General features: G+C 67.0%; 45 protein-coding genes, 2 pseudogenes and 1 riboswitch (1 of these 48 running past the window's edge). Of the genes and pseudogenes, 22 read left to right on the top strand and 25 right to left on the bottom strand.

Annotated elements, in window-relative coordinates; genetic code table 11:
* The 9 genes from ACTOWJ_RS09760 to ACTOWJ_RS09720 all read right to left on the bottom strand — a co-directional run.
* A protein-coding gene (locus ACTOWJ_RS09760) for an aminotransferase class IV (RefSeq protein WP_441334416.1) crosses the window boundary here: on the bottom strand, positions 1–178 show its beginning. 611 nt of this gene lie to the left of the window's left edge; the window shows 178 of its 789 coding nt (coding positions 1–178); its start codon is at positions 176–178; its stop codon lies off the left edge, out of view.
* 239 nt (positions 179–417) lie between these two features.
* Positions 418–654, bottom strand: a complete 237-nt coding sequence (locus tag ACTOWJ_RS09755; RefSeq protein WP_441334415.1) for an ACT domain-containing protein — start codon at positions 652–654, stop codon at positions 418–420.
* A complete protein-coding gene (ilvG, locus tag ACTOWJ_RS09750; RefSeq protein WP_441334414.1) occupies positions 638–2,404 on the bottom strand; it encodes an acetolactate synthase 2 catalytic subunit in 1,767 nt (588 codons plus the stop codon). Before ilvG ends, ACTOWJ_RS09755 begins: the two co-directional genes overlap by 17 nt.
* Complete coding sequence (gene ilvC, locus ACTOWJ_RS09745; RefSeq protein ID WP_441334413.1) at positions 2,404–3,429, bottom strand: ketol-acid reductoisomerase; 1,026 nt, start codon at positions 3,427–3,429, stop codon at positions 2,404–2,406. The genes ilvG and ilvC overlap by 1 nt, the downstream gene beginning before the upstream one ends.
* Before the next feature lie 58 nt (positions 3,430–3,487).
* Positions 3,488–5,221, bottom strand: coding sequence for a dihydroxy-acid dehydratase (gene ilvD / locus ACTOWJ_RS09740; RefSeq protein ID WP_441334412.1), 1,734 nt, complete (start codon positions 5,219–5,221; stop codon positions 3,488–3,490).
* 581 nt (positions 5,222–5,802) lie between these two features.
* The gene (thrC, locus tag ACTOWJ_RS09735) at positions 5,803–7,089 is read right to left on the bottom strand and encodes a threonine synthase (RefSeq protein WP_441334411.1); all 1,287 of its coding nucleotides are present in this window, start codon (positions 7,087–7,089) and stop codon (positions 5,803–5,805) included.
* 261 nt (positions 7,090–7,350) lie between these two features.
* Entirely contained in the window at positions 7,351–8,358 is a 1,008-nt protein-coding gene (locus tag ACTOWJ_RS09730) for a homoserine kinase (protein ID WP_441334410.1), read from the bottom strand.
* The gene (thrA, locus tag ACTOWJ_RS09725; protein ID WP_441334409.1) at positions 8,355–10,925 is read right to left on the bottom strand and encodes a bifunctional aspartate kinase/homoserine dehydrogenase I; all 2,571 of its coding nucleotides are present in this window, start codon (positions 10,923–10,925) and stop codon (positions 8,355–8,357) included. Before thrA ends, ACTOWJ_RS09730 begins: the two co-directional genes overlap by 4 nt.
* A gap of 330 nt (positions 10,926–11,255) precedes the next feature.
* Positions 11,256–11,801 carry a YbhB/YbcL family Raf kinase inhibitor-like protein gene (locus ACTOWJ_RS09720; protein WP_441334408.1) on the bottom strand — a complete coding sequence of 182 codons (546 nt, stop codon included), beginning with the start codon at positions 11,799–11,801 and terminating at the stop codon, positions 11,256–11,258.
* Positions 11,802–12,248: 447 nt separating this feature from the next.
* Here ACTOWJ_RS09720 and ACTOWJ_RS09715 point away from each other — a divergent pair, with 447 nt between their 5' ends.
* On the top strand, positions 12,249–13,397 hold the full coding sequence (locus ACTOWJ_RS09715) for a M23 family metallopeptidase (protein ID WP_441334407.1): 1,149 nt from the start codon (positions 12,249–12,251) through the stop codon (positions 13,395–13,397).
* A 49-nt stretch (positions 13,398–13,446) separates the two neighbouring features.
* Here ACTOWJ_RS09715 and ACTOWJ_RS09710 read toward each other — a convergent pair whose 3' ends face one another.
* Positions 13,447–14,046, bottom strand: a complete 600-nt coding sequence (locus ACTOWJ_RS09710) for a hypothetical protein (protein ID WP_441334406.1) — start codon at positions 14,044–14,046, stop codon at positions 13,447–13,449.
* A gap of 326 nt (positions 14,047–14,372) precedes the next feature.
* Positions 14,373–14,476, top strand: a riboswitch (TPP riboswitch).
* A gap of 79 nt (positions 14,477–14,555) precedes the next feature.
* Here ACTOWJ_RS09710 and thiC point away from each other — a divergent pair.
* The 6 genes from thiC (at position 14,556) to ACTOWJ_RS09680 (ending at position 24,890) form a co-directional block, all read left to right on the top strand.
* Entirely contained in the window at positions 14,556–16,451 is a 1,896-nt protein-coding gene (gene thiC / locus ACTOWJ_RS09705) for a phosphomethylpyrimidine synthase ThiC (RefSeq protein WP_441334405.1), read from the top strand.
* Positions 16,452–16,667: 216 nt separating this feature from the next.
* Complete coding sequence (locus tag ACTOWJ_RS09700) at positions 16,668–17,348, top strand: ion channel (RefSeq protein ID WP_441334404.1); 681 nt, start codon at positions 16,668–16,670, stop codon at positions 17,346–17,348.
* A 288-nt stretch (positions 17,349–17,636) separates the two neighbouring features.
* Entirely contained in the window at positions 17,637–19,943 is a 2,307-nt protein-coding gene (locus ACTOWJ_RS09695; protein WP_441334403.1) for a winged helix-turn-helix domain-containing protein, read from the top strand.
* Between the two features lie 143 nt (positions 19,944–20,086).
* The gene (locus tag ACTOWJ_RS09690; RefSeq protein ID WP_441334402.1) at positions 20,087–21,004 is read left to right on the top strand and encodes a helix-turn-helix domain-containing protein; all 918 of its coding nucleotides are present in this window, start codon (positions 20,087–20,089) and stop codon (positions 21,002–21,004) included.
* A gap of 638 nt (positions 21,005–21,642) precedes the next feature.
* Positions 21,643–21,840 (top strand): hypothetical protein, encoded by a 198-nt coding sequence (locus tag ACTOWJ_RS09685; protein ID WP_441334401.1) that lies wholly within the window; start codon positions 21,643–21,645, stop codon positions 21,838–21,840.
* Positions 21,841–21,965: 125 nt separating this feature from the next.
* Entirely contained in the window at positions 21,966–24,890 is a 2,925-nt protein-coding gene (locus ACTOWJ_RS09680) for a TonB-dependent receptor plug domain-containing protein (protein WP_441334400.1), read from the top strand.
* A 347-nt stretch (positions 24,891–25,237) separates the two neighbouring features.
* On the opposite strand, the gene ppa is transcribed toward ACTOWJ_RS09680, so the two are convergent.
* Positions 25,238–25,786, bottom strand: a complete 549-nt coding sequence (gene ppa, locus ACTOWJ_RS09675; protein WP_441334399.1) for an inorganic diphosphatase — start codon at positions 25,784–25,786, stop codon at positions 25,238–25,240.
* Positions 25,787–26,129: 343 nt separating this feature from the next.
* Here ppa and ACTOWJ_RS09670 point away from each other — a divergent pair, with 343 nt between their 5' ends.
* The 4 genes from ACTOWJ_RS09670 (at position 26,130) to ACTOWJ_RS09655 (ending at position 30,225) form a co-directional block, all read left to right on the top strand.
* Entirely contained in the window at positions 26,130–27,122 is a 993-nt protein-coding gene (locus tag ACTOWJ_RS09670; RefSeq protein WP_441334398.1) for a sterol desaturase family protein, read from the top strand.
* The gene (locus ACTOWJ_RS09665) at positions 27,119–27,613 is read left to right on the top strand and encodes a discoidin domain-containing protein (protein WP_441334397.1); all 495 of its coding nucleotides are present in this window, start codon (positions 27,119–27,121) and stop codon (positions 27,611–27,613) included. Before ACTOWJ_RS09670 ends, ACTOWJ_RS09665 begins: the two co-directional genes overlap by 4 nt.
* A gap of 135 nt (positions 27,614–27,748) precedes the next feature.
* A complete protein-coding gene (locus tag ACTOWJ_RS09660) occupies positions 27,749–29,287 on the top strand; it encodes a M91 family zinc metallopeptidase (RefSeq protein ID WP_441334396.1) in 1,539 nt (512 codons plus the stop codon).
* 299 nt (positions 29,288–29,586) lie between these two features.
* Complete coding sequence (locus ACTOWJ_RS09655) at positions 29,587–30,225, top strand: hypothetical protein (RefSeq protein WP_441334395.1); 639 nt, start codon at positions 29,587–29,589, stop codon at positions 30,223–30,225.
* A 145-nt stretch (positions 30,226–30,370) separates the two neighbouring features.
* On the opposite strand, the gene ACTOWJ_RS09650 is transcribed toward ACTOWJ_RS09655, so the two are convergent.
* The 3 genes and pseudogenes from ACTOWJ_RS09650 to ACTOWJ_RS09640 form a co-directional block, all read right to left on the bottom strand.
* A complete protein-coding gene (locus ACTOWJ_RS09650; RefSeq protein ID WP_441334394.1) occupies positions 30,371–31,321 on the bottom strand; it encodes an alpha/beta hydrolase family protein in 951 nt (316 codons plus the stop codon).
* A gap of 415 nt (positions 31,322–31,736) precedes the next feature.
* On the bottom strand, positions 31,737–32,264 hold the full coding sequence (locus ACTOWJ_RS09645) for an OmpA family protein (RefSeq protein WP_441334734.1): 528 nt from the start codon (positions 32,262–32,264) through the stop codon (positions 31,737–31,739).
* Positions 32,253–34,277, bottom strand: a pseudogene (locus ACTOWJ_RS09640) (sodium-translocating pyrophosphatase); the annotation flags it as partial. The gene ACTOWJ_RS09645 and the pseudogene ACTOWJ_RS09640, both read right to left, overlap by 12 nt.
* Positions 34,278–34,905: 628 nt before the next feature.
* Between ACTOWJ_RS09640 and ACTOWJ_RS09635 the strand changes: the two are divergent.
* A complete protein-coding gene (locus tag ACTOWJ_RS09635) occupies positions 34,906–35,097 on the top strand; it encodes a hypothetical protein (RefSeq protein ID WP_441334393.1) in 192 nt (63 codons plus the stop codon).
* Positions 35,098–35,261: 164 nt separating this feature from the next.
* Positions 35,262–35,744 carry a hypothetical protein gene (locus ACTOWJ_RS09630; RefSeq protein WP_441334733.1) on the top strand — a complete coding sequence of 161 codons (483 nt, stop codon included), beginning with the start codon at positions 35,262–35,264 and terminating at the stop codon, positions 35,742–35,744.
* 76 nt (positions 35,745–35,820) lie between these two features.
* Here ACTOWJ_RS09630 and ACTOWJ_RS09625 read toward each other — a convergent pair whose 3' ends face one another.
* From ACTOWJ_RS09625 to ACTOWJ_RS09610, 4 genes are all read right to left on the bottom strand, one after another.
* Positions 35,821–36,630, bottom strand: coding sequence for a hypothetical protein (locus ACTOWJ_RS09625; RefSeq protein WP_441334392.1), 810 nt, complete (start codon positions 36,628–36,630; stop codon positions 35,821–35,823).
* A gap of 300 nt (positions 36,631–36,930) precedes the next feature.
* Positions 36,931–37,395, bottom strand: a complete 465-nt coding sequence (locus ACTOWJ_RS09620; protein WP_441334391.1) for a VOC family protein — start codon at positions 37,393–37,395, stop codon at positions 36,931–36,933.
* A 220-nt stretch (positions 37,396–37,615) separates the two neighbouring features.
* Positions 37,616–38,509: a helix-turn-helix domain-containing protein gene (locus tag ACTOWJ_RS09615; protein ID WP_441334390.1), complete on the bottom strand. Its 894-nt coding sequence runs from the start codon at positions 38,507–38,509 to the stop codon at positions 37,616–37,618.
* Between the two features lie 10 nt (positions 38,510–38,519).
* The gene (locus ACTOWJ_RS09610; RefSeq protein WP_441334389.1) at positions 38,520–39,812 is read right to left on the bottom strand and encodes a 6-phosphofructokinase; all 1,293 of its coding nucleotides are present in this window, start codon (positions 39,810–39,812) and stop codon (positions 38,520–38,522) included.
* A 183-nt stretch (positions 39,813–39,995) separates the two neighbouring features.
* Here ACTOWJ_RS09610 and ACTOWJ_RS09605 point away from each other — a divergent pair, with 183 nt between their 5' ends.
* The 3 genes from ACTOWJ_RS09605 to ACTOWJ_RS09595 all read left to right on the top strand — a co-directional run bounded on the left by ACTOWJ_RS09605 (position 39,996) and on the right by ACTOWJ_RS09595 (position 43,029).
* Entirely contained in the window at positions 39,996–40,574 is a 579-nt protein-coding gene (locus ACTOWJ_RS09605) for an adenylate kinase (RefSeq protein ID WP_441334388.1), read from the top strand.
* Positions 40,575–40,994: 420 nt separating this feature from the next.
* Positions 40,995–42,374, top strand: coding sequence for a UDP-N-acetylmuramate:L-alanyl-gamma-D-glutamyl-meso-diaminopimelate ligase (gene mpl, locus ACTOWJ_RS09600; RefSeq protein ID WP_441334732.1), 1,380 nt, complete (start codon positions 40,995–40,997; stop codon positions 42,372–42,374).
* A 64-nt stretch (positions 42,375–42,438) separates the two neighbouring features.
* Positions 42,439–43,029: an LON peptidase substrate-binding domain-containing protein gene (locus ACTOWJ_RS09595; RefSeq protein WP_441334387.1), complete on the top strand. Its 591-nt coding sequence runs from the start codon at positions 42,439–42,441 to the stop codon at positions 43,027–43,029.
* Here ACTOWJ_RS09595 and ACTOWJ_RS09590 read toward each other — a convergent pair.
* Entirely contained in the window at positions 43,005–45,059 is a 2,055-nt protein-coding gene (locus tag ACTOWJ_RS09590; protein WP_441334386.1) for a VTT domain-containing protein, read from the bottom strand. The genes ACTOWJ_RS09595 and ACTOWJ_RS09590 overlap by 25 nt on opposite strands.
* A 220-nt stretch (positions 45,060–45,279) precedes the next feature.
* Between ACTOWJ_RS09590 and ACTOWJ_RS09585 the strand changes: the two genes are divergently transcribed.
* A complete protein-coding gene (locus tag ACTOWJ_RS09585; RefSeq protein WP_441334385.1) occupies positions 45,280–45,939 on the top strand; it encodes a serine/threonine protein kinase in 660 nt (219 codons plus the stop codon).
* Positions 45,940–46,247: 308 nt separating this feature from the next.
* Positions 46,248–47,066: an SDR family oxidoreductase gene (locus ACTOWJ_RS09580; RefSeq protein WP_441334384.1), complete on the top strand. Its 819-nt coding sequence runs from the start codon at positions 46,248–46,250 to the stop codon at positions 47,064–47,066.
* A 76-nt stretch (positions 47,067–47,142) separates the two neighbouring features.
* Here ACTOWJ_RS09580 and ACTOWJ_RS09575 read toward each other — a convergent pair whose 3' ends face one another.
* Both ACTOWJ_RS09575 and ACTOWJ_RS09570 read right to left on the bottom strand, forming a co-directional pair.
* Positions 47,143–48,411 carry a DUF3472 domain-containing protein gene (locus ACTOWJ_RS09575; protein WP_441334383.1) on the bottom strand — a complete coding sequence of 423 codons (1,269 nt, stop codon included), beginning with the start codon at positions 48,409–48,411 and terminating at the stop codon, positions 47,143–47,145.
* Positions 48,412–48,980: 569 nt separating this feature from the next.
* Positions 48,981–50,576 carry a M20/M25/M40 family metallo-hydrolase gene (locus ACTOWJ_RS09570; RefSeq protein WP_441334382.1) on the bottom strand — a complete coding sequence of 532 codons (1,596 nt, stop codon included), beginning with the start codon at positions 50,574–50,576 and terminating at the stop codon, positions 48,981–48,983.
* A 161-nt stretch (positions 50,577–50,737) separates the two neighbouring features.
* Between ACTOWJ_RS09570 and ACTOWJ_RS09565 the strand changes: the two genes are divergently transcribed.
* The 3 genes from ACTOWJ_RS09565 to ACTOWJ_RS09555 all read left to right on the top strand — a co-directional run bounded on the left by ACTOWJ_RS09565 (position 50,738) and on the right by ACTOWJ_RS09555 (position 54,684).
* A complete protein-coding gene (locus ACTOWJ_RS09565; protein ID WP_441334381.1) occupies positions 50,738–51,958 on the top strand; it encodes an acetylornithine/succinyldiaminopimelate transaminase in 1,221 nt (406 codons plus the stop codon).
* A 17-nt stretch (positions 51,959–51,975) separates the two neighbouring features.
* Positions 51,976–52,395 (top strand): HIT family protein, encoded by a 420-nt coding sequence (locus ACTOWJ_RS09560; protein ID WP_441334380.1) that lies wholly within the window; start codon positions 51,976–51,978, stop codon positions 52,393–52,395.
* Positions 52,396–52,563: 168 nt separating this feature from the next.
* Positions 52,564–54,684: a TonB-dependent siderophore receptor gene (locus ACTOWJ_RS09555; protein ID WP_441334379.1), complete on the top strand. Its 2,121-nt coding sequence runs from the start codon at positions 52,564–52,566 to the stop codon at positions 54,682–54,684.
* Positions 54,685–54,764: 80 nt separating this feature from the next.
* Here the strand turns inward: ACTOWJ_RS09555 and hemL are convergent, their stop codons facing one another.
* Entirely contained in the window at positions 54,765–56,048 is a 1,284-nt protein-coding gene (gene hemL / locus ACTOWJ_RS09550; protein ID WP_441334378.1) for a glutamate-1-semialdehyde 2,1-aminomutase, read from the bottom strand.
* On the bottom strand, positions 56,041–56,691 hold the full coding sequence (gene thiE / locus ACTOWJ_RS09545; protein WP_441334377.1) for a thiamine phosphate synthase: 651 nt from the start codon (positions 56,689–56,691) through the stop codon (positions 56,041–56,043). Before thiE ends, hemL begins: the two co-directional genes overlap by 8 nt.
* On the opposite strand from thiE, the pseudogene ACTOWJ_RS09540 reads away from it, so the two are divergent.
* Positions 56,690–56,951, top strand: a pseudogene (locus ACTOWJ_RS09540) (rubredoxin). The gene thiE and the pseudogene ACTOWJ_RS09540 overlap by 2 nt on opposite strands.
* A 55-nt stretch (positions 56,952–57,006) precedes the next feature.
* On the opposite strand, the gene ACTOWJ_RS09535 reads toward ACTOWJ_RS09540, so the two are convergent.
* Entirely contained in the window at positions 57,007–57,450 is a 444-nt protein-coding gene (locus ACTOWJ_RS09535; protein ID WP_441334376.1) for a DUF192 domain-containing protein, read from the bottom strand.
* A gap of 41 nt (positions 57,451–57,491) precedes the next feature.
* Positions 57,492–57,671: hypothetical protein (locus tag ACTOWJ_RS09530; RefSeq protein WP_441334375.1), on the bottom strand; the 180-nt coding region annotated here is incomplete at its 5' end.

The following is a 57,671-nucleotide window of genomic DNA, read 5'->3' as shown; positions in this document are numbered from 1 at the left end:
TGGCGCGCAGCGTGGCCAGGGTGGCCTGGGTCGCCCGCTCGACATCGAATTCGATGCCGAACATGTCCGCGCCCTTGCGCATGCGCTCCATGTGCTCGGGCAGGCGGAACACGGCCGCGCCGCCGTCGGCGGTGGCGTAACTGCGGATACCTTCGAACACTGCGGTGCCGTAGTGCATGGCGTGGGTGGTCAGCGGGGCTTCGGGGGCGCTGCCTTCGATGAGATGGCCGTCGAACCAAATGAGTGGTTGATTCGTCGCAGTCGGGACTTCGCTCCGGGCACGGGACTCAGAACGCCCAGTTCCGGTCGCCTTGCCCTCGCTCTGACTCGGCGAATAAGCACGCTCACGAACCGCGGAAGCCGCAAAGCCCCCATGCGCCGCTTCGCTCGCGGCCGGTTGATTGGCGATTTCGGTGTTCAGCTGCATGGAGAAACCTCAACGGCAAGACAGTCGTAAAGCTTGGCGAGCTGGCTCTGCAGCGCGGTGTCGGCGCGGTCGCCTTCCACCGTCATGCGCAAATGCCAGCGATCGCCGTCGGGTTGCGCTTCGCCGTCCACCGACAGGGGACGGAAACCGCGCCGTTCGGCGGTGCCCAATACGCGAGCCAGCGCGCCTTCGGCTTGGCGCAGGGTCAGTTCAAGCTGATATCGCATCGGCGTCCTCCTTGTCGGCGGCAGGTGGGGTGAGGCTGGTGATCGCATCGGCGTCGCCCGCTTCGGGATCGAGCATTTGCGCGTTGTTGTGGTTGGGCGGAACCAGCGGCCAAACGTTGGCGGCCTGGTCGATGGCGACGTGCAGCAGCACCGGGCCCGGCGTGTGCAGCATGTAGTGCAGCGCTTCCTCGACCGAGTCGGCGCGGTCGACGTACATCGCCTTGACCCCGAACGCGGCGGCCAGGGCGCAGAAGTCCGGGTTGTCGGACAGGTCGATTTCCGAATAACGACGCTCGAAAAACAGTTCCTGCCACTGCCGGACCATGCCCAGGGCCTGGTTGTCGAGCAGCACGATCTTCACCGGCAGGCGATAGCGCGCGATGGTCGCCAGTTCCTGCACATTCATCAGGAACGAGCCGTCGCCGCTGACGCAGATGACTTGCGCTTCGGGGCCTTCCGGCTTTTGCAGAGCGAGCTGCGCGCCCAACGCGGCGGGAACGCCGAAGCCCATCGCGCCCAGCGCGCCGCTGGTCAGATGCTTGCGCGGGTTGTTGAATTGCCAGTGTTGCGCGACCCACATCTGATGCTGGCCGACATCGCACGAGACGATGGCTTCCGGCGCCAGTTCCGACAGGCGACGCAGCAACGCGGGTGCGTACACGGTTTCGCCGGGCGCGTCGTAACGCGGCGTGCAATCGCGCTTGCGCTGCAGGCAGGTGTCGCGCCATGCCCGGCGCGCGCCGCCGTTGCGGGCCTGCAGTTGCGCGGTGACCGGCGGGGTCAGCGCGTCCAGCGAGCGGCGCAGGCAACCGTTGACCCCGGCATCGGCGTGACGCAGCTTGCCGATCTCGCAGGCATCCAGATCCATGTGCACGACCCGCGCGTTCGGCGCGAACTCGGCCAGCTTGCCGGTGGCGCGGTCGTCGAAACGCGCGCCGACCACGATCAGCAGATCGCATTCCTGCACCGACAGATTGGCCGCGCGGTTGCCGTGCATGCCCAGCATGCCCATGTTCAGGGCGTGATCGGCCGGCAGCGCGCCCAGTCCCTTCAGCGTCAGCACCGCCGGGATCTGGCTGCCTTCGACGAAGGCGCGGAACGATTCGACCGCATCGCCCAGGCTGATGCCGCCACCGCCGTAGACCAGCGGCTTCTTGGCGTGCGCGATCAACGCCGCGGCTTCGTGATAAGCCGCGTCCGGCGCCGACGGCACCGGATCGATCGGCAGCGGCACGTGCGCGGCCAGGTGCGAAGCGTCCTGGTTCTGCACGTCCTTGGGCAGATCGATCAGCACCGGGCCGGGACGGCCCGAACGCGCCAGCCGGAAGGCTTCGCCGACCATGCCGGGCAGGTCGTCGACTTTGCGCGCGATGAAGCTGTGCTTGACGATCGGCATGGTCATGCCGAACACGTCCAGTTCCTGGAACGCGTCGGTGCCCATCAAGGTCGTCGCGACCTGTCCGGTGATCGCCACCATCGGCACCGAATCCAACATCGCATCGGCGATGCCGGTAACCAGATTCGACGCGCCAGGGCCGGAAGTGGCTACGCACACGCCGACTCGCCCGCTGGCACGGGCGTAGCCGTTCGCCGCGAAAGCCGCGCCTTGCTCATGACGGACCAGGATGTGTTTCAGGTCCGACCCGTGCAGGGCATCGTAGAAAGGCATGATCGTGCCGCCCGGATAACCGAACAGCACGTCAACGCCTTCTGCGGCCAGTGCTTGCACCAGCCAGCGGGCACCGTTCATCAGGCGGCCTCTTCCTGTCGTTCGCCCTGTGTCGCGGCGGGAGCGGCGGTCGGCGCTTTGGGCGCGTTGTCCAGCCACTTCATGTTGGCGCGCAGCTTCTTGCCGACCGCTTCGATCGGATGTTCCAGGTCGCCCTGCTTGAGCGCCTTGTAGTTGGCGTTGCCGGCGGCGTACTCGGCGATCCATTGCTTGGCGAAGGTGCCGTCCTGGATTTCGGTCAGCACTTTGCGCATCTGCGCCTTGGTGTGGTCGTCGACGATATAAGTACCGCGGGTCAGCGCGCCGTACTGCGCGGTCTCGCTGATGAACTCGTGCATGCGGGTCACGCCGCCTTCGTAGAACAGGTCGACGATCAGCTTCAGTTCGTGCAGGCATTCGTAATAGGCGACTTCCGGCTGATAACCGGCTTCGACCAGGGTCTCCCAACCGGCCTGGACCAGCTTGGTGGCGCCGCCGCACAGCACGGCCTGTTCACCGAACAGATCGGTTTCGGTTTCTTCCTTGAACGTGGTCTTGATCGCGTTCTGGCGCGCGCCGCCGATGCCGCCGCAATAGGTCAGGGCGAATTCCTCCGCGCGGCCGGTGTTGTCCTGGTGCACGGCATAGACGCTGGGCACGCCGCGGCCGATTTCGTATTCGCGGCGGACCAGAGCGCCCGGGCCCTTGGGCGCGACCAGCACCACATCGAGGTCGGCGCGCGGGGTGATCTGGCCGTAATGCACGTTGAAGCCGTGCGCGAACAGCAGGCAGGCGCCTTGCTTGATGTTGGGCTCGATGACATCGCGATAGAGCTGCGGCTGGACCATGTCCGGGGTCAGCACCGCGACCAGTTCGGCTTCGGCGACCGCTTCGGCCGGCGTCTTGACGGTGAAGCCGTCGGCCTTGGCCTTCAGTTCGGTCGGTCCGCCCGGGCGCAGGCCTACGATGACGTCGAAACCCGAATCGCGAAGGTTGAGCGCGTGCGCGCGGCCTTGGCTGCCGTAGCCGACGACGGCGATCTTGGGGCGGGAGGTCGTTGCGGTCATGTCGATGGTCTCTGGAGATGGGGAGGAGGCAGCGGGGAGAGAGAGATGGATTGAGCGATCAGGCAGGTTCGGTAATGGGCGTTTCGATGAGGGTCGCTTGAATCTGTTTCGGCGCCGGCGACTGCAGCGGACCGGGCGCGGTCACCGCGCCCTGCGAGGCCGAGCCGACCAGGCGCGCGTACTTGGCCAGCACGCCGGTGGTCACGCGCGGGGCGATGCGCGCGGGCTCGCGCGAGGCCAGGTCGGCGGCGACTTCCAACTTGCGCGTCTTCACGTCGATGCTGACCTTGTCGCCCTCGCGCAGGCGCGCGATCGGGCCGCCATGCGCGGCTTCCGGCGAGATGTGGCCAACCATGAAGCCATGAGTCGCGCCGCTGAAGCGGCCGTCGGTGATCAAAGCCACGTCGTTGCTCAAGCCCTGGCCGACCAGCGCCGCGGTCACCGCCAGCATTTCGCGCATGCCCGGGCCGCCGGTGGGGCCTTCGAAGCGGATCACCACCACGTCGCCGGCCTCGATCTGCCGCGCTTGCACCGCGGCGAACGCGGCTTCTTCCGAATCGAACACCCGCGCCGGGCCTTCGAAATGTTCGCGGCCGTGGCCGGCCAGCTTGAGGATGCAGCCTTCCGGAGCCAGGTTGCCGTAGATGATCGAGTAGCCGCCGCGCGGCTTGATCGGATCGTTGACCGGACGCACCACGTCCTGCTGGTCGGCCATCGTGGCTTCGGCCAGTTCCTGGAAAAAGGAACGGCCAGTGACCGTGGGAATATCCTCGATCAGACCGGCCGTCTTCAGCTCGCGCGCCACCAGCGCCGCGCCGCCGAATTCGAACATTTCCGCGGCGGTATAGCGTCCGCCGGGTTTCAGGTCGGCGATCACCGGCGTATGCGCGGCGGCTTCGAATTCTTCCAGGTCGAAGGCGACGCCGGCTTCGTGCGCGATCGCCAGCAGGTGCAGCGCGGCGTTGGTGGAGCCGGCGGTCGCCGAGACCGCGCGCGCGGCGTTGCGCAGCGAGGCCGGCGTCAGCAGCGTGCGCGCGTTCGGGCCGCCGTTGCGCAGTTGCTTCATCACCAGCTCGCCGCACAGGCGCGCGGCTTCGGACTTGTCTTCGTGGATCGCCGGAATGTCGTTATAGCCCAGCGGCGACAGGCCCAGGAAGGTCAGCACCATCGCCATGGTGTTGGCGGTGAACTGGCCGCCGCAGGCGCCGGCGCCGGGACAGGCGTGCGATTCGATGCGGTGCAGCTCGGCGTCGTCGATGCGTCCGGCCGAATGCGCGCCGACCGCTTCGAACACGTCCTGCACGGTTAGCGGTTTGTCTTCGACGGAACCTTTCTTCGACGGGCAATGGCCCGGCATGATCGTGCCGCCGTACAAAATCACGGTCGGGATATCCAGGCGCGCCGCCGCCATCGCCGCGGCGGGGATGGTCTTGTCGCAGCCGACCAACAGCACCATCGCGTCCAGGCAGTGGCCGGACACGGCCAGTTCGATCGAGTCGGCGATGGTTTCGCGCGAGGCCAGCGAGGCGCGCATGCCTTCGCTGCCCATCGCGATGCCGTCGGTGACGGCGATGGTGTTGAACTCGATCGGCGTACCGCCGCCGTCGTGCACACCGCGGCGCACGTGCTGGGCCAGATCGCGCAGGGTGATGTTGCACGGCGAGACGTCGGACCAGGTGTGGACGACGGCGACCAGCGGTCTGGCGATGGCCGCGTCGTCGAGCCCGGTGGCGCGCAGCATCGCGCGCGCGGGGGCTCGGGACGGGCCTTGCTTGATGGCGTTGCTTCTCACAAACGGTAGTTCCTTGGCTGCAGTCCATCGCAGTGGCCGCACGTCCGCGTGCGGTGTTTTCAGGAACCCAGGGCTGTAAAACGAAAAACCCCGCGCCTTTCGGGCGCGGGGTTCAGGTTCTTTCGACCTTGGGTTGTGTGATTTTCTACACGAACCCGACTCCCGCGCTGGTAAGCCCGCTAATAAGTACGAGGACGAGAATAATGCTGGCGATGGCCGGTGCAGCCTTGAACAGTGCGGCGCGCAAAGCCTCGTTCGAGGCCTGGGCGGCCTGGAGCGAAGTGGGCTTGCTGTGGTTGCTGCGCTGCGTCATGGGTCGAGAAGAACATGCCCGTTTGGGGCTTGTCAATAGTTTCTTCGAAAACAATCCCGAGCCGCTAAAGACGTCACAGCTCGCGCCTACACGCCACCACGAATGCGTTCTGTGTTCGAGAAAACAGGCTTGTGGGTGCTCGTTGGCGGGCCACGCCACGAGCAAATCCTCCCACGCGCCGGCGCGTTCAGGCTTCGAGCCGCGCCCGTCGCGGCCCCCTCCACGAAGAGGGCGCCGGTCTGCGCGAGCGGTCCGTGGACGATGCGTCTCAACCCAGCAGCCGTTCGCGCAACGCCGCATAGTCGGCCGCCATCGCCTCGGCCGAGGCCGGACGCGCCAGCGATGCGGCCAAAGCCGGCGGCGGTTCGACCGTATGTCCGACCAGGGGTTCGACGATGCTGTCGAACTTGGCCGGATGCGCGGTGGCGACCACCGCCCACGGCCGTTCGTCGCCTTGCGCGCGCAAGGTCTCCAGCACATGCAGGCCGATCGCGGTGTGCGGGCAGGGCACGATGCCGTGGCGCTGCGGCGCGGCGCGGATGGTTTCGACGATGGTGGCGTCGTCGACACCGTCGGCGCGGGTCGCCGCGCGCAGCTCGGCGTCGTGGCGATACCAGTGACGCAGACGTTCGAAGTTGCTCGGCGCACCCACGTCCATGGCGTTGGCCAAGGTGGCGCGGGTCGGTTGCGCGAGGTAGTCGGCGCCGCCGAAGTAGCGCGGCAAGGTGTCGTTGGCGTTGGTCGCCAGGCGAATCTCGCCGATCGGCAGGCCCATGCGCTTGGCGACGAAGGCGGCGCAGGCGTTGCCGAGATTGCCGGTGGGCACGATGAAGTTGAGCGGCTCGCCGCGTTGCGCGTAGTGGCGGCCGGCGGCATGGGCGTAGTAGGCCGCCTGCGGCAGCAACCGGCCCAGGCTGATGCTGTTGGCCGAACTCAGCGGGCGCTGCGCGCGCAAGGCCTCGTCCGACAGGGCCTGCTTGGCCAGACGCTGGCAGGCGTCGAAATCGCCGTCCACGCGCAGCGCCTGCACGTTGTCGCCCCAGCAGCCCAGGCCGTGCGCCTGCCGCGGCGAGACGCGGCCGTCGGGATAGAGGATGAGGACCTCGAAACCGGGCCGGCGATGGAACGCGGCGGCGACCGCGGCGCCGGTGTCGCCGGAGGTGGCGACCAGGATCGTGGTCGGCGGCGCGGACTCATCGCGCAGGCCGGCCAAGGCTTCGGCGAGAAAGCGCGCGGCGTAGTCCTTGAACGCGGCGGTGGGGCCGTGGAACAGCTCCAGCAGCCAATCGTCGGCTTGCGACAACGGGCGCAGCGGGGCGTCGAAGGAGAACGCGCGCGCACAGATCTCGCGCAGGCCGTCGCGCAAGGACGAGTCCTCGAAGTAGGGCGACAAAAGCGCGTGCGCGGTCGCGTCCAGCCCTTCGGCGGCGAGAGGCTGCGGTAGCGCGGGAAACCCCTCGGGCACGTACAGGCCGCCATCGGGCGCCAGACCGGCCGACAGCGCCCGATCGATCGCGGTGGGCGGCGTTTGTCCGCGGGTGCTCAGGAAATTCATGGGTCGGTCTCGTGGGGAGATGCGTTGTGGGAAAGCGAAGAAGCAAAAAGCGAATCCCCCCTGGCCCCTTTTTCAAAGGGGGAAGCGGTAGGTGGGGTCGCGGGATTGGGTTGGGAGCCAGGTAGCGGCGAAGCAGCGTTGTTACGGCGAAGCGGTATTCCATTGAGCGTCCGCGCGAATCAACGCGCCTGCGAATCCGTTCCCCCCTTTGAAAAAGAGGGGCGAGGGGGGATTTGCTTTTGATCGCAGCCCCAACCCCCATCACACCGAGCCGATCACTTCTGCGCGTGGCCCCGCCACTGGCGTGACGTAGGCGCGCGAATCGAAGCCGGCCTCGGCGAACGCGATCCGCATCGCCGCCGCGGCGATCTGCGCCCGCTGCTTGGATTCGAACCAGGCGAAACAACTCGGCCCGGCGCCGGAGATGCTCGCGCCGAGCGCGCCATGATCGAGCGCGGCGGTCTTGACCTGGGCGAAGCCTGGAATCAACGGCGCGCGCCGCGGCTCCACCAGCAGATCGACCAGGCCTTCGCGCAGTAACTGCGCGTCGCCGCGCTGCAGGCCGGTCAGGAACAGTGCCAGGTGCGCGCTCTGCTTGACCACCAGCGGCAGCGGATACGGATCGGCCAGCACCGCGCGCGCGCGCCGCGTCTCCAATACCTGATCGGGGTGCACCACCACCGCGTACAACCAATCGGGCACCGACAGCGGAATCATCCGGGTCGCGGTCGCCATGACCACGCCGCCGAGCAGCATCGGCGCGACGTTGTCGCCGTGGCGGCTGCCGCTGGACACCGATTCGCCGTCGAGCGCGAATTCGTACAAGGCATCGCGCGACAGCGGTTGCGCGAGCAAGGCATTGGCCGCGACCAAGGCCGCGACGCAGGACGCGGCCGAGCCGCCGAGCCCGGAGCCGAGCGCGATGCCCTTGTCCAATTCCAGTTCGAACCCATGCGCCAGTCCGAGCTTTTCGCGCAACGAGATCAATGCCTGCCCGGCGGTATTGCGCGCGGCTTCCAGCGGCAGCGAATCGGCGCCGGGCACGTCGCCGCGGATCGCGCGGATGCGCACCACCGGCTCGGCGATGCGGCGCACGGTGGCGATATCGCGCGGACCCTCGATGGAATGGCCCAGCACGTCGAAACCCACGCCGATGTTGCCGACGCTGGCGGGCGCGAACGCCCGCGCCTGCTGCGAGGCGTCGGCATCGGCCTGATCGTCGGCTTGATCGTCCGCATGTGGGGAGGAAGAGGGCGACGCTGCGCTCATGCGCGGGCTCCGAGGGTTTGCGCGATCGTCAGCAGGTCGCCGAACACGCCGGCGGCGGTCACGTCCGGGCCCGCTCCGGGCCCCTGCACGACCAGCGGATTATCCGCGTAACGGCGGGTGCGGAACTGGATCAGGTTGTCGGTCAGCGCGCCGTGCAAAGACGCATGCCCCGGCGGCGGCGAGACCACGCCGACGCTGGCGTGTCCGTCGCGATCGAGCCGGGCCAGATAGCGCAGGCTCAGTCCGGCCGCGCGCGCGGCGTCGAAGCGCTGCTGCAGCGGCGCGTCGAGTTCGTGCAGACGTTCGAAGAACTCGTCCTTGGACACTTCGCGCAGCGATTCGGGCACCAGGCTTTCGACCTGGATCTGCTCCAGCGACAAGGGGCGACCGGCTTCGCGCGCCAGGATCACCAGCTTGCGCGCCACGTCGGTGCCGGACAGATCGTCGCGCGGATCGGGTTCGGTGTAGCCCAGTGCATGCGCTTCGCGCACCAACTGGGAGAACGCGGTCTTGCCGTCGTAACGGTTGAACAGCCAGGCCAGGGTGCCCGACAGAATGCCTTCGACCTCGGTCAGCTCGTCGCCGGTGTCGAGCAGCGAGCGCAGGGTCTGGATCACCGGCAGGCCGGCGCCGACGGTGGCCTCGTAGCGGAACTGGCCGCCGTTGCGCGAGGCCTCGCGGATCGCCTGGTAACGCGCCAGCGGGCCGGCGCCGGCGTGCTTGCTCGGAGTGACCACGTGAATGCCGGCGGCGATCCATTCCGGGTAATAGGCCGCGACCGCATCGCTGCCGCTGCAATCGACGATCAACGCGTGCGGGATGTGCTCGGCGCGCACGTGCGCGGCGAAGCGTTCCAGGTCCAGGGTTTCGGCCTCGGCGGCGAACTGCTCGCCGGCCTGGTCGAACGCCATCGCCCGCGGCGCCAGATGCATGCGTCGGCTGTCGGCGAGCGCGCGCAGGCGCAGATCGAGTTGGTACTGCGGTCGCGCGTCGCGCTGCAGGCGCGGTTGCGCCGCGGCCAATTGCGCCAGCAGCGCGCGGCCGACCTTGCCCGGTCCGATCAGGCCGACCGAGATGCACTGCGGCGACAGCCAGAACGCCGAATGCGCCGCGCGCAACGCGCGGGTCGCATCGCGCGCGGCGATCGCCACGGAGATGTTGCGCTCGCCCGCGCCCTGAGCGATCGCGCGCAGGTTGACCCGCGCCTTGGCCAGGCCGTCGAACAACTGCGCGGCCACGCCGGGCAGGCCGACCATGCCGTCGCCGACCGCGGCGAGCACGCAGATGTCGGCAGTGATGGTGACGTGCTGGGTCTGGCCGTCGGCCATCGCATCGGCGAAGGCGGCGACGATCGCGTCGCGGCCGCGCGCGGCCTGTTCGGCGCGCACCACCACGCAGATCGAATGCTCGGAGGAGCCTTGCGAGATCATCGTCACCGACACGCCGGCGCCGCGCAGCGCGCCGAACAAGCGCTCGGCGGTGCCGGGTACGCCGACCATGCCGTTGCCGACCAACTCCAGCACCGCCAGATCGTGGACCAGGCTCAGGCCCTTGACCGGCATGCCGTCGGCTTGCGGACGCAGGCTGATCAAGGTGCCCGGCGCGCGCGGATTGCGGGTGTTGCGGATGCGCAGCGGAATGCCGCGCTGCTGCACCGGCGCCAGGGTCTGCGGATGCAGCACCTTGGCGCCGAAGTACGCCAGTTCGCAGGCTTCGGCGTAGGACATCGACGGCAGGCAGACCGCATCGGGGACCAGGCGCGGGTCGGCCGAGAGCACGCCGTCGACGTCGGTCCAGATGGTCAGCGCGTCGGCGTCGAACAGGTTGGCGAAGATCGCCGCGGAGTAATCGCTGCCGTTGCGGCCCAGCGTGGTGTCGCGGCCCTGCGCGTCGCGGGCGACGAAGCCGGTGACGATGACATCGCGTCCGGCGTGGCGTTTTCGCCATGCCGCCAGATTCTCGCGGCTGCGCGCCCAATCCACGCCGACGCCCATTTCGCCCGGATGCACCACCAGCACCTCGCGCGCGTCCAGCCGCGTCCAGCCCGCGGCGTCGCCGCCGAGCGCGGCATGCATGAGGTGGGAGGAGAACACTTCGCCCAGGCCGGGCAGGGCCGCGGCGAAGGTCTCGTCGGCGCGCGCGGGCAGACTGTCGAGCGCTTCGCGCAATCGCGCGAATTCGGCTTCGATCGTCTCGACCGTGCCGTGGCGCAGATGCGGGTCCAGCGACTGGGCGGCATCGAGATGGCGTTTGCGCAGCGCTGCCCAGGCCGGGGCCCAGTCTTGGCCGTCGCCGGCGGCGGCGACCAGGACCACCAGTGCGTCGGTCACGCCCTGCATCGCCGAGACCACGGCCACGCGTTCGCGCGAGCCGTCGTCGAGCAGGCCGACGGCGATCCGGTAGCGGTCGGCATCGGCGAGGCTGCTGCCGCCGAATTTATGCGTATGGCGCGCCGGCGCGACCGGATCGGCCGTTACTGGCGCGTCGAGATCGCAGGCTTGAGGTTCTTCGGCCACGACCGCGTCGGGCTGGGCATCGAAAGCGGTTTGGGGCGGGGCGGACGACATGGGAAGCTCCTGTTGGAGCTCCGCGTTTCGGTCCGGGGTAGGGCGGCCAGCCCGCACCCGGATCGGGTGCGGAGCGGCGTGGTCTGTTAGCTGGACACGCCCGTCCGCACCCCTGTAGGAGTGGTACCGGTACCAGTGGTGGTAATCGACATCGCCGATACGATCGATACCCGGCCGTAGGCCTGGGTCGATACGTTGCGGGCGGTGGCGAAGGCGGGGTGCATGGGCTAGCAATAACCCGCCGTTGTGCGGCGCGTCAAGAGGGGCGATGAAGATTTGTGCGGGCCGAGCGAAAGCCGCCGGCCGGCGGCTTTCGCTGGAGGCAGTGGCTCAGCGCTCGTACTTGGCGGTCAGCTTGGCCTGGCCCAGAGCGTTTTGTTTGATCATGAAACCGGCCAACGCGCCGCCGGCGCTGGTTTCGATCTTCAATTTGTCGGTCTTCAAGGCCCAGACCGTGAACTCATAGCGATGCAGCTGGCCCGGCGGCGGACACGGACCGCCGTAGCCGGCGCGGCCGTAGTCGTTGCGAATCTGCAACGCGCCGGCGGGCAGGCCGCCGTTGCTGGCGCCGTGGTCGAGCAAGTAGGTCTTGGCCGGAATGTTGACCACCAACCAATGCCAGAAGCCGGCGTCGCCGGGCGCATCGAGGTCGTGGACGGTCACGGCGAAGCTGCGCGTGCCGGCCGGCGGATTTTTCCAGTCCAGGCGCGGAGAGGTGTTGCTGCCGTTGCAACCCGCGCCCTTCAGCACGAACGCCGGAGCGAGGACTTCGCCCTCGCGCACGTCGGGGCTTTCCACGACGAAATCGGCGGCGTGCGCCAGCGGCGCGAGCGCCAGCAGCAGCGAGGACAAGACAAGGCAGTGCGGCATTTCCATGCGATGGGCTCCATGAGCGAGGCTCGGCGGGACACGATGCGCACGCCGCGGGGCGCGCGAACCGGATTGTGCGCGAAACCGCGCGCGTTGGCGATTGCCGCGCGGCGTCGCCGCAGCGGTACGGGCGGCGTTGTTGCACTGCGTCGTAGCCCCGATTTTTCATGGCACGGTCGTTCGGCTTTCGGCCGCGATCTGTGCGCTGCGACCGTTTCTGGCTGAACACCGAAATCCCCGGCTTTTCGCCGCTACCCATCCTTGTGCGGATGTTGCAGCGGCAGTCTCATTTGCGCCCCCGCGATTTGACCGCGGTCGCACGACAGCGCTGGCGCGCGCGGTCAGAGTCGACGCGGCTCGCAACACTTCGGCCGCCGCCGCGAGCGAATGTCCGCGTTCGACGACGCGGTGGAATCCACGCGCGTCGCCCTATCACACCTCGGGAGCAAGACGATGTCGAGCAAGCTGTTTTCCAAGGCAGGACTGGGACTGCTGACGTGTTGCATCGCGGCCGCGCTCAGCGGCGCCGCCGGCGCGGCCGAACGCGGTCTGAGCGGTCAGGATCTGGTGTATTCCTACGACGAAATGTTCGACTTCGATATCGATGCGTACCTGGCCAAGAATGCGCCGCATTTGGCCAAGCACGCCGAATCGATCTCGCATTGGGCCGGTTACAGCGGCATCAGCCCGAAGGTGCTGATCGCGTTGATGGAGCAGCAGAGCGGCGTGATCACCCGCAAGCACGCCTCCGCCGACGCGATGCGCCGGCCGTTCGGCAAGCTCGCCGTCGGCGTCGACTTCAATGCGCAGACGCGCGAAGTGGCGCAGGCGCTGCGCGAATCGTTGTACGAAAACGACGGTCCCGACGCCAAGGGCGTGGTCACGTTGGCGCGGGCCAACCCGCTGCAGGCCTTGTTCGAACGCGCAGGCGCCAGCGAGTCCAGCGCCGCGCTCAGCGGCGACGGCGAATTCCAGCAGGTGTACGGCCGACTGTTCAACGAGCCGCGCACGGCGCAGGCGCCGTCGGCGCGTTTCGCCAAGGCCGGACCGGACGTGCAACCGCTGTCGCCGAACGGCCTGCTGCAGTTCCCGTTCCCGCGCGGCCAGCGCTGGCATGTCGGCGGCGCGCACACCAACACCGGCTCGGGCAACTATCCGATGTCGTCGCTGGACATGTCGCTGGGCGGCGGCTGGGGCAGCAATCAGAACAACACCTGGGTGTCGGCGTCGGCGAACGGCTCGTTCAAACGCCATTCTTCGTGCTTCGCCGAGATCGTGCACAGCGGCGGCTGGTCGACGACCTACTATCACCTGATGAACATCCAGTACAACACCGGCGCCAACGTCGGCAGCAACACCGCCATCGCCAATCCGGCCAACACCCAGGCGCAGGCCTTGTGCAACGGCGGCAGCTCGACCGGTCCGCACGAGCATTGGTCGCTCAAGCAGAACGGCAGCTTCTATCACCTCAACGGTGCCTACGTGTCGGGTTACCGGATCACCGCCACCGGCAGCAGCTACGACACCAACTGCAGCCGTTTCTACCTGACCAAGAACGGGACGAACTACTGCTCGGGCTGGTACACCAACCCGGGTCACTGAGGGCAGTGAGCATCGTCGCGTCCGTTCGGGCGCGACGATGCCTTCGTCCTCAGCCGCCCCACGGCGGTGGGGGCGCGGGTATCGGTCTGGTCAGGTCGAACTCGACCCGGAACAGGCGGCCGGGGCGCGCGAGTTCGTAGACGAAGCGGTCCGGCGCGGCTTGGAGTGGCACGATCTCGATCGCCCACACGTTCGGCACCGACACCTCGCGTCCGAGTTTGCGGAACATGGCCTGGCTGTAGGCGTCGGCGGGGAATTCGTAGCGGCCGGCCTGGGCCAGGCCGCGTTGATCGCCGCCGTACATCGTCAGTGCATCGGAACTGCCGTCGCGATGGCGGTGATCGTGCTTCAGGCGCAGCGCGCCGTCGTGCGCGGTGAACACCCAGGTGCGCGATCGGTCGTCGCCGACGTGGAAGGGGATGCGGATCTCATCGGCGCGGCAATCGCGTACGTGCATGACCAGGGTCTTGCCGGCGAAGGGATCCTCGGCGCTCTTGGGCGTGTCGACGACCACGCGTCCGGCATAGGCCTTGCCGCACAGCGGGCGCAGCGCGGCGAACGGGTCGGTGACCGTGGCGGCGTCGGCACCGGTCGCGGCCGGTCGCGGCGTGGCCGCACCGCAGGCCGAGACGGCGAGGGCGAACAGCATCGCAAGCGCGCTCAGACGGAAGGCGGGGGGAGGAAGGACGCAAGGACGGGGTGAGATCGGATTCATGGTCACACGCTAGCCGGGGTTGCCGCGGTGGGCAATGTGGGTACCGGAATTTCGGTGAAGACGACTTCGATGGTAGGGAGCGGCTTTTGTGGGAGGGGCTTGGGCCTCGACTGGTTCCGATCGCGAAATCTCCTCATGGAGCCGCACCGTTTCGACCGTCGGGGCTGAAGCCCCTCCCACAAAAGCGGCCTATATCCCAAAACAAGCTCCGCCGCGCCGCGCCGCGCATTGGCGCCGGGGGCCGTTTCCATGTCTAATGCGCACTGAAGCGGGGGTACCGCGGCGGTTTCGGCCGGCGGTTGAGACAGTCCCTTCGAACCTGATGCGGTTGAGACCGCCGTAGGGAAGCTTCGCCGGACGCGGCTCCGCCGCGGCCGTGCGCCGCCCGCTTCGTCCCGGCTCGATCGAGCCAGCTCTGATGAGCTTCCAACAGGACGAACTTCATGAATGCGGTGCCCTCCCCAGCTTCCAGCAAGCAAGATCTGATCCAGCAAGCCGAGCAGCTGTCCGCCGACGTCACGCGCCCGATCCCCGGCTCGCGCAAGATCTACGTGCAAGGTTCGCGCGCGGACCTGCAGGTGCCGATGCGCGAGATCGAACTGGCGCGCACGCCGACCATTTTCGGCGGCGAAGACAACGTGCCGCTGGCCGTGTACGACACCTCCGGCGTCTACACCGACGCGGGCGCGGTGATCGATCTGGCCTCGGGGCTGGCGCCGTTGCGCGCGGCCTGGATCGCCGAACGCGGCGACACCGAAGCGTTGACCGGCTTGTCCTCGCAGTTCGGCCGTCAGCGCGAGCACGACCCCAAGCTGGCGCACGTGCGTTTCGGCAGCCGGCCGTTGCCGCGCCGCGCGATCGGCAGCGCCAACGTCACCCAGATGCACTACGCGCGCCGCGGCATCGTCACGCCGGAAATGGAATACATCGCGATCCGCGAGAACCAGCGCCTGGAGTCGATCCGCGAAGCGCATCTGCTCAACCAGCATCCCGGCCAGAGCTTCGGCGCGAACATCCAGAAGATCATCACCCCCGAATTCGTCCGCGACGAAGTCGCGCGCGGCCGCGCGATCATCCCGAACAATATCAATCATCCCGAAAGCGAGCCGATGATCATCGGCCGCAACTTCCTGACCAAGGTCAACGCGAACATCGGCAATTCCGCGGTGTCCTCGGGCATCGCCGAGGAAGTGGAGAAGCTGGTGTGGTCGATGCGCTGGGGCGCGGACACGGTCATGGACCTGTCGACCGGCAAGCACATCCACGAAACCCGCGAATGGATCATCCGCAACTCGCCGGTGCCGATCGGTACGGTGCCGATCTATCAGGCGCTGGAGAAGGTCGACGGCCGCGCCGAGGAGCTCAACTGGGAGATCTTCCGCGACACCTTGATCGAGCAGGCCGAGCAGGGCGTGGATTACTTCACCATCCATGCCGGCGTGTTGCTGCGCTACGTGCCGCTGACCGCAAAGCGCGTGACCGGCATCGTCTCGCGCGGCGGCTCGATCCTGGCCAAGTGGTGCCTGGCGCATCACAAGGAAAATTTCCTCTACACCCACTTCGAAGACATCTGCGAAATCATGAAGGCCTACGACGTGGCCTTTTCGCTCGGCGATGGCCTGCGTCCGGGTTCGATCGCCGACGCCAACGACGCGGCGCAGTTCGGCGAGCTGGAAACCCTGGGCGAGTTGACCAAGATCGCCTGGAAGCATGATGTGCAGACCATGATCGAGGGCCCCGGCCACGTGCCGATGCAGCTCATCAAGGAAAACATGGACAAGCAGCTCGAGGTCTGCGGCGAAGCGCCGTTCTACACCTTGGGCCCGCTGACCACCGACATCGCGCCGGGTTACGACCACATCACCAGCGCGATCGGCGCGGCGATGATCGGCTGGTTCGGCACCGCGATGCTGTGCTACGTCACGCCCAAGGAACACCTGGGCCTGCCGAACAAGCACGACGTGCGCGAAGGCCTGATGGCGTACAAGATCGCCGCGCACGCGGCCGATCTGGCCAAGGGCCATCCGGGCGCGCAGGCGCGCGACAACGCGATGAGCAAGGCGCGCTTCGAATTCCGCTGGGAGGATCAGTTCAATCTGGGCCTGGACCCGGAGCGCGCTCGCGAGTATCACGACGAGACGTTGCCGAAAGACGCGCACAAGGTCGCCCACTTCTGCTCGATGTGCGGCCCGCACTTCTGCTCGATGAAGATCACCCAGGACGTGCGCGAGTACGCCAAGGAACACGGCGTGGAAGAGATCGCGGCGCTCGACGAGGGCATGGCCGAGAAGGCCGCCGAGTTCCGTGCGCAGGGCGCCGAGGTGTATCGACGGGCGTAAGAGCAAGCCCAGAGGCGAGCGTAGGAGCGGCGCGAGCCGCGACCGCGCGACCTCGGGCTTGCGGCGGTCGCTGGGCGCCGCGATTCGCGGTCGCGGCTCGCGCCGCTCCTACAAGGGGCGGCCGCGGCGACGAAGAAACGTGAGAAGCCAGACAAAGCCGGGCATGCTTGTGCCCGGCTTTCTTTTTTCCCAACCCTCAGCGCCCGGTTCCGTCCCATGACCAACTACGCTTCCCTCAAGTGGCGCGTCCTCGCACGCCGTCACCCGTCCGCTTTTCTGCTGGCGGCGCAGTTGCTGAGCATGCTGGCTTATCCGTTGTTCGAACCCGGCGGCCACGGGCGAGTGGTGTTCGGCGCGTTCGGCGTGCTGGTGCTGGCGCTGGCGGTGTGGGTGGTCAATCGCAGCCCGGCGATCAAGTGGATCGCCTGGATCATCGCGGTGCCGGCGTTCGTCTCGTCGGTGCTGTCGGTGCTGATCGACAGCCCGGGCCTGCTGGTGCTGTCTTCGGCGTTGGAAGCGGCGCTGTATTTCTACGCGGCCGGCGCGCTGATCGCCTACATGATGAGCGACCACAAGGTCACTGCGGACGAGTTGTTCGCTGCCGGGGCGACGTTCACTCTCTTGGCCTGGGGCTTCGCCTACGCGTTCCTGGTCTGCCAGGCGTGGTATCCGGGCAGTTTCGTCGGCGCCGAGCGGCCCGGCGAGCCGCGCACCTGGATCGAACTGCTGTTTCTGAGTTTCACCAACCTGTCGGCGGTCGGCCTGGGCGACATCCTGCCGATGAGCCCGGCCGCGCGCGTGCTGACCATGTTCGAGCAGTTCGCCGGGGTCGGCTATGTCGCCGCGGTGGTGTCGCGCCTGATCGGCCTGACCATGCTGCGGCATGAACGGCGCTGAAACGGATCGGAGCTGATATCGCGGCGGGTTACACATAAATACACGCTTTTCAGCGTGTTTTGGAACGATACGTTTCAGCTTTTCAGCGCATCCGAAGCTGCCTGCGACGCTTGAACAGGCACGGCTCAGCCTCGCGGACGCTAGAATAGCGGCTAGAACAAGAAGCACAGGCGCGCTTTCCCGATCGCGCCGTCGCGCCATGCCGGATATGTCGGTTTGTCGTTCTTGTGGCCTATGCGTTCAGGCACATGACCGGCATTGGGCAAGTGCGCACCATTAGCAGGATTCATGCCGCGACTCCATGAGCCATCGACGCCGCCCTTGCCCGCCGAACATCTGCGGGTAGGCGATTGCGTGGTCGACATCCCCTTGCGCGAGATCCGCGCGCCGGGGGCGCGTCGGCCGCGCCGGATCACGCCCAAGTGCATGGGCGTGCTGCTGGTGTTGGTCGAACATGCCGATCGCGTGGTCAGCCGCGATGCCTTGCTCGCCGAGGTCTGGCCCGACACGTTGCCGACCGACGATGTGGTCACTCAGGCGGTGACGCAGCTGCGCAAGGCCTTCGACGAAGACCGCGGCAATCCGCGCTACATCGAAACCATCGCCAAGAACGGCTACCGGTTGCTGGCCCAGGTCGAGTGGCTGACCCCGGCCACGACGCCGACGCACGAGGCTGGGGCGGCGGCGGATCGGGAAATCGCCGGTCACAGCGTCGACGCGCTTCCGGTCGACGAGCATCTCGATCCGGTGCCGTTGCCGATCCGGCCGCGCCCGCGCGGCACCTGGCGTTCGATCGTCGGCGCGATCGCGACGGTGGTGGTGCTGGTCGGCCTGCTGGTGTGGTGGTCGCTGGCGCGGCTACCGCACATGGCGGGGCCCGTGGCCGCCCCGGTCGACCCGGCGCGGGTGGCCAACGCGGCTCGGCCGTATCGGCTGATCACCTCGATGCCGGGCTTCGAACTCGCGCCGACGCTGTCGCCCGATGCGGCGCTGGTGGCGTACGTGGCGGTCCCCGAAGGCCAGCACGGCACCGCGATCCTGGTGCAGACCACCGACCAGACCCCGCCGCGGCAGCTGACCCGCCCCAGCGGCCTGGCCGAGGACAGCGCGCCGGCGTGGTCGCCGGACGGACGTTCGATCGCCTTCCTGCGGGTGGAGCCCAGCGTGTCGTGCAAGGTGCTGATGGTCGCGGCCAACGGCGGCGCCGAACGCGAGATCGGCGATTGCGACCCGCGCAGCCCGCCGACCTTCGAATGGACCCCGGACGGCCGCGGCCTGATCTTCGGCAGCATGCTCACTGGGCAGGGACTGGTCGGCATGCGAGTGCTCGATCTGGCCAGCGGGGAATGGCGCGCGGTGCCGTACCGCCCTGGCGTCGGCAACGTCGACCTGTCGCCGCGGTTCTCGCCGGACGGTCGCTGGATCGTGTTCCTGCGCAACAACCCGCAAGGCGATTTCTGGCGCCTGCCGGCCGAGGGCGGCAGCGCCGAGCGGCTCAGCCAGCTCAGCGCCGACGTGCGCGGCTGGGACTGGCTGCCCGACAGCCGCAGCATCCTGTTCGGCCGGATGATCGACGGCGATACCCGCATGTTCCGCCTGGACCTGGAAACCGGCCAGGCCCGCGACCTGGGCATCGAATCGGCGCAGGCCCCGGCGGTCGCCGCGGCCTTCGTCCAGCGCAAGCCGTACTTCGGCCTGTTCCGGGTGGTGCTGGGCGATACCTCCAAGGGCGCGGTGCACGTGGTCGACCCGCTGTTCCCGTCCTCGGCGCGCGACATGCTGCCGATGGTGGCGCCGGACGGACGCCAGATCGTGTTCTTCTCCGACCGCTCCGGCAGCAACCACCTGTGGTGGGCGGATCTGGACCAGCCCGACTCGCTGCGGATGCTGCAGGGCCTGCAGCCGGGCACGCGCTACCCCGCGTCCTGGTCGGCCGACAGCAGCCGGGTCACCGTGGTCGGCCCCGACGGCGAAGGCCGCAACGTGGTCAGCGAAATCGTCCCGGCCAGCGGCAAGGTCACCCGCCTGCCGGTGCCGGTCGAAGAACCGCTGCAGGCGGTGCAATTGCCCGATCCGGGCAGGCTGTTGGTGCTGACCAGCACCGGCGAGGGGCGCCCGCGTCTGAATCTGTTCGATCGGGGGCGCGCACCCTGGGTCTTGATCGGGGCGGTCGAGGACGTCTCCCAAGTCCGGGTCGACGGCGCCCGCAACCGCCTGCTGTTCACCCGCCAGACCCAGGCCGGGTTGTGGCAGGCCGATCTGGCCCTGACTCCGTCCAGCGTGCGTCGCATCGACGACGCGGAACCCGTCTCCGAGCGTTACCGCCTGTGGGAAGTGGCGACCCAGACCGGCGAGTTGCGCTACCTGGATCAGCAGCCGACCTGCCTGGTCTTGCTGCGCCGGATCGCAACCCCGGACGCCCCGCCTTCGGTGCTGTGCCTGGACCAGAGCCGGCGCTCAGCGCCCAACGGATTCAGCCTGAGCCCGCGCGGTGACGTGGTGTATTTGTCGCTGGCCAAGTGGGACGGCGCCGATATCGGTTACATGGAACTGCCCGAGGAGCCCAAGACTTTCGTCCCAGGCTGGCTCAACTGATTGATTTTTATTGAAAAATGTCTTTCGGAAAAGCTTCGGTTGTGACGTCGTTCCGAATTCGTCTAACTCTCCGTCAAATTTCCGGCAGCGGGTTCGTTGCTCAGGCAAATAAAAACCTCATTCCCCGCACATGAGGTGGACCAATGGAGCAAGCATTGTGGGCCGATCGCGGACAGCTGCTGCAGCTGGACGCGCAGGATCTGTCCGTTCAGGCAAGTTGCGTCGGCGTCTCGCGACTGGGCAGCGCTCAGTTGTCCGGTACTCACTTCTCGATCTGGGTGCAGCTGCGCGGCAGCTCATGGGTCGAGGCCAAAGAGGGCAAGTTCCGACTCAAGCGTGGTGACTGGATCGCGTTCGAGCGCGACTCCAAGCCGGTCCTGCAGGCCGACCGTTATGGCGTGTGCATCGGCATGAACCTGACCGCCGACGCGATCAAGTCCATGGCCCGGCTCGCCGACAGCAGCCTCTACGCCGGCCGCGGCCGTATGAGCCGCCACGACGCCCGCATCGCCCTGCGCCTGTGGCGTCAGGCCCACGCCCGCAACGGCGAGGCCGACACCGGTTTCGACATCAACGCCCTGCGTCCGATCCTGTTGCATCTGGCCGGCGTCCAGCGCGAGCTGACCGCGCGCATCCAGCGTTGCCCGGGCCGTTCGCGCAGCCGCAAGCGCCAGGTGTTCGGCCGTCTGCAACGCGCCCGTCTGTACCTGGAAGGCAACTGCGACCGGGTCGTGCGGATCAGCGAACTGGCCGAACTGACCAGTTTCTCGAGCTGGTACTTCTCCAAGACCTTCCACAGCCTGTACGAAGAAAGCCCGCAGGCCGCTTCGGCGCGCATGCGCCTGGAGCACGCGGCGGATCTGTTGAAGAACACCTCGATGATGATCGGCGAAGTCGCCGCCGCCAGCGGTTTCGACAACTGCTGCAGCTTCGCTCGCGCCTTCCGCGCCCGTTTCGGCACCTCGGCCACGCGTTACCGCAGCGCCGCGGCCAGCGCCAAGCTGGAATCGGCCAAGCAGGCCGCATTGCCGCCGATGCGCAAGCTGGCGATGGCGAGCTGACCGAGCCGACAGGCGAACCGTCCGGGACGAAAGCCTTACGAAACTTCCGAACGGCGAGCCGAAAGATTCGAACGAGACACCGCAACACTCAAGTCTGACCGTTCCACCGCAACACCCTGGCGCCAGCCGTACGCCACCTGCCTGATCCCCCGCGCAGCGCGTACCCGCCAGCCTCCCCCGTGTTCTGTTCCAAGTTCCGATGAAGACCGCCGAGGTTCCCACTGCGCGCCCGCGCGCAGCGGAGCCTCGGCGCCGGCGGGCCGCTGCGACGCGACGCGCCTGCAACCGCGAGGTCTTTTGTGGGAGTGCCTTCAGGCCCGACGCTGTTCGATCGGAAGTATCGAAACCATCGCCTGACCAAACCGCGGCTCACGACGCGCCGCGCAACCGCGAGGTCTTTGTGGGAGGGCCTTCAGCCCGACGCTGTTCGATCGGAAGTATCGAAACCATCGCCTGACCAAACCGCGGCTCACGACGCGCCGCGCAACGGCGAGGTCTTTTGTGGGAGGGCCTTCAGGCCCGACGCTGTTCGATCAAGGGCGCCGAAACCGCGTAACGGACTAAATCATAGGGCTGCCCGCCATCGGTCGCGACCACGCTCATTCGCGTCTTTCGCGCACGAGCGTGCATCGATCCGAATGCGCGATCGCATCGATGCGCGACCGACGATCGATACGATGCAAAGCGCGAAACCCGATTCGGCAAATGCCCGTCGATGTTTTCGCAAAGTCGCCGCAACCTCGGATCGCGACGCATCGACTGAATGCGCGATCGGTCAAAAATACCGCGAATACATCACGTTTCAGGGGCGCTGCGCGATTCCTACTGTGACGTGACTCCAACCGCGAGGGCCGATTCGGCAAAACCTCCCGGCGTCACCCGCAAAGCAGCATCGACTCATCGAACGTAATTTTGCAGGGCGTTTTAACACGCCCATAACGAGATTACTGGAGAGAGATAGATGAACCATCGCAGTCTGCGCCCCGCGGCGCGGTACGGCTTGCTGCCGTCCGCCATCGCTGCGGCGTTAGTGTCCGCTCTGGTACCGGCGATTGCCGGCGCCCAGGAAGCGGATGCCTCCAACACCACCACCACTCTCGACCGCATCGAAGTCACCGGTTCGCGCATCCGTCAGGCGAGCCTGGAAACTTCGCAGCCGGTCGTGACGATGACCCGTGCCGAGATCCAGAAGCAAGGCTTCACCAGCGTCGCCGACATCGTCCAGAACATCACCGCCACCGGTTCGCCGGCGATCTCGCGCGCCACCGCGCTGGCGTCGGGCGAGAACGTGGGCGGCCAGTACGTCGACCTGCGTAACCTCGGCCCCGAGCGCACCCTGGTGCTGATCGACGGCAAGCGCATGGGCATCACCTCGTCGGGTTATTCCGATCTGGCCTCGATCCCCAGTTCGATCGTCGAGCGCATCGAAGTCCTCACCGACGGCGCTTCGGCCCTGTACGGTTCCGACGCGATCGCCGGCGTGGTCAACATCATCACCCGCAAGCGCTTCGACGGTCTGGAAGGCAGCGCCTACCTGGGTCAGTACGGCCAGGGCGACGGCAACAAAGAGGTCTACAACTTCGTCATCGGCCAGACCGGTGAGCGCGGTTCGGTGACCTTGGGTGCCGAGTACAGCAAGGAAGATCCGGTGTACGCCAAGGATCGTGCGTTCACGCGCTATCCGAACGGCCGTTACCACCAGTTCCCGACCGCCGACGATACCGCCGGCTGGAGCGCGATCAATCAGTGGGGCACGCTGATCGATGATCGTGGCACCCCGGACAACGGCGACGACGACATCGCCCTGACCGCCAACCGCGGCGCGACCAACACCAAGAACCTCGGCAATCTGCACGAAACCGGTTTGGCCGACATGACCAATCCGAACGAACAGATGTTCCTGTCGACCGGCCTCAAGCGCCGTTCGGTGTTCGCCAACGCCGAGTTCGACATCACCGACAATCTGCGCGCCAAGGCCGACGTTCTGTACACCGATCGCGAAGCCCTGCAGCAGATCGCCGGCTATCCGTTCCGTTCGACCGGCTTCGACCGCTTCGGCCGTCTGCCGCTGGCCGCCCAGAACGAGTTCAATCCGCTCGGCCGCGACGCCGACTTCTTCCGCCGTGGCTGGGAAGTGCCGCGTCAGACCAAGTCCGAGCTGACCACTTACCGCTTCAGCGGCGGCCTGGAAGGTTCCTTCGAACTCGCCGGCAAGACCTGGGACTGGGACGCCAGCTACCTGTACAACCAGAACAAGGGCGTCAAGACCGGCACCGGCAACCTGTTCCTGCCGAACGCGCTCAAGGCGCTGGGCCCGAACTACGTCGACGCGGCCACCGGCCAGATCCGCTGCGGCACCGCCGCCGCGCCGGTCGCCGGCTGCCTGCCGTGGAACCCGCTGCTTGGACCGGACGTCACCAACAGCCCGTACGCGCTGAGCAATCCGGAACTGCAGAAGTACCTGTATCTGCCGACCCACGACACCTCGACCACCGAGACCCAGGTCTACAGCCTGAACCTCAGCGGCGTGCTGGCTACGCTGCCGGCGGGCGATCTGGGTATCGCGGCCGGTTACGAGCACCGCAAGGAAACCGCCGAGTACTCGCCCGACGCGCTGCTGCAGTCCGGTCTGACCACCGACCTGGCCGGCGCCGCGACCAAGGGCGGCTACTCGCTCGACGAGTTCTACGTCGAACTCGCCGTGCCGGTGCTGTCGGATGTGACCTTCGCGAAGGAACTGTCGTTCAACCTCGCCGGCCGTTACTCCGACTACGACACCTTCGGCGACACCACCAACGGCAAGTTCAGCCTGAAGTGGAAGCCGATCGACGACCTGCTGGTGCGCGGCACCTACGCGACGGGCTTCCGCGCCCCGACCGTGGCCGACCTGTACGGCGGCGTCAGCGAAAGCTTCGACAACTACACCGATCCGTGCGACACGCTGTTCGGTTCGGCCGTGCGCAACCCGCAGGTCGCGGGCCGTTGCGGCGGTCTGCCGGCGAACTTCCGTCAGGCCGCGTCCGGCGGCAAGCCGGCGACCGGTCCGAACGCGCAGTCCGACAGCTCGTTCCTGTCGGGTTCCAACTCGCAGCTGATGCCGGAAACCTCGAAGTCGACCACCGTGGGTTTCGTGTACAGCCCGAGCTGGTTCAACGGCTTCGACATCAGCCTGGACTGGTGGAAGATCAAGATCGAAGACGTGATCGCGGCTGAGACCGTCACCTCGATCCTGAACAACTGCTACGTGCTCGGCATCGATTCGGCCTGCAACCGCTTCACCCGCAACGCCAAGGGCCAGGTCAACAACGTGACCCGCACCCTGATCAACGGCGGCTACCAGGAAACCGCGGGTTACGACCTGGGCATCACCTACCGTCTGACCGATACCCGCTTCGGCAACTTCGGCTTCACCTGGAAGACGACCTACGTCGATTACTCCGAGTACAAGCGCGACAACGAGTCCACGACTCCCGTCGAGCAGCGCACCGGTTGGGTCGCCGACGGCGTGTCGAACTTCCGCGTGCGTTCGAACTTCAACGCCGACTGGAGCCGCGGCGACTTCGGCGCGAGCTGGGGCATCCGTTACTACGGCGGCCTGAAGGAAGAGTGCGCGTACGACCTGGAAGGCGGTCCGGAGTGCAACAACCCGAACTACCGTTCCGCGTACAAGGGCGCGGTGCCGCTGCGCGAAGTGGGCAGCAACACCTTCCACGACGTGCAGGTGCGTTACAACACTCCGTGGAACGCCACCGTGGCGCTGGGCGCGAACAACGTGTTCGACCACATCGGCCAGACCATGTACAGCCAGCCGAACAGCAGCTTCGCCTACAACGGCAGCTTCGACATCGGCCGCTTCGTGTACATGAAGTACACCCAGCGCTTCTGATAAGAAGTCGGATGTAATGCGATACGACTACGGCCCCGAAAGGGGCCGTAGTTTTTCGTATGGGTATCGGTATCGGTACCGGTGCGGGTGTCGGTGCCGGGCCGATGCCGACGAGATGCCGAACGAGATGCGAGGGGCCGCAAGTCTTTTGTGGGAGGGGCTTCAGCCCCGACAGGCGAAGCGGTGCGGTGCATGAAGCGATGTGGCGATCGGAACCAGTCGGGGCTCAAGCCCCTCCCACAAAAGACCTCGGGGCTCAAGCCATTCCACAAAAGACCCCCTGCCCACAAACGAAAGGCCGCCCGAGGGCGGCCTTTCGTGATGCGATTGCGCCATCCGCGATGCGATCAGAAGTTCGGCTTCTCGACTTCGGCCGCGTAACGCTCGATCGACTCGAGCAGGATCTTCTTGGCTTCCTCGGCGTTGCCCCAACCGTCGAGCTTGACCCACTTGCCCTTCTCCAGGTCCTTGTAGTGCTCGAAGAAGTGGCCGATGCGCTCGAGCCAGTGCGGGCTGACCTGATCGATGTCGTTGATGTGGCTGTAACCGGCGAACACCTTGTCGACCGGCACGGCCAGGATCTTCTCGTCGCCGCCGGCCTCGTCGACCATGCGCAGCACGCCGACCGGACGGCAGCGGATCACCGAGCCGGGGATCAGCGGCAGCGGCAGCACCACCAGCACGTCGGCCGGGTCGCCGTCGCCGCAGACGGTGTGGGGGACGTAGCCGTAGTTGCAGGGGTAGCGCATCGGGGTCGAGAGAATGCGGTCGACGAAGATCGCGCCGGAGGCCTTGTCGACCTCGTACTTGACCGGCTCGGCGTCCTTCGGGATTTCGATGATGACGTTGAGCTCGTGCGGCGGATTCTTGCCGGTGGGAACGAGGTCCAGACCCATGTGTGCTCCGACTGCTGAGGCCCGCGAAAGCGGGCCGGATGAAAGAAAGGGGTGGGGCATTCTACGCGGCCGGCTGTTGCATTGCAGCACACGCGGTCGGCCGCGCCCGGCCGGGCCGGGGTGGGACGTAAATGTCCAATCGTCGGTAAAGCCGCGCCTTCGTGCGCCGATCGGCGGCGAATCGCGCGTCAGCGGGCCGGCCGAGCCGGCCCGGTCCGGGCCGTATCCAAAAGCGTCAAGGCACCGTCCAATGCCCGCGCGGCGAGTTCGGCGCGAGCGGCTTGCCGCGGGTTGCTTACGGTGTTAATTCTGCATTTAGATCGATACAAATGCGGGGGCGGGGATGCAGTGGTGGGAGCATGTACAGCAGGAGTTGGTCGGGTTCTTCGGCCTGGGGGCCTTGCTGCAGTTGTTGGCCGAGCGCGGCTACCGGGCGCTGCTCAGCGCCGACGGTGCCGCGGCGCTGCTGTACCCGGTCATCCCGTTCCTGCTGGTCTACGAACTGCTGCGCACCGTGGCCGCGCGCCAGTTCAAGCTTGAGGACTACAAGCTGCCGTTCCTGACCATGCTGGCCAACCGGCTGATCGGGGCGTTCTTGACCTTCGGCGTGGTGACCCTGTGCATCGGCTTGTTCCAGCCTTATGCGCCGTTCCAGGTGGGCATCAGCGTGCACGGGCTGATTTACGGCTATCTGGTCTGGGAGTTCGCTCATTTCGTCTATCACTACCTCGCCCACAAGGTGCGATTGCTGTGGTGTCTGCATTCGACCCACCACGCGCCGGTGGCGATGAATCTGTCGGTCAACTACGCGCATTTGTTCCTGGAGGCGCCGTACGCCGACTTCGTGCGCACCACGATCTGCATCCTGGCCGGCGTCGAGCCGCCGCTGTTGTTGCTGATGATGTTCATCGACGGCTTGTGGGGGCAGTTCATCCATCTGGGCGAACACGCGCTCAAGGACGGGCGGCTGGGGTTCCTGCACCGGATCATCCTCACCCCGGCGCACCATCGCGTGCATCACGCGCGCAACGCGGTCTACATGGATACCAACTTCTGCAATCTGCTCAATGTCTGGGACCGCGTGTTCCGTACCTACCAACCGCAGCGCGACGACATCCGGATCGAGTACGGCATCACCCGGCCGATGAAGCCCGGCAGTTTTCTCGATGCCTACCTCGGCGAGTTTCATGCGCTCGCACGCGACGTCGCGGCCGCGCCGGGGCTGCGTAACAAACTGCTGTACCTGGCGATGCCGCCGGGCTGGAGTCACGACGGCGAACACAAGACGGCCGAAGTCACCAAGCGTGCCTGGTTGGCGCAGCAGGGGACACCATGAAGGGCTGGACGATCGCGCTGGCGCTCGCGGCCGTATCGCTGTTGCCCCTGCACGCGGGCGAGGCCGCGCGAACCAATCTCGCCTTGCATCGCCCGATCACCGGTTCGGCGATCTGCAAGCCCGGCGAGGAGGCTTCGAAGGCGGTCAACGGCTTGCTCGCCAGCAAGACCCACGACAAATTCTGTTCGCTGCAGCGGCCGGCCTGGTTGCGCATCGATCTGCAGTCCGAACGCACACTGCATGGCTTCACCCTGAAACACGCGCAGGCCGGCGGTGAGGCGGCGGCGATGAATACGCGCGCGTTCGCGCTGTCGGTCTCGCGCGATGGCGTGAGCTGGCGGCAAGTGGCCAAGGTCGACGACAACGTCGAGGGCGTCAGCGTGCACCGCATCGCTGCGACCCGGGCGCGCTACGTGCGCTTGGACGTGAGCCAACCGGCGCAGGATGCCGCCGATCCGGCGACCCGCATCTACGAACTCGAAGCGTGGTGATAGCGCCCGGCGTCGGTCGAACGCAGGCCGCGCGCCAGCCCTGGGGCCGACCCTAGCTTGGGTACGCCCTAGCTTGGTTGGGGCCATACGTCTGCGTATCTAGGAGGTTCGCACTCCGTCCATCGCAGGCTTGCCATGTCCGTACAGCTCGACGCTACTCGCTCCGCGCCGCCGCCGGCCGACACCTATTGGGACAACCCGGTCGCCGCCGACCCGAATCGTCTGGTCGAGCCGCAGCCGCCGCTGGTCGCCGATCCGGCGATCCAGGTCGCGCCGCCGCAGCGTCCGGCCATCGACGATGCGGTCGCGATCGACGGCACCGACACCAATCCGCAGCAGCGCACGCAGGGCCGGACTCCCGACGGCAAGACCATCCAGATCGACCCCTTGCATCAGGGCACCGAGGTCTCGATCGCGCGCGAGCAGACCCTGGCCGACGCCGGCTTCGGCCGCCAATACGTCAGCACCGATCAGGTCGTGCTCAGCACCGGCGCCAAGAACGACGACGTGCGCATCGCTCAGCGCGACGACGGCACCCTGGACGTCGGCATCAACGGCGAGAAATACGAAGTGCGCCTGGGCGAGAACCAGGAGCTCACCATCCGCAGCGGCGCCGGCAACGACACCATCAATGTCGCGTCCAACGTCAAGGTCAACATCGTCGTCGACGGCGGCGCCGGCGACGACAAGATCGCCACCGGCGCAGGCAACGACCGCATCGACGGCGGCGCGTGCAACGATGAGATCAGCACCGGCGACGGCCGCGACGATCTGTTCGGCAACAGCGGCGCCGACCGCCTCGATGCCGGCAACGGCGACGACGTGGTCTATGGCGGCGACGGCGCCGACCGCTTGGCCGGCGGCGACGGCGTGGACTTCCTCGAAGGCGGCAAGGGCAACGACACGCTCGAAGGCGGCGCAGGCAAGGACATGCTGTCCGGCGGCGTGGACGACGACACCCTGCGCGGCGGCGAAGGCGACGATTCGGTCTATACCGGAGCGGGCAAGGACACGGTCGATAACCAATCCGGCAACGACGACGTCTACGCGCAGACCGCAGCCGATCTGATCAGCGCCGCGACCGGCGCCAAGAACACCGTCATCAACGTCGAGATCAGCGCCAGCAAGGGTGTGACCATCGAAGGCTCGGACGCGTTCAAGCAGCGCGTCGGCGCCGAGATCGATTTCCTGCGCAGCTCGCCCAACGGCCAACAGATGCTGGCCGAGTTCGACAAGGCCGCCGCGCGCGGCAACACCGTGACGATCAAGGAACTGTCGAACGAACAAAACGGCTACGCCCAGACCTTCAGCAACGACGCCGACATCGTGAACGGCAAGCCGGGGCAGGGCGGCGACGTGCAGATCAGCTACAACCCTTCGTTCCACATGGCCGAATTCCCGGCACCGGTGGTAGTGCTGTATCACGAGATGTCGCACGCCTATAACGGCGTCACCGGCACCTTCCAGCAGGGCACTTATCGCGGCACCGGTCCGGACAACGGTCAGGTGCCCAATGCCGAACGCCAGGCGGTGGGCCTGGAGACCAGCGCGCCGGCCTACGACTTCGACGGCGATCCCGCCACGCCCAAGACCACGGCCAATCCCGATCATCTGACCGAGAACGGCCTGCGCGGCGAACTCGGCCTGCCGGATCGCCCGAGCTATACGCTCTGAGTCCGCCCGTCACCGAGCTAAGGGGAGCCTGAAGGCAGCCCGCGTTCATCGCGGGCTGCCTTCGCTTTGTTTATGGTGGCTGCGCGGTGGCTGCGAGATTGCGAGCCACCGCATTGCCGAGAGGTTTTTTGTGGGAGGGGCTTGAGCCCCGACGCTGTTCGATCCGACGCGACGACCTGAAGACAGCGTCGACCCCTCGCACAAAAGTTTTCGGAGCATTCGCTGGCCATGATTGAGCGGCGCCATCGGACCACGGCATTCGTCATTCGTGTTACCGCTTCAACCATTGGAGTCGCGGCATGAAATCCAACCACTCGATGTCCCGTCTGCGCACCGTGCTGCTGGCCGCATTGGCCGTGATCTCGCCGTCTTCCTTCGCAGCGGAGCCCGCCATGTCAGCTTCCACACCCGCAGGCGCGAAGACCCAAGTGCAAGGCCAAACCGCTGCGTTGGAGGCGGCCTTCGCCTACAATCCGGCCAAGCGCGTGCTGCAAGTGGATTACACGCTGCGCAATACCGGCACGCGGGCGCTGGCGGTGTTCGATCGCGGTAACCGCCATGAGGTGAGCATCGGCCGCCAGAAGCTGGGAGCGATCGCGTCGCCGGCTTGGAAGGCGACCGGCGATGACCTCGAGCTGTCCCATATCGCCGCGCCGCTGCCCGATCCCGGACCGATCTCGCCGCCGTCGCCGCTGGCGCTGGAAATCAAGGCGGGCGGCGAACTGCGTGGAGCTTTTCGGTTCTCGGTGATCGGCAGCATCGCGCCGAAGCGGTTGCGCTGGTGCCTTGGGGTCATGCCGTTGGAACCGGCGTACTTCGACTCGCCCAGTCAAACCGACGCGGGACAGATCTGGCGCGCGTCGTTCGCCGCCGCCGGCGAGCAGGACAAACTGTGCACGGCGTGGTTCGACATCGCGCGTAATGCGTTCGAGCCATGACGTCGCGGCCACCGCCATCGCCCATCCACGGCAGCCCCTGTAGGAGCGACGCGAGTCGCGACCACGACCTCACAACTGCGTCGGCGCTTCGAGGTCGCGGTCGCGACTCGCGTCGCTCCTACAGCGGGACAAGATTCGATGGGAACTAGGGCAACAGCGCGGCCAGTTCGCTTTCGCTGAACGCGATCTGCGTATTCGCGCCGGTATCGGCGACGATTTTCTTCGCGATCAGTTCGTTGGTCGGCGCCAGCACGCTGAAGTGATCCGCGCGCGGCACCACGAAGTACTTGGCCTGTTCGCTGCGATTGAGCTTGCGTAATTGCTCCAGATCCTCGGTATTGGCCTCGTGATCGCCTTCGAACACGAACACCGGGCTGCGGATCGAGGCGGTCCAGTGCGCCGGCGACCGCAGGCGGATCGCGGTTTGGTTGTCCAACGCGACCGGCAGCATGCCTTCGCCGTAGCCGGACACGTCGCCGACCGGGCCGAAGGAAAACACGCCGCGGAAACGCGGATCGGTTTGCGCGACCAAGAGCACCAGCGTACCCCCGGTGCTATGCCCACCCAGATAGATACGTTGCGGATCGACGAAATCGAGCTTGGCCAGATAATCCGCTGCGGCCAGGATGTCCTGCACTTCACCGTAGAACGCTTCGCGCACGCCGGGGTTGTCGTTGCCGCCGCATAGCGAGGGATACATCGTCACCACGCCGGCCTCGCGGAACGCCGCGGCGCTCTGGTCGTTATCGCGCGACTGAGGCGTCCAGAAGTCGCCGATGGTGTTGGAATCGCCGCCGCTGATCCAGATGATCGCCGGGTGCTTGCCCGTGTCCTTGGGCCGTGGACTCAGATAAGCCGCCAGTTGCCCGGCCTGCGCGGGATAGCGGACCAGGTCGAGCGTGCCCGGCGGTGGCTGCGGCACTGGCGTGCCGTTGCGTTCGTGACGAATCAGTTGCGCATCGACCGAGGCGCGCGCCTGGCTCAGGGTCTGGTTCTCCGAGTCGGCGCTCGCCGCCGCGCCGGGGGCGTCGTCGGAGCGCGAGCAGCCGCTGACCAGCAGCGCGAGTATCAGCAGCCATCCGTAGTTCGCTTTCATCGTGTCGCTCCTGTGAATCGGGGAATGCCCTGGTCGAAGTTGCGAGCGGATATGAAGGCCTTCGCCGCGCGTTCGCTTCGTCAATCATAGCCACAACCGGCGAATGCTCCGAATGCTTTTGTGGGAGGGGCGTCAGCCCCGACGCTTTTCGTGAAGATCGCCGGATCGGACCGGAAAGCGTCGGGGCTGAAGCCCCTCCCACAAAAGACCTCGCAATCGCGATCAAGATGCGGAGAGTTCTAAAAGCGTCGGGGCTGAAGTCCTTCCCACCAAAGGCCTCGCAATCGCGATCGAGATGCGGAGGCGCGGCAGACGGCGCAGCGTCGGTACGGGCCGAAAGCAGGCGGCAATTCAGCAGGCAAAAACGAAAACGGCGGCCGAAGCCGCCGTCGTCGTCATGCTTTGCCGATGCGGGTCATTCGACCGTGATCTCGACCCGACGCGCTTCCTTGGCGTCGCCGCCGCCGGTGGTCACCGCCGGCCGGTCGAGTTCGATCCGGTCGCTGGCGATGCCCTGCGATTCCAGCCACTTCTGCACGGCTTGTGCGCGTTGCTTGGACACCTCGGCGTTGGTCGCGGCGGTGCCGGTCTCGTCGTGGAAACCGGAAACGCGCACCTTGCGCGACGCGTCGGCCTTGAGCGCGGCGACCACCCCGGCCAGATCGCTGCCCGCGTTGGCTGGCAGCTCCGCCAAGCCGACGTCGAAGTACAGCTTGGCGCCGAGCTGCGGCGACGCGACGGCGCTGTCGCCGCCGCCCGTGCTCGCATCGCTGCCGGCCGAGGCCGAATCGCCCGAGCCCGCGTCCGAAGTCGCGGTTTCGGCCGCGGGGGCGGCGTCCGGAGCCGAGCCCGCGGAACCGTCGACCGGCGCGGTCAGCGCGGACTCCGGCGACGCGTGGCCGGAGCCGCCGGCGCTAAGACCATTGACCGGCAACAGCGGCACCAGCAGCAGGGCGACGATGTTGATGATCTTGATCAGTGGATTGATCGCCGGGCCGGCGGTGTCTTTGTACGGATCGCCGACGGTGTCGCCGGTGACCGCGGCCTTGTGCGCTTCCGAACCCTTGCCGCCGTGGTGGCCGTCCTCGATGTATTTCTTGGCGTTGTCCCAGGCGCCGCCGCCGGTGGTCATCGAGATCGCGACGAAGATGCCGGTGACGATGGTGCCGATCAACAGACCGCCCAGCGCCTTCGGCCCGAGCAGCAGGCCGATCACCACCGGTACCGCGACCGGCAGCAGCGACGGCACGATCATTTCCTTGATCGCCGACTTGGTCAGCATGTCCACGGCTTTGTCGTACTGCGGCTTGCCGGTGCCTTCCATGATCCCGGGAATTTCGCGGAACTGACGGCGCACTTCTTCGACCACCGCACCGGCCGCGCGGCCGACGGCTTCCATCGCCATCGCGCCGAACAGATACGGAATCAAGCCGCCGATCAACAGACCGATGATGACCATGTGGTCGGACAGATCGAAGTTGAACACCACGCCCGGATGCGCGGCCTGCAGGTTGTGGGTGTAGTCGGCGAACAAGACCAGCGCGGCCAGAGCGGCCGAACCGATCGCGTAACCCTTGGTCACCGCCTTGGTGGTGTTGCCGACCGCGTCCAGCGGATCGGTGATCGCGCGGATTTCCGGCGGAAGCTCGGCCATCTCGGCGATGCCACCGGCGTTGTCGGTGATCGGGCCGTAGGCATCGAGCGCCACGATCATGCCGGCCATCGACAGCATCGAGGTCGCGGCGATGGCGATGCCGTACAGGCCGGCCAGCGCATGCGAACCCCAGATCGCCACGCACACCGCGATCACCGGCAACGCGGTCGACTTCATCGACACGCCCAGGCCGGCGATGATGTTGGTGCCGTGGCCGGTGGTCGAGGCCTGGGCGACATGCTTGACCGGAGCGTACTGGGTGCCGGTGTAGTACTCGGTGATCCACACGATCGCGCCGGTCAGGATCAGGCCGATCAGCGCGCAGCCGTAGACGTTCATCGCGCCGTAGCTGGAATCGCGCATCAGCTCGCTGGTGATCGGATAGAACGCGATCGCGGCGAGCACCGCCGAGACGATCACGCCCTTGTACAGCGCGCCCATGATCGAGCCGCCTTCCTTCACCTTGACGAAGAACGCGCCGATGATCGAAGCGATGATCGACACGCCGCCGAGCACCAGCGGATACAGCACGCCGTTGCCGCCGACTTCGCTGGCCATCAGCGAGCCCAGCAGCATGGTGGCGATCACCGTCACCGCATAGGTTTCGAACAAGTCCGCGGCCATGCCCGCGCAGTCGCCGACGTTGTCGCCGACGTTATCGGCGATCACCGCCGGGTTACGCGGATCGTCCTCGGGAATGCCGGCTTCGACCTTGCCCACCAGATCGGCGCCGACGTCGGCGCCCTTGGTGAAGATGCCGCCGCCCAGGCGCGCGAAGATCGAAATCAGCGAGGAGCCGAACGCCAGGCCGACCAGCGCGTGCAGGGCCTTTTCGCCGCTGACGCCGAGCTTGGCCAGCACCAGCCAGTAACCGGCCACGCCGAGCAGGCCCAGGCCGACCACCAACATGCCGGTGATCGCGCCGCCGCGGAACGCCACGTCCATCGCCGGGCCGATGCCCTTGCGCGCGGCTTCGGCGGTGCGCACGTTGGCGCGCACCGATACGTTCATGCCGATGTAGCCGGCCGCGCCCGACAACACCGAGCCGATCAGGAAGCCGATCGCGGTATGCCAGTTGAGGAAGATGCCGATCAGTACGAATAACACCGCGCCGGCGATGGCGATGGTGGTGTATTGACGATTGAGATAGGCGCGAGCGCCTTCCTGGATCGCGCCGGCGATCTCCTGCATGCGTGCGTTGCCGGCGGGTTGAGCGCTGATCCAGCGCGCTGACACGATGCCGTAAAGGATCGCGATGACGGCGCAGCCTAGCGCCAGAATCAAACCGTACTGCTCCAGCATGAACCCCTCCCCGAGTTAGAAAGTGGACATCACAGGACAACGGATCGAGTTTGTGTGCCGCGAATTCGCTCGTTGGCCGATGTGCCGCGGAATCGCATCTCGCGCGCTGCCCGTGTTGCATTGCAGCGACGCCGTGTTGCGAACACGGCGCTGGGCCGACTATGGCATAGGCCTTGGGCCGACGAAACCACGCCACGTGCACGCGCGATCGGCACGGGCCCGGGCACAGCGGGCTTGCGACCCAAGTCACGGAACCCGTGCGGTTTGTTCCCGACTCGATCCCGCCCAGGGCTTGACCTGCGGCTCTGCGAGGCGTTGCGTCGGGCCTGAATGCGCCTGCGGCCGCTTGCGGCAGCGAGCGCGTGCGCGCGTGCCGGCGGCGGAGCGAGTGGAGCCGCCGACCGGTTCGCGCTGCCGCGGTTTGACAGTGCGTCGGCGCGCGTATCAGATCGGCGCGCGCATCGGATGCTCATGGAATCGCCACGACCATGCGATGCGCGCCGCGGATTTCCAGCCGCGGCCGAGAGCCGGGCGACGCTCGCGCGACTGCGCCGCCGCCCGTGCGCTTGAAGTGCGGGAAAGGATGTTCCTTCGAACTTCAAACGATAAGGGGAACCAGGCAATGAGAATGAGCAAGAAGCTGATCGCGAGCTGCGTGTTTGTGTTCGGGATGGGACTGGGGGTCGCCGCCTTCGCCGGCAGCGCGAACATCACCCCGGAAATGGCGCAGTGCATTTACGAGTGCAAGCAGAACGGCGGCACCCAGGCCTATTGCTGGGCCTGCTGCGTGCAGAAGCAGTGCCCGGAGCCGATCGAATAAGCATCGTGCGCACCGGCGGCCGCATCGCGGCCGCCGGTGTTCGCCGCTTTCGGAGTGAAGTCACGGTTCAGCCGTTGCGTGCGAGCCTGCGTCGGCCTTGCGAGCAGGAGCCGACGATGCGTTACCTCCCCATCCTGGTCAGTGTCAGCCTGTTGAGTGCCGGCATGTTCAGCGCCCCGGCGTCCGCGGCCGATCCGGTTCCGGAAATCAAGCGCGAGGCCGCGGTGCCCGCGCAGCCGGTCGGCGCGGTGCGCACCTTGCGTCAAATTCCCGAAGCCTGCGCGCGCCTGGAAGGCATGTTCACCGGCCAGGCCGCGCAGCCGTACAAGTTTGCGGTGGTGCGCACCAGCCCCAACTGCCAGCCGCGCGCGCGTTTCGTCGACGCGGCCAAGGTGCAACCGTCCGAAGCGGCGGGTTGGAAGTTCAACGACGTCTTGCGCGTGTCCAACGCCGCTTGCCCGCAGCAGCAGGCGGTGGTGCGGGTGTGGCGCAAGCCGGCCGCGGTCGCGCCGCCGCGCCTGGATGCACAAGGCAAATCGCGCTTGTACCTGCAGGACGAAAAGGAAAAAGCTGCGGCCAAAAAACTGGCGGCGATTCCGATGTTCGCCGCCTCGATGACGGTGGAAGGCAAGGCCTGCGGCGGCTGAGTGCGGCGCCGCTTCCGGTAATGCAAAAGGGCCGCTTTCGCGGCCCTTTTGCTTGGTGCGCATGTCGTCGGCCGACTTACTTCTGGCCGACGCAGTTCTTGAGCTCGACCACGAAGTCGTGCGGGTTGTACTCGTCGAACTCGCCGGTCAGCGTGATCCGGTCGTTGGCGCGCAAGGTCAGCGCATACGCCTTCTGGTTGGGCTGCAACAGGCAGCGCACGCGCGTTGCGAACAGCTCGCGGTCGCTACCGGCCAAGCCCGGGATCAGCGAGGTGCTGGACTGGAAGGTGACGTAGTAACCGCCGCTCTTACCGTCGCTGACGCCGGCGTTGCTGCCCTTGACGGTGTACATGCGGCCCTTGTAGCGGTCGGCGACCACCGCGGCGTTTTCCTTGGCCTGGGCTTCGATTTCGCGGGCCAGCTGCGGCGCGCCGATCACGGTCGGCAGCGGCTTGGGCGCGGCCGAGCGCGGCGGCGCGGTCTTGCCGGGCTTGAGCGAGCCGATCATCTCGCAGATGCCCTTCTTGATCTCTTCGGTATGGCCGACCGAGGCCCGGCGCAGCTTCAGCGACGCGGTCACGGTGCCGGCGGCGTCGGCGGTGATGTGCAGCGGCAACGGACGGCTCAGCGCGGTGGACGGTTCTTCCAGCACCAGGGTGCCGGCGTTCAGATCCTCATCCAGCACGACCATGTTGCGGCCGATGCCCACGTTGCGGACCTGGCCGATGGCGCTGGCGATCGACAGGCCGTTGACCTGGACCGAGGTGAAGTACTCGGTGCCGCTGATCACGTTACCTTTCTTGGTGAAGTTGGTCTCGCACTGGCCTGCGTAGGCCGAGACGGACGGAACCAGCAGCAACAACGGAATTAGAAACCTGCCTTTCATGAAGGACTCCCTGTAATGACGAAACGTTGCGTCCCTGCGCCCTGATCCCGCACGAACGCCGGCGGCGGCAGATTGCCGCAATCGGGTGGGCGATTCAACGTATTTCGGTGGTTGTCCGGCTCCGGGCAGGGCATTGGCGACGCGGCGCACAGATGCGGTGCCGTCCGGCGCGTGCCCCGGCGGGACCGCCGCGAGGGCCGGGCCGACCGTGAAGCGGGCCGGCAGCGAAGCCGGCCTTGCCTGGGGCGAACTCGTGCGGATCGGAGCGATCCGGCACCGCGCGGCCGGTCCGACGAGGGCTCAGGCCGACGCCGGGCTGCCGCCGGAGCAATCCGGATCGCGCTCGTAACGGCGCTGCATTTCCTCGGGATCGAGCACCTCGATGCTATGGCCGATGTTCCAGCGATGGCCGAACGGATCGATCACCGTGCCCGATCGTTCGCCGTAGAAGTGGTCGCGCGGAGCCATCGCCAACCTGGCGCCGGCCTGGACCGCGCGCGCCACGGTGTCGTCGGCGTCGTCCACATGCAAGTGCAGGGTGTGGCTGTGGCCGGCGCCTTCGATGGGGTGGCGGATGTCGATCTCGGGGAACTGTTCGCACAGCATCAGCGTGGTGCCGCCGAAGTCGAGCTCGACATGGCCGATGCGGCCGCCGGGTTCGACCAGCCGGAACTTCTCGGTCGCGCCGAAGACCTTGCAATAGAACTCGACCGCGGTCTGGCCGTCGGCCACGCACAGGTAGGAGAACAGTTCGTGGACGGCCATGACGGATTCCTGCGATAGGGTGGGCGCAGCCTGCGCCAGGACGGGCCGCGGGTATTGGATAAAATTTACCCTGCCCGATTTTCCCGTGTTCGCGTTCGTGGAATCGTGCTGTTGCTCGCCCGCATCCGTGGCCATCCCCTGTAGGAGCGGCGCAAGCCGCGACCGCGACACTACGCCTACGACGCGACCTGCTGTCCCGCGGTCGCGGCTTGCGCCGCTCCTACCGTCGCAGCGGCCAGGCCACCGGCAAATGATGCGCCGCCGCCTCGGCGGCCAGATACTCGCGCGGACTCACGCCGGAGAACTGGCGGAACTCGCGGATCAGATGCGATTGATCGAAATACCCCGCCTCCAGCGCCAACTGCGCCCACTGCGGCCGAGGCGTCGCCGCCAGCGCGGCGAGCAGGCGCTTGAAGCGCAACACCCTGGCATAACGTTTGGGCGCCAGGCCGGCGAAATCGCGGAATCCGGCGATGAAGTGGCGGTGGCTGCGGCCGCAGGCCCGGGCCAACGCGGCGATGCGCGGGTCTTCGTTGCGATCTTCATCGCCGACGATCGCATCCAGCCGCGCGGCCGCGTCAACCGGCGCCGGCGTGCCGCGCTGCAGGTCGTGCACGGCCTGAGCGATCTGCGGGTCCAGCCCGCGCACCGGCCGCAATTGCGCGCGCAAAAAGCGCTCGAACAGGACCCGGCGACGGCGCGGATCGGCGCAGACGGCCAAGCCCTCGTACAACGCATCGGCGCGCGCGCCGCACAGGTCGCGCAGATCGATGTGACCGCCTTCCAGCTCGGCCGCCGACACGCCGAACAGCGTCAGCGCCGCGCCCGGCCGCAGCACCGCGCCAACCGAAGCGGCCGGCGATGACGTGTCCTTGATGCAATACGACGCCCGGACCCCACCCACCACCGCTTCGGAATAGACCCGCCCGACCCGGTCGCTCGCATCGGCATACACCCGCAGCGGCGGTCCATCGAGCCGGATCGCCAGATGCATCGATCCGCTCGGCAGCGAGTGTTCTCGCGCATGCGCGGGCGCCGCGGCAGGGCAAGCGCTGACCCAGACCTGTTCGATCCAGGGCCGCAGTTCCGGCAACGATGGCGCACGCGTCGGCACGGCGAGCGCCTCAGCCCTCGAACGGCGGCAGTTTTTGCTTCAACGCGGTGTTTTTCAGCGTCACGTACTGGGGCAGACCATCGCGCCCGTACGGCGGCGGCGCTTCGCCGCGGATCAGCGGTTCCAGGTATTTGCGCGCGCTGGCGGTGATGCCATAGCCGTCCTTGCGCAGGAATCCGGCCGGCATTTTCTTTTCGTGATTGGCCACCTTGTTCAGCGGCGCGGCCTCGATCTTCCAGCGGTACGGCGCATCGGACGTGCGCACGATCACCGGCATCACCGAGTTCATGCCCTTGAGCGCGAATTCGACCGCCGCCTTGCCGACCGCGCGCGCCTGCTCGACGTCGGTCTTGGAGGCCAGATGCCGGGCCGAGCGCTGCAGGTAGTCGGGCAGGGCCCAGTGCACCTTGTAGCCCAGCGCATCCTTGACCCGACCGGCCAGGTGCGAGGCGACGCCGCCGAGTTGGGTGTGGCCGAAGGAATCCTTGCCGCCGCCGGCGTCGGCGACGAAGCGGCCGTCGGCGGTCTGGATGCCCTCGCTGGCGACCACCACGCAATAGCCCACGCGTTCCACCGTGGCTTTGACCTTGGCGAAGAAATCGGCTTCGTCGTAGGGGCGTTCGGGGAACAGGATCAAATGCGGCGCGGCATCCGGCCCGTCGCCGGCCAGGCCGGCGGCCGCGGCCAGCCAGCCGGCGTGGCGGCCCATGGCCTCGTAGACGAAGACCTTGGTCGAGGTCTCGGCCATCGCCGCCACGTCCAGCGCGGCCTCGCGCACCGACACCGCCGTGTACTTGGCCGCCGAGCCGAAACCGGGGCAGCAGTCGGTCACGGCCAGGTCGTTGTCGACCGTCTTGGGCACGCCGATGCAGGTCAGCGGATAGTCGAATTCGGCCGCCAGCTGGGACACCTTGAGCGCGGTATCGGCCGAATCGTTGCCGCCGTTGTAGAGGAACCAGCGCACGTCGTGGGCCTTGAACACGGCCAACAGGCGTTCGTAGCGGGCGCGGTCGGCGTCGAGCGATTTGAGCTTGACCCGGCACGAACCGAACGCGCCGCCCGGGGTATGGCCGAGGGCGCGGATCGCCGCCGCGGATTCCTTCGAGGTGTCGATCAGCTCCTCGCGCAGCGCGCCGAGGATGCCGTTGCGCGCCGCCAGCACCTTGACCCCGCGGGCCCGGGCGGTCTCGATCACCGCCGAAGCGGTGGCGTTGATGACGGCGGTCACACCGCCGGATTGCGCATACAACAGGTTTCCGGCGACTTTACGGGACGGGGTTCTGACGGGTTTTCCGGTCGGCATGGGAATTCCAGGATTAGCGCCGGTTTGCGGTAAGCTGACCGCAATATTTGCCCGGCGGATGGTTGGCTGCTTCGAGTGTAGCGCCGCCCCGCGTACTGGCCAGCGCCGAGCGCGGCCGGCGGGCCGGATCCGGCGCTCAGGCGGACGGATCGCAAGGTTTCACTTGTCTTAGGAGCGATGTTGATGCGATTGGTACTTCTGGGCGCGCCCGGTTCCGGCAAGGGCACGCAAGCAACGCGGCTCAAGGAGCATCTGCAGGTGCCGCACATTTCCACCGGCGATCTGCTGCGCGGCGAAGTCGCCGCCGGCACCAGGCTGGGTCTGGAAGCCAAGGCGGTGATGGACGCGGGCAACCTGGTCAGCGACGAAATCCTGCTGGGCATGCTCGAGGACCGCTTCTCGCGGCCCGATACCGCTGGCGGTTTCATTCTCGACGGTTATCCGCGCAATCTGGCCCAGGCCGATGCGATGGACGCGCTGCTGAAGAAGATCGGCCAGCCGATGGATTTCGCCGTGCAGTTGGAAGTGCCGATCGAGCTGTTGGTCGAGCGCATCGCCGGCCGCGCCGCCGAGCAGGGCCGCAAGGACGACAGTCCCGACGCCGTGCGCACCCGTCTGAAGGTTTACGACGAAGTCACCGCCCCGGTCATCGAGTATTACCGCCAGCACGGCCGTTTGACCGTGGTCGACGGCGTGGGTTCGCTGGACGAGGTATTCACGCGCATTCTTGAGGCGTTGTCGCCGGTGCCGGTCGTAGGCTGATTCTCTGCTCTTGCCCCCTCTCCCGCGTGCGGGCGAGTGGACGCGGCTTGCGAGCCTCTGGCTCGCGCGTCTGCGAACGCCCAAACGCTATGCGTTTGGGCCGGGGTAGGGCTGGGGTTGAGGGCAGCACGGTCTCGCATCGTTAAGTAGGGCATCAGAGCGGTCCGCTGGGCTATAGGCGTTTTCGCCGGCGCCCACCTTCGTGCGCCCTCACCCCATCCCTCTCCCGCAAGCGGGAGAGGGGAGTTGGCGCCAGCGGGAGCTGCTTCGTTGAGCATTCGTGATGGTTTTGGAAATTCGGATCTTGAAGCTCCATGTTTCCTGCCCTCACCCCATCCCTCTCCCGCAAGCGGGAGAGGGGGAGTTGGCGCCAGCGGGAGCCGCTTCGTTGAACATTCGCAGACTCATTCGGAACCTTTGATCTTGAAGCTCCATATCTTGGGTATTGCCGGCACTTTCATGGGCGGCGTCGCCGCGCTCGCGCGCGAACTCGGGCATGAGGTCGAAGGCAGCGACCAGGCGGTGTATCCGCCGATGTCGACCCAGCTCGAACAACTCGGCATCGCGCTGCAGCAGGGCTACCAGCCCGAACACATTTCCGCCGATTGCGATCAGATCGTGGTCGGCAACGCGCTCTCGCGCGGCAATGCCGCGGTCGAGCAGGTGCTCGACGACGGCCGCAGCTACACCTCCGGCGCGCAATGGCTGTCCGAACGGGTGCTGCCGGGCCGCGACACGCTGGCCGTCGCCGGCACCCACGGCAAGACCACCACCACCACCATCCTGACCTGGTTGCTCGAAGCCGCGGGGCGCAAACCGGGCTTCCTGATCGGCGGGGTGGCGGAGGATTTCGGCGTGTCCGCGCGCATCGGCGCCGGCCGTGAGTTCGTGGTCGAGGCCGACGAATACGACACCGCGTTCTTCGACAAACGCAGCAAGTTCGTCCACTACCGTCCGCTGGTGGCGATCCTCAACAATCTGGAATACGACCACGCCGACATCTTCCCGGACGTGGCCGCGATCCAGCGCCAGTTCCATCACCTGGTGCGCACCGTGCCGCGCCGCGGCCGGCTGATCGTCAACGGCGAAGACGAGCGCCTGAGCGAAGTGCTGGCGATGGGCTGCTGGACGCCGGTCGAACGCTTCGGTCTGCGCGGCAAGGCCGGCTACGACTGGACCGCGCGGATGATTCACGAAGACGGCAGCGCGTTCGCGGTGGTGCATCGCGGCCGCGAGATCGGCGAGGTGCGCTGGCCCTTGCTCGGTCGTCACAACGTCATGAACGCCTTGGCCGCGATCGCCGCCGCCAACGCGGTCGGCGTCGACGCCGCCGCTGTGCTGCCGGCCTTGGCCGAGTTCCGCAGCGTCAAGCGCCGCCTGGAACTGATCGGCGAAGCCGGCGGCATCACCGTTTACGACGACTTCGCCCATCACCCCACCGCGATCGCGACCACGCTCGCCGGCCTGCGCGCGCGGGTAGGCGCGGCCCGCATCGTCGTGGCGATGGAGCCGCGCAGCAACTCGATGCGCCTGGGCGCGCATTCCGATGCGTTGGCGCCCTCGTTGAACGATGCCGATGCGGTGGTGTTCCTGCATCGGCCGGAACTGGCCTGGGATGCCGGCAAGGTCGTGGCCGGACTGCGCGGGGAGGGCGTCACCGTGCCCGATGCCGATGCGCTGATCGCCGCCTTGCGCGAGAGCACGCATCCGGGCGACCACGTCGTGTTCATGTCCAACGGTGGATTCGACGGTGCGCCGCGACGGTTCTTCGCCGCCTTGCGCGAGGCCGCGACGGCCTGAGCCGGCGTGGATGGATGCACCGGCGCGCCGGTGCATCGGCCCGCGCCGCGGTTACACTGCCGCCATGTCCGCCGACATCGCCGACGCGCAAACGCTGGGGCTGTTCCCGCTGCATACCGTGCTGATGCCGGGCGGCTCGCTCGGCCTGCGCGTGTTCGAACGCCGTTACCTGGACCTGGTGCGCGAATGCGGACGCCAGGGCCGCGGCTTCGGCGTGTGCCTGATCATCGACGGCGACGAAGTCGGCAAGCCGGCCTCGGCGGCGGCGTACGGCACCGAGGCGGTGATCGAGGATTTCGGCACCGGCGACGACGGCCTGCTGACGCTGCGTGTGCGCGGCGTCCGTCGCTTTCATGCCCAGCGCGTGCGGGTACGCGACAACGGCCTGCAGGTCGCGCAAGTGCAGTGGTGCCAGGACGACGGCCAGGATGTCGTGCGTCCCGAGCATTCGTTGCTGGTGACCCTGCTGGAGCGTGTGTTGGAACAAGCCGGCGGCGAACACACGCTCGCGCCGCACTCGTTGATGGACGATGCGGCGTGGGTGGGTTGGCGTCTGGCCGAACTGCTGCCGCTGTCGCTGCAGCAGCGGCAGATGCTGCTGCAGATGGACGACCCGCACCAGCGGCTGGATCAGTTGCTCGCGTTGCTGCCCTGAGCCTGCTCGGGCGCCGGCGAGGGAGCCGGGCCGCCCGGCAGTTGGTACTGCGAACGCAGCCGCAGCACGTCCACGCCGTTCTTGGGATGCGCCTGCTGGATCATCACGAAGCCGGTCAGCGCGCGGCGCACTTGCGCATGCGCCTGGCCGTCGTCGGATTGCGGCAGCCACAGCGCGGCCGCGCCGAAGGGTTGATTGAGGCGCAGGGTCTGGGTGGTGCCGATCCACAGCGGCGTGCCGTCGGACAACACCGACGGCGCCGGCCACAGGCGCAGCGCGTATTGCGTATCGGGTGTCGGGCCGTTACGCAGCATCAGCAACGATTCGACTTGCGCATCCAAGGTCGCCGGCAGCACCACCTGATCGCGCGGCGGGGTGTCGTCGTCGAGCAGGGCGATGGTCGCCAACCAGCCGGCTTGTTCCTGCACGCGCCAGCCGGCGGCTTCCAGGCTCGCGCGCAGCGGCGGCAACGGACCGGCGACCTGGATGTCCAGCGGCCAGCGCCGGCGCGCATCGCGTTCGTTGCGTTGCGCGGGCAAGTGGGCCCAATCCGACTTCCACCACCGTGAGGCATCGAGCACGCTGGTCGGCGTGGCCGAGGCGAATTTCGCCAACAAGGCATCGGCCGAACGCGGCGCATGCCACAGCGCGGCAGCGATGAACACGGTGTAGAACAGCCAGGCCAGCGGCCGCATCCAGAACGAGCGCGCGACGTGGCGGCGATAAGCGATGCCGAGCACCAGCAGCCAGACGATCCCGAACAAGGTGCCGCCGACCAGATCGCTGGGCCAGTGCGCGCCCAGGTACAGCCGCGCGAAGCCGACCAAGGTGGTGACCACGCCGGCGAGCAGATACGGCCACACCCGCTGCCGTCCCGGCAGCTCGCGCGCGATCAGCACGGCGAAGAAACCGAACACGATCGTGGTCATGGTGACCGCGACCGAGGGGAAACCGAAGCCGGCCGGCGCGGTCGGCGGGCGCGGCATGTCGATCGCCGCCTCCAGCACCGAGGTCAGCACCAGGCCGAACACGATCGCGCCGACCCAATGTGCCGCCGCCATCCAGCGCCGGCGCCAGACCAGATACGCCAGCACCGCGATCGCCCCGGGCGCCAGCACCTGCCAATCGCCCAGACACGCCAACGCCGCCATCAGCCGATCGGCCAGCGGGTTGCGCAAGGTCCACATGAACTCGTGGACGGTGTGATCGATCTGCAGCGGCCCGCCGCTGGCGAGCAGGGTGGCCAGCAGGGTGAACCAGACCCAGCTGATCGCCAGCAGACACGCTGCCAGCATCACCAGCGAAGCCGATTCGGGCCGGTTGGGATCGATCAGCGCCGCGGCGTAGCGGCCCAGGCGCGGATGCGCGCGGGTCCAGCGCAGCGCGCGCGCGAGCAGGTTGTCGGCATGATTGGCGAACCAGCGCCAGGTGTAGAGCACGATCGCCCACACCAATGCCACTGCGACCAGCAAGCCGCCCAGCACCAACGCAAGCCGGTCGGCGACCGCCGCGACCGCGTCGTAGGACGCGCCCAGCAGCCAGCCCGGGGCCAGGAACAGCGCCGACCAGCCCAGGCAGGCGATCAGGCTGGGAATGGCGTAACGGCGCATCGGCATCATCAGCATGCCGGCGATCGCCGGCACGAACGGACGGACCGCGCCGACGAAGCGGGCGATGAAGATGCTCTTGCTGCCGTGGCGGTGGAACAGGCTCTCGCCGCGATCGATCCATTGCGGATAGCGCGAGAACGGCCAGCGCTGACGCAACTGCGGACCCCAGCGATGGCCGATGTAATAGCTCAGACCGTCGCCGGCGAAGGCGCCCAGGGTCGAGCAGATCAGGGCATACGGCCCGTTGATATGGCCCAGGCCGACCAGCGTGCCGACCGCGAACAACAGCGGCAGCGCCGGAACCACGATGCCGAGGATGATCAGGGCGTCGCAGAACGCGATCAGGAAGATCACGATCCCGGCCGTGATCGGATTGGCCGCGATCCATGCGGTCGCGCTTTCTAGCCAGGCTGAGTCCATCGGTCGATTATAGGCGGGGCATTCTGTGGCGAGGATGACTGGTTGGGGGCGGGATTCGGGATTGGGGATGCGGGATTTGGTAGAAGCGGGCTCGGCCTGGATCGCGATGCGGTCCTTTAACCGGAACCCTGCTCGCCCCCGATAGTTCCCACCCCGCGCTTGCCAATCCCGCATTCCCAATCCCCAATCCCATCGCAATCGCAGAAGTACACTGTCCCCAATGTCCTCCGACGCAATCGAAGTGGCCGCGCTGAAGGCCGACAGTTTCGGCCGCATCGCGCTGATGCGCGACGGCCACGGCCTGTTCGTGCGCCGCGACCTGGGCCATGTGCCGTGGTGGCTGCGCCTGCCGGCCTGGTGGCTGGCGCGGCGCGAGGCCCAGGCGCTGCGGACGGTGGACGGCCTGGAGGCGACGCCGCAACTGCTGCGCTGGGACGGACGCCGGCTCGATCGCAGCTATATGGAAGGCGCGGCGATGTACCAGCGTCCGCCGCATGGCGATCTGGCCTATTTCCGTCAAGCCCGCCGCTTGCTGCAACGCCTGCACCGCCGCGGCCTGGCGCATAACGATCTGGCCAAGGAAGCCAACTGGCTGGTATTGGCCGACGGCACCCCGGCGATCATCGATTTCCAGCTCGCCGTGCGCGGCGACCCGCGCTCGCGCTGGATGCGCCTGCTCGCGCGCGAGGACCTGCGGCACTTGCTCAAGCACAAACGCACCTACTGCGGACACGCGCTCACGCCGGTGGAGCGGCGCGTGCTCAAGCGCCATTCGTGGGTGCGCGAAATCTGGTTCGCGACCGGCAAGCCTGTCTACCGTTTCGTGACCCGGCGCATCCTGCACTGGGAAGACAATGAGGGGCAGGGGCCGAAGCCCTGACTCGCGGCCACGATCCGACCCGGCTGCGGGGTGGGATGACGCGCCTCCGTACGCAAAGGCCGAGCGAGCGCATGGTGGGATCGGTCCGTTACGATCCGGATTCGTTCGTGTCCCGCCATCGGTTCGTGTCCCGCCATCGGTTCGGCAACCGGCGCGGGCCTCGCGCCGTTGGAGGCGAGGGCGGGAACGGCGCGCCAGCATCGAGGGTTCGCGTTCGCGCACCTGCCAGCGGCCCCTTCATCGATCCATCGTGCATTCGCGAATCTTCGGCATGCGCCTTCGCGCATTCGCTCTCACCAGGAGTCTCCATGAGCAGCTTGTCCGGCAAGACCCTCTTCATCACCGGCGCTTCGCGCGGCATCGGCCGCGAAATCGCGCTGCGCGCCGCGCGCGACGGCGCCAACATCGCCATCGCGGCCAAATCCTCGGTCGCCAATCCCAAGTTGCCGGGCACCATTCACAGCGTCGCGGCCGAAGTCGAGGCCGCCGGCGGCCGCGCGCTGGCGCTCAAGTGCGATATCCGCGAGGAAGACGAAGTCAACGCCGCGGTCGCCGCGGCGGCCGATGCGTTCGGCGGCATCGACATCCTGGTCAACAACGCCAGCGCGATCTGGCTGCGCGGCGTGCTCGACACGCCGATGAAGCGGTTCGACCTGATGCAGCAGGTCAACGCGCGCGGCAGCTTCCTGTGCGCGCAGGCCTGTTTGCCGTATCTGAAACAGGCCGCCAATCCGCACATCCTGACCCTGGCGCCGCCGCCGAGCCTGGACGTGAAATGGTGGGCGCCGCATACCGGCTACACCTTGGCCAAGATGGGGATGAGCTTCGTGACCTTGGGTTTGGCGGGCGAGTTCGGTCCAACCGGAGTAGCGGTCAACGCCCTGTGGCCGAAGACGATCATCGCCACGGATGCTCTGAACCTGATCCCCGGCGTCCCCGTAGACCGCTGCCGCAAACCGGAAATCGTCGCCGACGCGGTGCGTGAGGTGCTGATCCGCCCCGCGAAGGATTTCTACGGCAAGTTCCTGATCGATGAAGAGGTGCTCACCGAGGCCGGCATCACCGATTTCAGCAAGTACGCGGTGGATCCGAGCAAGCCGCTGCTGCCGGATCTGTTTTTGGGCTGAGGCGGGGCAGGAACGTTCGAAAAAAGCCCCGCATCTGCGGGGCTCTCTGGTTTCCAAGCATCGACGAACGCGGCGCTCAGTGTTCCGGCAGTGCGCTCAGATCCACGCGCGGTTTGAACCACGATTGGCGACGCGTGAACGTACTGCCCGGCGTCGCGGACTGGCTGAAAAATCCGGTGTTGCGCAGATAGAAGGCCGGGGCGATCGCGCCGCCGGTGATGTCCAGACGTTGCCGGTTGCTGGCGGTCGCGTCGACGGTAAACCGCGCCGATTTCACTTCCGACCACGAACCGTCTTTGCCGATCGCCCACTGATTGCCGTACAGGGCCATGCGGTCGAGATAGCCCAGGTCCGGATTGAACGACTCGATGAAGGAATACACGCCCTTTTGATAAGTGGCCACGCCCTCGTACTTCCAGGTGGCGATGAATTTCCACTGGCAGTCGCCGTAACCGAGCAGGCAGGGCGTGCCGAACCACGCCGAAAACAGCGTGTTGCCCTGTCCGTCCGGGCGTGCGCGGGTGATGAAACGATAGGTATGGCCCGGCTTCCAACCGTAACGCAGGAAGCTCTGGCCGCCGGTGCCTTCGCCGCCGAAGTCTTGCGCGACCACGTCTTCGCCTTTCTTCAACAAGGACGTTTTGCCGGCGGGCGAATCCCACACCGAGAACAGCACGCGCCGTTCGCTGGCCGAATTGACCTGGATACCGAAATAGCCTTGGGCGAAGCCGTTGGCCATGAAGTACGAACCGATCGGATCGTATCTTCTCGGCACGGTGACCTCGTTATAGAAATACTCGGTGTCCTGCGGAACGGCGAAGCCCAGATGTCCCGAAGGCCCGCGTCGCGACCAATAGAAGTTGGCCGGATCGTCGGCGAAGACCAGACCCGCGGCAGCGGCGCTGCCGGCGACTTCCAGGCCGGAGATATCGCCGTAGTAACCGCCATCGGTGCTCACGCCCTGCAGATCCACCTTGACGTAGCCGGGGCGGGCGATGGCGAAGCTGCCGACATGGAACGACGATGTGGCGCTGCCCGACAGCGATGTGAGCCGGCGTTGGCCATCGATTGAAACCTGGACGGTGCTGCGAGTCGCGCCGTGCAACGCGCCGACCAGCGAAAGCTCCAGCTTGCCGGCCCGATTGGCGTAGAAATAAACGCTGGCGACGGCCTTGTTCGAACTCCAGTTGTGCAGGCCGGTGCCGTCGACCAGTTCTTCCTGCGCGGCGGCGGGACGGGTGATGAAGGCGTTGCCTCCGAGCGGCACGATGGTTTTGCTCTGCGCGAACAACGCGCCGGATTGCAGCGCCAGGGACAACAGTAACCAGAAAGCGAGATTTCGCATGGTCGTTCTCCGTATGCGGGATTCGGTGACGCGGGGACAGTGGAGCGGAAGCGGCGGCGCACGGGCGGGTTCGCCCCTCGTACTCCGGGGTCATCCCGGTGCCGTGGCGCGGGGGAGATGGCGTGGCGGCGATTACTTCACAGCTTTTCGAACAGCGTCAATGGACCTGGAGCCATGTAAATCCACGGTGTCGCTACGACGCGGCTTTGCGGCTATAAACAGCCGCCGTGAAAGTTTTCCGCAGCCTTGGCGGCGGGCGAAATGTCGCAAAGCGCGCCGACGCCGGCGTTGGCGCATCGGGCAAGGAGCCGCGATCGGGCGTCAAAGATGGGGGGCGTTGCGCCGCCGCGGTGGGCGGATGCCGCTGGGGGCTTGCCGCGCGATCAGTCGATAGGCAGCTAGGTCGCACCGCCGACGCGCTGCTGGTCAGGCGGCGGTTTCAGCCAGACCATCGACGTCTTGCGTGGTAACGCGCGCCATGCATGCGATGCATCGCATTCATGGCGCGTCGAGGAGAGCGCTTGCGCCTCGACGCGCCGGCGGCGTTGGCGGCCGCTTGATTGAACCGCTTACTTGCCGGTCTGCTTCAACGCGTCCGACAACGAATACAGCAAGTCCACATAGAACCGCTCCACCTGCACCAACCCGGCGATCTTCGAGCCGGGGCTCGGCTCGATCACCATGTACTCGTTCGGCGCATGCGCGCCGCTGCCGTGGCCCAGGCCGCCGGAGATCATCGGCAGGCCCAAGGTCTGGGTGAATACGTAATACGGCGCGCTGCCCGCGATGCGCGGCGCCACCGGCGGCGTCTGGCCGTACTTGCGATAGACGCTCAGCGCCGCCCGAGTCAGCGGCGCTTCCACCGAGGTCTGCGCCGGCGGGTAACCGGACAGCTTGCGAATTTCGATGTCCTGGAAACCCTTGGCATCGAGCTGTTTGCGGATCAGCGCCAGCGCTTGGTCGGGAGTCTGGTCGGGCACCAGACGCGAATCGACCTTGGCCACCGCGCGATGCGGCAGGATGGTCTTGACGCCTTCGCCGGTGTAGCCGCCGACCAGGCCGTCGATGTTGAGCGTGGTATCGAACAGCTCCGCCGCCGTGGCATCGCGATAGTTGCGGCCGTTCTTCCAGCGCGCCGCGCCGAGGCTTTCGAGCTGCTTGGCCGCGTCGGCTTCGCGAGCGCGCACGATGCCGTTGAACAAACGCTGCTCTTCCGGGTTGGGCGCACGGATCGCATCGCGATAACCCGGCACCGCGATCTCGCCGTCGGGCGTGGTCAAGGTCGCCAGCGCCTGCACCAGTCGCCAACTCGGCGAGTCCAGCTTGGCCGCGAGCGAGCCGTGCACCTCGCTGCGCTGCGGGCCGCCGGTGCTCGGATTGCCCTTGGCTTCCAACTCCATGTAAAGAATGCCCTTGACGCCGAGGAACATCGACGCCTGTCCGTCGCGGTCCTGGGTGTTCATCGGGAAGAACACGCCATCGGCCTTGCGCAGTTGTTCCTGATACTTGGCGACCACCTCCGGGTAGTGCGGCGAGCCGAGTTCCTCTTCGCCTTCGGCCAGCACGATCAGGTTCACCGGCGGCTTGCCGCGGGTCTTGATCACCGCGTCCAATGCGTTGAGGAACGCGCGCTGCGGGCCTTTTTGATTGGTCGCGCCGCGCGCCATCAGCACTTTGCCGAGCTTGGGCTCATCGACCAGCGAGCCGGCGAAGGCGTCGACCTTCCAGCCGGTCGGCTCGATCGGCTGCACGTCGTACATCATGTAGACCACCAAGGTATGCGGCGCGCCCGCGTCGTAGTAGCCGTAGACGCCCGGATGGCCGGAGGTCGGCACCAGCGCGGTGTCGCGGAAGCCCAAGCGATCAAGATCCGTGCGCAGCAGTTCGGCCATCTGCGCGATGCCCTTGTTCTGCGCGCTGATCGAAGGCTGGCGCACCCAGCGCTGCAGATGCGCCAGATCGGTCTCGCGCTGTTTGTCCAACTGCGCGTAGACATCGGCGAACTCGCCGGTGTAGGGCGCCACCGAGGCCGGATCGAAAGCATGGGTTTCGCTGATTTCTATCTTCGGCGGCGCGGCCCAGGCCGAACTCAGCGCCAGGCTCAGCGCGGCGGACAGCAGGGCGACGGACAACGGCGCGGCGATACGGCGACAACGTGAACTCATGGCGTTTCCCCTCGTCTCAGGCGACTTGGAATAGTAGACCCATGGCTTGCTCCGGCGGGCCGCGGGCCGGCCGGATCGAACGGCGTCGGCTCGCGGCACTGCACGCGCCCGGGCGATCGGCGACAATGGCCGTTCCGTTCCCCTTCCGCACCGACCCCCCCATGGATACCGCCTCGCTGTACGCCCTGTCCGAGCGCTACTACCTGCCTGTCTACCGCCCGCGCCGGATCGTGCTCGATCGCGGCCAGGGCTCGCGCATCTGGGACGTCGATGGCCGCGAATACGTCGATTTCGGCGCCGGCATCGCGGTCAACGCGCTCGGCCATGCCCATCCGGGACTGATCGCCGCGCTGACCGAGCAGGCCGGCAAGCTGTGGCACACCAGCAACGTGTTCATCAGCGAGCCGCCGCTGCGCCTGGCCGAACAACTGGTCGAGGCTTCGGGCTTCGCCGAGCGCGTGTTCCTGTGCAACTCCGGCGCCGAAGCCAACGAAGCGGCGATCAAGCTGGCGCGCAAATGGGCCACCGGGCAGGGCCGCGAGCCCGAGCGCCGGGTCATCCTGAGTTTCCGCGGCAGCTTCCACGGCCGCACCCTGGCTGCGGTCACCGCGACCGCGCAGCCGAAGTATCACGAAGGCTTCGAACCGCTGCCGCCGGGCTTTCGCTACAGCGACTTCAACGATCTGGCCGCGGTGCAGGCGGCGATGGCCGACGGCGCGGTTTGCGCGGTGTTGGTCGAACCGGTGCAGGGCGAGGGCGGGGTAACCCCGGCCGATCCGGCGTTCCTGAGCGGCCTGCGCGCCTTGTGCGACGAGCACGGTGCGTTGCTGATCCTCGATGAAATCCAATGCGGCATGGGCCGCACTGGGCAGTTGTTCGCCTGCCATGCCTATGGGGTCAAGCCCGATGTGGTGACCTTGGCCAAGGCCTTGGGCAGCGGTTTTCCGATCGGCGCGATGCTGGTAGCCAGTTCGGCCGCGCAAGCGATGCAGTTCGGCGCGCACGGCACGACCTTCGGCGGCAATCCGCTCGGCGCGGCGGTCGCCGGCGCGGCGCTGCGCGAGTTGCGCTCGCCCGAATTGCTGGCCAACGTCGAGCGCCAGGCCCAGGCGATCCGTGCCGGTCTGGCCGCGCTGGACGCCGAACTGGGCGTGTTCGCGCAGGTTCGCGGTCGCGGCCTGATGATCGGCGCGCAACTGCGCTCCGAGCATGCCGGCAAGGCCGGCGAGATCCTCGACCGTTGCGTCGAAGAAGGCCTGTTGCTGCTGCAGGCCGGTCCGGACGTGCTGCGCTTCGTGCCCGCGCTCAACATCGGCGATGCCGACATCGCCGATGGGCTGTCGCGTCTGCGCGCGGCACTGTTGAAGTTCCTCGGGCGCTGAGCCGGCTTCACGCGACGATGCACGACTGCGTCTTCTGTGAGATTCTCGCCGGCCGCGTGCCGGCGAGTTTCGTTTACCGCGACGATCGCGTCGCGGCCTTCATGGATCTGCGCCAGACCGTCGACGGCCACGTGCTGATCGTTCCGCTCCGGCATGTCCACGACATCTACGGCCTGGACGAAGCCATCGCCGGTCACTTGATGGCGATCGCGGTGCGCGTCGCCAAGGCCTTGGCCGCGGCGGAACGGCCGCCGGGACTCAATCTGTGGCAATCCAACGGCGACGCCGGCGGTCAGGAAGTCCCGCACGTGCATCTGCATGTACAGCCGCGGCGCGAAGGCGACGGCATCCTGCGGCTGTACCGGGACGGCCTGCCTGCGGCGAGCGACCGCGGCCGTCTGGACCGGCTTGCCGCACAGATCGCCGAGCGGCTTTAGCGTTTCCCTCGGCGCAGGGGATTTCCCGGCGGAAGTCGCACGGGGGCGGCACGCCGACCGCCTGCAGGGCGGATCGCGGCGATCAGCGGCACCGGAAGGGCTTTACGTGAGAATTTCGTTCAAACGATAATAATTCTCGTTTGCCGTAGCCCTCCGGAGTCCCCCCGCATGTCCCGCAGCCGCCTTTTCCCGGCGCCCTTGGCCCTGTCCATAGCCTTTTCGCTCAGCGCGCCCGTCCACGCGGCCGACCTTGCCGAGGCCGCCGACGGCGCTGCCGATCCGCAGGCCACCACCCTCGATCACATCGTCGTCCAGGGCCAATCGATCGGCTACAAGGCCGACACCGCGACGACCGCGACCAAGACCGATACCCCGATTTCCGAAACCCCGCAGGCGATCACTGTGGTCACCCGCGAACGCATGACCGACCAGGGCGCGCAGAACGTGCAGGACGCGCTCAACTACGCCGCCGGCGTGCGTTCGGACGCGTACGGCCTGGACTCGCGCACCGACTCGGTGCTGATCCGCGGTAGTTCGCCGCAGGAATACCTCGACGGCCTGCGCAGCTCGTTCAACTACTACACCAGCACCGCGCGCACCGATCCTTTCATGCTCGAGCGCATCGAAGTGCTGCGCGGCCCGGCGTCGATGCTGTTCGGCCAAGGCAGCACCGCCGGTGTGGTCAATATGGTCAGCAAACGTCCGCAGGCGCAGACGCGGCGCGAAATCGGCGTGCAACTGGGTAGCTTCGAGCGCCGCCAGCTCAACGCCGATTTCACCGGCGCGCTGACCGACGACGGCACCTGGCTGTACCGCATCGTCGGCGTGTATCGCGATAGCGAAACCCAGGTCGATCAAGTCGACGACGACCGCCGCCTGATCGCGCCCTCGCTGACCTGGAAGCCGAGCGACGACACCACGCTGACGCTGCAACTGCGTTGGCAGCAGGATCGCACCGGCTCGACCTCGCAGTTCTTCGGCTGGAGCGGCCTGATCGCGCCCAATCCGAACGGGCGCATTCCGGCCGATCGCTACATCGGCAACCCGGGCGATCACTATGACACCGACCGCACCAGCGCGGGCTGGCAGTTCGAGCACCGCTTCAACGAAAACTGGACCATCCGCCAATCGTTCCGCGCCGCGCGCAACAAGGTCGACTACGCCAGCGCCTACGGCGATCCCTTCACCGATCCATCCAATCCCTTCGTCGATCCGCGGCAGCGGGTCATCCGCCGCGAAGGCTGGTTCGCCAATACGAACGTGCGAATGCAGAACATCGACCAGCACGTGGAGGGCCTCTTCAAGACCGGCGCGATCGCGCATCAGCTGCTGGTGGGTCTGGACGCGGCGCGTTTCAAGCAAGACGAACAGCAGCTGTTCGAGAGCGCGGAGGATCGCGGTGGCACCATGCCGGCGATCGATATCTTCAATCCGGTCTACTTGCCGCACACCCCGCCCCCGTTCGAGCCGGCGGTCAAGAGCAGCCAACGGCAGGTAGGCGCGTATCTGCAAGACCAGATGCACATCGGCGACCATTGGATCGTCGTCGCCGGCCTGCGCCACGATCGCGCCAAGAACGGACGGGTCGGCGAGCGCACCGAGGAATCCAGCGCCACCACCAAGCGCCTGGGCGTGATGTTCCACGACTGGGCCGGCTGGTCGCCGTACGTGAGCTACAGCGAATCCTTCACCCCGGTGGCCGGCGCCAACGCCATCACCGGCGCTCGCTATAAGCCGCAAAAGGGCGAACAGATCGAAGCCGGCGTCAAGTTCGAGCCGGCCGGCCGCGACCTGAGCTTCACCGCCGCGACCTATGAATTGCGCGAAGAAAACCGTCTGGTGGCCGATCCGGCCAACCCCAACACCAATGTGCAGACCGGCAAGACCAAGGTCAGCGGCGTGGAGTTCGAACTCACCGGCAAGGTCACGTCCAGCTTCGACATCACCGCGCACTACAACTATCTCGACAACGACAAGCAGCTCGAAGCCACGCCGCGTCATCAGGCCGCGGTCTGGGGCAAACAGCGCTTCAGCGTCGCCGGCCGCGACGGCTTCGCCGCCGGCCTGGGCCTGCGCTACATGAGCGCGTTCGACAGTCCGCCGTCGCCGACCACGCCTTCGGTGACGCTGGCCGATGCGATGGTGTCCTTCGATACCGGCGCATGGCGTTGGGCGCTCAACGTCAACAATCTGACCGACAAGCGTTACTTCAGCATCTGCATGGGCCGCGGCGACTGCTGGTTCGGCGCGCGACGCACTATCGGTTTGAGCGCGACCTTCACGTTCTGACCGCGCTTCGATCCAAAGCGAAAGGGCCGGCGAATTCGCCGGCCCTTTCGTTAGTGCGATCGGTTCGGCGCGATTGGCGACTACAACGCGGCGAAGGCCGCCCGCGCCGCTTCCACGGTCTGCGCGATTTCGGCCCCGCCGTGTGCGCTCGACACGAACCCGGCTTCGAACGCCGACGGGGCCAGGTACACGCCGCGCTCAAGCATGCCGTGGAAGAACCGGTTGAAACGCCGCGTGTCCGAAGCCAGCGCGTCGGCGAAACTTTCCACCGGCCCTTCGCGGAAATACAGGCCGAACATGCCCGGCGCGCGGGTGGTGTGGAAGGCGATGCCGGCCTCGCGCGCGGCCGCTTCCAGTCCGTCGCACAGCGCGTGGGTGCTGCGCTCCAGTGCCTCGTGGAAACCTGGCGCCTGGATCAGCTCCAACGTCGCCAGACCCGCCGCCATCGCCACCGGATTGCCGCTGAGCGTGCCGGCCTGATAGATCGGGCCGCTCGGCGCGACCTGGCTCATCAGATCGCGCCGCCCGCCGTACGCGCCGACCGGCATGCCGCCGCCGATGATCTTGCCGAAGGTGCTCAGATCCGGGGCGATGCCGTAACGCTGCTGCGCGCCGCCGAGCGCCACGCGGAAACCGGTCATCACCTCGTCGAAGATCAGCAGCGTGCCGTGCTTCGTGCACAGCTCGCGCAGATGTTGCAGATAGCCGTCCTTGGGCAGGATGCAATTGGCATTGCCGACGATCGGCTCGATGATCAGGCCGGCGATCTCGCCGCCGACTTCGTCGAATAACTTCGTCGCAGCATCGAAATCGTTGTAGGGCAGGGTCAGGGTCAAATCGGCCAGCACCGACGGCACGCCTGGAGAATTCGGCAATCCCAGAGTCAGCGCGCCGCTGCCGGCCTTGACCAGGAAGCTGTCGCCGTGACCGTGGTAGCAGCCCTCGAACTTCACGATGCGGGTGCGCCCGGTCGCGCCGCGCGCCACCCGGATCGCCGACAAGGTCGCTTCGGTGCCGGAATTGACCATGCGCACCATCTCGCAGCTCGGCACGATCCGGGTGATGGCTTCGGCCATCGTCACTTCCAGCGCATTGGGCACGCCGAAGCTCAGGCCGTTGCGCATCGTGCGCTCGACCGCGGCAAGCACTTGCGGATGCGCATGGCCGGCGATCATCGGCCCCCACGAGCCGACATAGTCGATGTAACGATTGCCGTCGACGTCGAACAGATGCGCGCCTAGCGCACGCTCGGCGAAGAACGGCTCGCCGCCGACCGACTTGAACGCGCGCACCGGCGAATTGACGCCGCCGGGCAACAGTTCGCTGGCGCGAGTGAACAGAGCGTGGGAACGAGCGTTATTCATGGGGTTCTTCTTGGGGAGCTTCTTGAAAACAGGAAAGGTAGGCGCGTACCGCGGCGGCCGGATCGGCCGCGTCGAACACGCCGCTGATCACCGCAAGCAGATCCGCGCCGGCGAGCACCAGGCCGCGCGCATTGTCCGGGGTGATGCCGCCGATCGCCACCCGCGGCAGATTCAGCGGCGCAGCCTGCTGGAGCAGCAGCGCCGCCGCGCGGCGCGCATGCGGTTTGGTCGGCGAAGGGAAAAACGCGCCGAAGGCGACGTAGCTGGCGCCCTGCGCCGCGGCGGCACGAGCCAGGGCGATGTCGTCGTAGCACGAGGCACCGACGAGGGCCGCCTCGCCCAGGACAGCGCGGGCGGCGGCGAGTTCGCCGTCGTCCTCGCCCAGATGCGCGCCGTCGGCACCGATCTGCGCGGCCATACGCCAGTCGTCGTTGACGATCAACGGCACGCCATGGCGCCGGCACAACGGCTGCAGGGCCAGCGCCTGCTCGAGCCGCAGCGCCGCGTCCGCGTGCTTGTTGCGGTACTGCAACCAGCTCGCGCCGGCCGCCAGGACCACGCCGACCCGGGCCGTCAGCGCTCCGGTATCGGGTTCGTCCGGCGTGATCGCGTACAGGCCGCGGCGTGGCCAAGGTGGGTTCATGTGGCAGCTTCCGTCGGGGAGGGCGGGGTGGGACAATGCGCGGCCCGCAGTCCCAGCATTATCCGCCCATGTCCGAGATCGCCGCGACCACCGCCTACCGCACCTGGATGTGCGTCGTGTGTGGCTTTATCTACGACGAGGCCCTGGGGCTGCCGGGAGAAGGCCTGGCGCCGGGCACGCGCTGGGCGGACGTTCCCGATACCTGGACCTGCCCGGACTGCGGCGTGACCAAGGACGATTTCGAGATGATGGAAGTCTGATCGGTCGGGCCGCGCGCTTCGGCGGCCGCGGCACGGTCAAGCAGGCCGCGCCGGCTCAGTCGATTCCCGGCCCGAACCTCAGTTCGTCGCCGTTTTCCAGCTTCAGCTTCGCCGCCTGGCCGGCGTTGAGTTCCAGCACGTACTTGGCCGGCGCCTCGCTCGGATAGGGCGGGCAATTGTCCCCGGCCGAGCACGGTGGCACATCGCGCTGCTGGGTGACCAGCCGGCGCTGGGTATCGAAGTAGAGGATGTCCAGCGGAATCCGCGTGTTCTTCATCCAGTACGCCTGCGGCGCTTCGGTCTCGTGCACGAACACCATGCCGTGATCGGCGGCCATCTCGTCGCGGAACATCATGCCGCGCTGGCGGCTTTCCAGCGTCTTGGCGACTTCCACCTGATAGCGCTGGCCGCCGATCTCGACCCAGCTTTGCGAGGACTCCGCGGCGCAGCCGGCGAGCGCAAGGGCGCAGGTGATCGACAGCACGAATCGCTTGAGCATGGCCTAAGTCCTTATAGCGCGACGGATGGCGCGACCATCGGTCAGCGACCGACGATCGTCAAGCCGAAAATGTTTTTGATTTTTCTTGCACAAACCCCTTCCCCAACCCCATGCGCATCTGCATAATGCGCGGCCCCGCTGACCGGTTGTTCGGTCGCAGGGACGCGCGGAAGGCAGCGGTTTGGGCAGGTGGTTGACGGCTTGAAACGATGCTGTAAGAT

The sequence above is a fragment of the Lysobacter sp. CA199 genome (assembly GCF_052078715.1).
In the GTDB taxonomy this organism is placed as follows: Bacteria; Pseudomonadota; Gammaproteobacteria; order Xanthomonadales; family Xanthomonadaceae; genus Lysobacter.
The sequence above is the reverse complement of the archived record's forward strand: the minus strand, read 5'-3'. Positions and strand labels throughout refer to the sequence as shown.

Bases quoted from the DNA above. Each gene is read 5' to 3' on its own strand.
- ACTOWJ_RS09715 (WP_441334407.1), top strand. From the start codon at position 12,249: ATGTCGAGCAAGCTGTTTTCCAAGGCAGGACTGGGACTGCTGACGTGT.
- ACTOWJ_RS09590 (WP_441334386.1), bottom strand. From the start codon at position 45,059: ATGGACTCAGCCTGGCTAGAAAGCGCGACCGCATGGATCGCGGCCAAT.
- ACTOWJ_RS09575 (WP_441334383.1), bottom strand. From the start codon at position 48,411: ATGCGAAATCTCGCTTTCTGGTTACTGTTGTCCCTGGCGCTGCAATCC.
- thiE (WP_441334377.1), bottom strand. From the start codon at position 56,691: ATGAACCCACCTTGGCCACGCCGCGGCCTGTACGCGATCACGCCGGAC.
- ACTOWJ_RS09650 (WP_441334394.1), bottom strand. From the start codon at position 31,321: ATGAAAGCGAACTACGGATGGCTGCTGATACTCGCGCTGCTGGTCAGC.
- ilvG (WP_441334414.1), bottom strand. From the start codon at position 2,404: ATGAACGGTGCCCGCTGGCTGGTGCAAGCACTGGCCGCAGAAGGCGTT.
- ACTOWJ_RS09580 (WP_441334384.1), top strand. From the start codon at position 46,248: ATGAGCAGCTTGTCCGGCAAGACCCTCTTCATCACCGGCGCTTCGCGC.
- ACTOWJ_RS09685 (WP_441334401.1), top strand. From the start codon at position 21,643: ATGCGCGATCGCATCGATGCGCGACCGACGATCGATACGATGCAAAGC.
- ACTOWJ_RS09670 (WP_441334398.1), top strand. From the start codon at position 26,130: ATGCAGTGGTGGGAGCATGTACAGCAGGAGTTGGTCGGGTTCTTCGGC.
- ACTOWJ_RS09655 (WP_441334395.1), top strand. From the start codon at position 29,587: ATGAAATCCAACCACTCGATGTCCCGTCTGCGCACCGTGCTGCTGGCC.
- thrC (WP_441334411.1), bottom strand. From the start codon at position 7,089: ATGAATTTCCTGAGCACCCGCGGACAAACGCCGCCCACCGCGATCGAT.
- thiC (WP_441334405.1), top strand. From the start codon at position 14,556: ATGAATGCGGTGCCCTCCCCAGCTTCCAGCAAGCAAGATCTGATCCAG.
- ACTOWJ_RS09730 (WP_441334410.1), bottom strand. From the start codon at position 8,358: ATGAGCGCAGCGTCGCCCTCTTCCTCCCCACATGCGGACGATCAAGCC.
- ACTOWJ_RS09620 (WP_441334391.1), bottom strand. From the start codon at position 37,395: ATGGCCGTCCACGAACTGTTCTCCTACCTGTGCGTGGCCGACGGCCAG.
- ACTOWJ_RS09605 (WP_441334388.1), top strand. From the start codon at position 39,996: ATGCGATTGGTACTTCTGGGCGCGCCCGGTTCCGGCAAGGGCACGCAA.
- hemL (WP_441334378.1), bottom strand. From the start codon at position 56,048: ATGAATAACGCTCGTTCCCACGCTCTGTTCACTCGCGCCAGCGAACTG.
- ACTOWJ_RS09595 (WP_441334387.1), top strand. From the start codon at position 42,439: ATGTCCGCCGACATCGCCGACGCGCAAACGCTGGGGCTGTTCCCGCTG.
- ACTOWJ_RS09585 (WP_441334385.1), top strand. From the start codon at position 45,280: ATGTCCTCCGACGCAATCGAAGTGGCCGCGCTGAAGGCCGACAGTTTC.
- ACTOWJ_RS09570 (WP_441334382.1), bottom strand. From the start codon at position 50,576: ATGAGTTCACGTTGTCGCCGTATCGCCGCGCCGTTGTCCGTCGCCCTG.
- ACTOWJ_RS09565 (WP_441334381.1), top strand. From the start codon at position 50,738: ATGGATACCGCCTCGCTGTACGCCCTGTCCGAGCGCTACTACCTGCCT.
- ACTOWJ_RS09680 (WP_441334400.1), top strand. From the start codon at position 21,966: ATGAACCATCGCAGTCTGCGCCCCGCGGCGCGGTACGGCTTGCTGCCG.
- ACTOWJ_RS09695 (WP_441334403.1), top strand. From the start codon at position 17,637: ATGCCGCGACTCCATGAGCCATCGACGCCGCCCTTGCCCGCCGAACAT.
- ACTOWJ_RS09555 (WP_441334379.1), top strand. From the start codon at position 52,564: ATGTCCCGCAGCCGCCTTTTCCCGGCGCCCTTGGCCCTGTCCATAGCC.
- ppa (WP_441334399.1), bottom strand. From the start codon at position 25,786: ATGGGTCTGGACCTCGTTCCCACCGGCAAGAATCCGCCGCACGAGCTC.
- ilvC (WP_441334413.1), bottom strand. From the start codon at position 3,429: ATGACCGCAACGACCTCCCGCCCCAAGATCGCCGTCGTCGGCTACGGC.
- ACTOWJ_RS09755 (WP_441334415.1), bottom strand. From the start codon at position 654: ATGCGATATCAGCTTGAACTGACCCTGCGCCAAGCCGAAGGCGCGCTG.
- ACTOWJ_RS09610 (WP_441334389.1), bottom strand. From the start codon at position 39,812: ATGCCGACCGGAAAACCCGTCAGAACCCCGTCCCGTAAAGTCGCCGGA.
- ACTOWJ_RS09560 (WP_441334380.1), top strand. From the start codon at position 51,976: ATGCACGACTGCGTCTTCTGTGAGATTCTCGCCGGCCGCGTGCCGGCG.
- thrA (WP_441334409.1), bottom strand. From the start codon at position 10,925: ATGTCGTCCGCCCCGCCCCAAACCGCTTTCGATGCCCAGCCCGACGCG.
- ACTOWJ_RS09700 (WP_441334404.1), top strand. From the start codon at position 16,668: ATGACCAACTACGCTTCCCTCAAGTGGCGCGTCCTCGCACGCCGTCAC.
- ACTOWJ_RS09665 (WP_441334397.1), top strand. From the start codon at position 27,119: ATGAAGGGCTGGACGATCGCGCTGGCGCTCGCGGCCGTATCGCTGTTG.
- ACTOWJ_RS09625 (WP_441334392.1), bottom strand. From the start codon at position 36,630: ATGAAAGGCAGGTTTCTAATTCCGTTGTTGCTGCTGGTTCCGTCCGTC.
- ACTOWJ_RS09710 (WP_441334406.1), bottom strand. From the start codon at position 14,046: ATGCTGTTCGCCCTCGCCGTCTCGGCCTGCGGTGCGGCCACGCCGCGA.
- ACTOWJ_RS09635 (WP_441334393.1), top strand. From the start codon at position 34,906: ATGAGCAAGAAGCTGATCGCGAGCTGCGTGTTTGTGTTCGGGATGGGA.
- ACTOWJ_RS09630 (WP_441334733.1), top strand. From the start codon at position 35,262: ATGTTCAGCGCCCCGGCGTCCGCGGCCGATCCGGTTCCGGAAATCAAG.
- ACTOWJ_RS09535 (WP_441334376.1), bottom strand. From the start codon at position 57,450: ATGCTCAAGCGATTCGTGCTGTCGATCACCTGCGCCCTTGCGCTCGCC.
- ACTOWJ_RS09720 (WP_441334408.1), bottom strand. From the start codon at position 11,801: ATGGAAATGCCGCACTGCCTTGTCTTGTCCTCGCTGCTGCTGGCGCTC.
- ACTOWJ_RS09690 (WP_441334402.1), top strand. From the start codon at position 20,087: ATGGAGCAAGCATTGTGGGCCGATCGCGGACAGCTGCTGCAGCTGGAC.
- ACTOWJ_RS09660 (WP_441334396.1), top strand. From the start codon at position 27,749: ATGTCCGTACAGCTCGACGCTACTCGCTCCGCGCCGCCGCCGGCCGAC.